This is a genomic window from Pseudosporangium ferrugineum (genome assembly GCF_003002065.1).
In the GTDB taxonomy this organism is placed as follows: domain Bacteria; phylum Actinomycetota; class Actinomycetes; order Mycobacteriales; family Micromonosporaceae; genus Actinoplanes; species Actinoplanes ferrugineus_A.
On sequence record NZ_PVZG01000016.1, the window covers coordinates 115,344 to 171,898 of the forward strand.

A 56,555-nucleotide genomic window follows, 5' to 3' on the forward strand; every position below is an offset into this window, starting at 1 on the left:
GCACCCGCTTGACCCCGACGCCCATCAGCGGACCACGGTCTCCGCGGCGACCAGTTCGGCCAGGTTGGCGCGGCAGCGGGTCAGCCGGTCGGTGATCTCGTCGAAGAGGGCCGGGTCGCGGCGAGTGCCCTCCCGCCACATCGCCCGCAACGCGGCCTGGCCCTGGGCGAGATGCGTGGCGGCGCCCTCGACGTGGGCGATGAGCTCGCCGCGGCGGGCCGGGGCGGCGGACTGCGCCGAGCCCCGGGCGGCCCGCAGCGGCTCGCCCGGCCGGCCGAACACGGCGGCGGCGTCCCCTCCGGCCCGTTCGGCGCCGATCCAGGCGAGCAGGTGCTCCAGGTCGGTGGCCGCCACGGTCATCCGGCCGATCGCCGTCAGGGTTTCCGGGGACAGCTTCTGCATGGGCCGACCCTACCGCCGGGCGGGCTGAGGGGATCACCGTGCCGTTCCGGGTCGTCTCGCCGGCCGGCACGGTGCTCGCCTCCGGCCAGGCCAACGCGAGCGCGACGGGCAACCAGATCGTGCCCCGCGTCGCCGTGGACCCCGACGGCCCGCTCGGCAGTGCGACGGGCGCCGCGTTCGCGGTGGTGTGGGAGGAGGTCCTGGGCAGCGCGGTCACCGTATACACCGGCACCGCGACGAAGGCGTACGAGAAAGTGGTGAGTCAGACCGCCGGCGCGGTCAACAGCGACCCGGGCGGCTGGGCTGAGCCTCACCGCTCGTGCCACGTCCGCAGGCCGGCGACCCGTACGTCGTCGACGGCGAGCAGCTGGCCGCCCGCCGCGAGCAGCCGGTCGCGCGCGTCCCGGGGCAGGTGGACGGTCGAGCCGGCGGCGAGCGGCAGCACGTGCAGCGTCACGGCGTCGCCGGGGCGGTGACCGGCGTCGCGCAGGCTGAGCGTCCAGCGGGAGCCGTCCCAGAAGCGGTCGGTGACCGTACGCCCGCCGACCCGCACCTCGGCCACGTCCCCCGCCCACCCGATGTCCAGGAGCACGTCGAGCCCCTCGTCCGCCGCCCAGCCGGGCAGCACCACCCGGTACACCGCCGCGAGCTCGTCGAACACCGACGGCGAGGGCGCGGACGGGCGCCCCTCGTGCTTGCCGTACGCGACGGGGACCGCCGGGCCGGCCGGCCGCAGCTCCTCCACCGCCGCATCGGCGACCCGTGCCGCGGCCGGGCCCTCCGGCGCGAACGACAGGTCCACGAAGGACCGTGCCGCCGGGTCGTAGGCCCGCACCGCCGGGGCCGGGTCGCTCGTGCGTACGCGGATCCGCCCGTCCGGTCCCCACGACAGCTCATCCGCGCAGAGCAGCAGCCGGCGTCCACCGTCCTCGCACACCCAGGCCGTGCGCGCCGACTCCGGGTCGAGCACCAGCACGTCGAGCGCGCCGCCGGCCGACGTCAGCCGCAGCGGCGACAGGGCGGCGGCCCGGTGCACGGCGCCGTCCGCGGTGACGAGCTCCGGTGCGATGCCCGGCTCGGCGGTGAGGACCAGCGTCGGCACGTCGCCGGGGAGCAGGGTGAGCGCGGACGCCGTCGCCCAGGACAGCGTCACGCCGCCCGCGGTGAGGTGCAGCGGCCACCGGGCCAGCGTGCCGGGCGGGATGTCGATCGGGCGCGACGGCAGGACGAGTTCCGTGCCGCCGAGGGCGACCCGGAAGCGGGCGTCCCGGTACGCCGCCAGCGGCACGTGCGGCTGGTGCCACGCGACGAAGAGGAACCCGCTGTCGCCGTCCGCGCGCAGGGCCCAGCGCAGCGTCGACGTGTCCTCGACCCCGGCGGGGCGTACGCCCGGAAGGCTGGACGGCATGCCGGCGAGCGTGGCGCCGAACGCGGCCAGGAACGCGTGCTGGCGGCGCAACTCGGCGTGGCTGGGCGCCAGCACGCCGGCCTCACCGATCGGGGCGTGGAAGTCGTATCCGAGGCGGGGCAGGTCGTTGGGGTAGCCGGTCGCGTGGGACTCCTGCATGCCGTGGTCGCCGGGCGGGTTGGTGCCGCCGGCGTACATGTAGTAGCCCTGCCAGGCGGAGCCGTTGCCGATCTTGCAGTGGGCCACCGTGGCCACGTCGAGCGCGGTGGGGCGGGGGCGACGGTGGTACGCCGTACCCATGCCGCCGCCGAGCTCGCAGGTCGCCGGCGGGAACAGGTCGGAGGGGGTGCGGGGATGCGCGGCGAGCGGCCCGGCGTGCTGCGCGCGGCGGACGTCGGCGCCGATGCCCGGGTCGTCCCACACGTGCGAGAAGAAGTAGTGGTCGCGGAACGTCGGGTCCCAGGGCGCGTCGGTGTCGACCCAGAAGCCGTCGCCGTAGCCGCCGTACAGCGGGAGGACCTCCTGGGCGGGCAGGTCGGCGCCGCCCCACGCGGTGGCGACCCACAGCGGCGCGGTCAGCCCGGCCTCCCGGGCGAGGCGCTTGAGGGTGACGAGGTGGCCGGGCTGGTCGTACAGCTCGTTCTCCAGCTGGACGGCGAGCACCGGGCCGTCGCCCGCGCAGCGTCCGGCGAGGGCGGCGGCGAGCTGGCCGAACCATTCCCGGACCAGTTCCAGGTACGCCGGATCGTCGGTCCGGTGCCGCACGGGCGCGTCCCGGACCCAGTCGGGGAACCCGCCGTTGCGGCTCTCGCCGTGGCACCACGGGCCGATCCGCAGGATGACGTCGAGCCCGGCCGCCGCGCACTCGTCGAGGAACGCGCCGACGTCGAGGTGGCCGTCGAAGCGTGGCGCGTCCCGATGCTCGACGTGGTGCAGCCAGAACACGTACGTGGCCACCGCCGTGACGCCGCCGGCCCGCATCTGCCGCAGCCGCTGCGCCCAGCGGTGCCGTGGCACCCGGCTGTAGTGCAGCTCGCCGGTGACCGGGATGACCGGTACGCCGTCGCGGACGAGGTGCCGGCTGGTCAGCGACAGCCCGGGGCGGACGTCTTCCTCGTTGCTCATCCGGGGCCGGCGGAGGTCCGTCGCCCACGGGTGGTGCGCGACGGTGAGTGGCGGGTGTTCGGTCGGCAACGCGTACCCCTTTTGAGCATGGTCCTGTAACCGGTCACAGGCGTAACAGATCGCACCCTATCTCGATGTAACGGGGATTTTGCAAGGCCTTGACAGGAGCGTAAACGAGCATCACTGTAACCGGTCACAGGCCTCGTGCCGACCGAGGAGGAACCCATGAAGAGAACCCTTGCCGGCGTCCTCGCCGCCTCCCTTGCCCTCCTGGCCGCCGGTTGCAGCGGCAGCGACGACCCCGACGCCGGCGGCAGCGCCCCCGGCGGCAAGGTGGCGCTGACGTACTGGAGCTGGGCGCCGAACATGGACAAGGTGGTCGCCGAGTGGAACGCCGCGCACCCCGACATCCAGGTGACCGTCAACAAGCAGGACGGCGGCGACCCCGCCGTGGCGAAGCTGCTGACCGCCATCAAGGCCGGCAGCGGCGCGCCCGACGTCATGCAGGCCGAGTACCAGAAGATCCCCACGCTGGTCTCCGCCGGCGCCATCGCCGACATCGCCGCCGAGACCGGCTCGCTCAAGGACAAGTTCCCCGAGTCCGCGTGGAATTCGGTCACCCTCGGCTCGGAGGCGGTCTACGGCGTGCCGCAGGACTCCGGGCCGATGATGTTCTTCTACCGCTCGGACGTCTTCGACGAGCTCGGCGTCCCGGTCCCCACCACCTGGGAGCAGTACGCCGACGCCGCCCGCAGGATCCACGGCGCGGACAAGAAGAAGTACCTGGGCACCTTCTCCGCCAACGACCCGGGCTGGTTCTCCGGCCTCGCCCAGCAGGCCGGCGCGTCCTGGTGGGGCGTGCAGGGCGACTCGTGGTCGGTGGCGATCAACGACGCCGCCACCCAGAAGGTCGCCTCGTACTGGGGTGGCCTCGTGCAGGAGGGTGCGATCGCCAACACCCCGATGTACACGCCCGACTGGAACGCTGCCCTCAACGACGGCACGCAGGTCGGCTGGCTCGGCGCGGTGTGGGGCCCCGGCGTGCTCGAGGGCAACGCCGCCTCGACCAAGGGCAAGTGGAAGGTCGCGCCGCTGCCGCAGTGGGACGCGGCGAAACCGGCGAACGGCAACTGGGGTGGCTCGGCGACCAGCGTCACGACGCAGAGCAGGAACAAGAAGGCAGCCGCCCAGTTCATCACCTGGCTCAACACCGATCCCGCCGCGCTCAAGGCGCTGGCCGGCACCGCCAACGTCTACCCCGCCGCCAACGAGGCGACCAGCGTGGCGCTGACGAAGCCGCCCGCCTTTTTCGCGAACCAGCCGGACTTCTACACCGTCGCCGCGGACGCCGCCAAGGTCACCAACCCGTTCACGTACGGGCCGAACGTCAACGTGGCGTACAGCGCGTACAACGACGCGTTCGGCAAAGCGGCGGAGTCGAAGCAGAGCGCGAACTTCACGTCGGCACTGGCCACCATGCAGAGCACCACCCTCGACGACCTGAAGAACAGCGGCTTCAAGGTCGCGGGGTGAGGAAGCGTACGGGTGCGCCGTACGCCTTCCTGGCCCCGGCCCTGCTGCTCTTCGCCGCGTTCCTCGGCGCACCCATCGTCTACGCCGGCTACCTCAGCCTGCGCCGCGTCAAGATCTCAGGGCTGGGGCTGGGCCCCGGTTCGCGGGTGGAGCAGTGGGCCGGGCTGAGCAACTACACCCGCTCGCTGTCCGACGCCGAGTTCCTGCCCAGCGTCGGGCGGGTCGCCGCGTACGGCCTCCTGGTCGTGCCGGTCATGCTCGGTCTGGCCCTGCTGATGGCGCTGCTGCTGGACGCCGGCCGGACCCGGGTCGGCGGTTTCGCCCGGACCGCGATCTTCCTTCCGTACGCCGTGCCGGCCGTGATCGCCTCCCTGCTCTGGGGCTTCCTCTACCTGCCCCGGGTCAGCCCGATCGCCGACGTGCTCGAGGGCGCGGGCCTGAGCAGCCCGGACTTCCTGTCCTCGGCGCACGTGCTCTACGCGGTCGCCAACATCGCCGTGTGGGGCGGCACCGGCTTCAACATGATCGTGCTCTACACCGCGCTGCGCACGATCCCGCGGGAGCTGATCGAGGCGGCCCGCATCGACGGCGCCTCGGACGTGCAGATCGCCCTGCGCGTCAAGGTGCCGGTCATCCTGCCGTCGCTGGTGATGACGTTCGTCTTCTCGCTCATCGCCACGCTGCAGGTCTTCGCCGAGCCGATGGTCCTGCGCCCGCTGACCAACACGATCTCGGCGACCTGGACGCCGCTGATGAAGGTCTACCGGGACGCCTTCGTCCGCAACGACCTCTACGCCGCCGCGGCCACCTCGGTGGTCATCGCCGCCGCCACGTTCGCGCTCTCCTTCGGCTTCCTCAAGCTCGTCGGGGCGCGCGCCTTCCGGCAGGAGGACTGACCCATGGCCGCCGCTTCCCGCCGCAGCCCCGCCGCCACCGTGCTGCTCCTGCTCGGCGCCGCCTACTGCCTGCTGCCGGTGCTGTGGGTGGTGATCGCCTCCACCAAGAGCGCCGGCGAGCTCTTCTCCACGTTCACCCTCGCGCCCAGCACCCACCTGTTCGACAACATCGCCACGCTGAGCGAATACCGGGGCGGCCTCTACTGGCGCTGGATGGCCAACACCGCCCTGTACGCCGGGGCGGGCGCGCTCGCCTCGGCGCTGGTGTCCGCGATGGCCGGGTTCGCGCTGGCCAAGTACGCGTTCCCGGGCAAGTCGGTGATCTTCAACGTGATCCTGGCCGGGGTGCTCGTGCCCGGCGTCATCCTGGCCATCCCGCAGTACCTGCTGCTGGCCAAGGTCGGGATGACCAACACGTACTGGTCGGTGCTGCTGCCCAGCGTGATCAGCCCGTACGGGATCTATCTGTGCCGGATCTTCGCCGCCGCGGCCGTGCCCGGCGAGGTGCTCGAGGCGGCCCGGATGGACGGCGCCGGCGACTGGCGGGCGTTCGCCGGGGTGGCGCTGCCGATGATGCGCTCCGGCCTGGTGACCGTCTTCCTGTTCCAGTTCGTGGCGATCTGGAACAACTTCATGCTGCCGTACATCATGCTCGGCGACGATCGGCTCTTCCCGGTGACCGTGGGGCTCAGCGGCCTGCTGAACCAGGGCGCCAGCCAGCCGGCCATGTACACGTCCGTGATCACCGGCGCGCTGCTGTCGGTGCTGCCGCTCGTCGCGCTCTTCCTGAGCCTCCAGCGCTACTGGCAGGTCGACCTGGCCGCGGGCGCGGTCAAGGCGTGAGCGGGAGACTATGATCCCTACCGTGCCGACCTCGCCCGGTACGGGGCGCAAGCGGCCCACCATCCGCGACGTGGCTCGCGAGGCCGGGGTCTCTTACGCCACCGTCTCCCGCGTCCTCAACGGCCGGGAGTGGGTCAGCCCCGAGGCCGTACGGTCGGTGCGGGAGGCGATCACCCGGACCGGCTACACCGCCAACCCGCACGCCCGCTCGCTGGCCACCGGCCGGTCCGGCTCGATCGCGTTCCTGCTCACCGAGCCGCAGCACCTGCTCTTCGAGGACCCGAACTTCGCGGTGCTGCTGCGCGGCGTCGCCCAGGCCCTCTCCGCCCGGGAGCTCACCCTCATCCTCATGATCGCGGCGACCCCCGAGGAGCGCGGCCGGGCGGTCACCTATCTCAGCGGCGGGCACGTCGACGGCGTCCTGCTGGTCTCGCCGCACTCCGGCGACCCCCTGCTGAGCCAGCTCGTCAAGGCCGAGGTGCCGATCGTGGCGTGCGGCAAGGTGCTCGGCCACGAGACGACCATCAGCTCGGTGGCCGCCGACGAATGGGCCGGCGCCCGCTCCGCGGTGGAACACCTGATCGCCGCCGGCTGCCGCCGCATCGCCCACATCGCCGGACCGCAGGACACCTCCGGCGGCGTCGACCGGCTCCGCGGGTACGCCGACGCCCTCGCCGCCCACGGCATCGCCCTCGACGAGGCGGCCGTCGCCCACGGCACCTGGAGCCACGAGAGCGGCGCCGAGGCCATGCGCGACCTGCTGCGCCGCGTCCCCGACCTGGACGGGGTCTTCGCCGCCTCGGACGCCATGGCCGCCGGCACCCTGCCCGTGCTCCGCGAGGCCGGCCGGGACGTGCCGGGCGACGTACGGGTCGTGGGCTTCGACGACTCGGGCCTGGCCGCCACCCTGCACCCGCCGCTCAGCACCGTCCGCAACCCGCTGGACCGGATCAGCGAGGAGATGGTCCGCCTGCTCGGCGAGCTGATCGCCGGGCGTACCCCGCTCTCCATCACGGTGCCCACCTCGCTGGTGCTCCGCGGCTCCTCCCCGCCACCCTGACAAGATCCTCACGCCCGGCCGGTTAGCTGGCCCCATGAGATCACTGAGGACAGGCCTCACCGCGGCCCTCGCGGTGACCCTGGTGCTGTCGGGCGTCGCCTCTCCCGCCCGCGCCGGCGGCAAGAAGACCCCCGACCCGACCGCCCGCGGCCCGCACGCGGTGTCCACCGCCGACTACGACCTGGGCGACTCGGCGTTCCACCTCCCGGACTTCCACTCGTCCGAGTCGGACGAGGTAGCGCCGCTGGAACTCGCCGGCCGGGTGCACTACCCGCGCGACCTCACCGCGGGCCGCTGGCCGATGGTGCTGATCGCGCACGGGCTGGCGAGCACCTGCGCGGACCGGGAAGCCTCCGACGCGTTCGACGACGCGACCGCCAAGCTGTACGGACCCGACGCGCCGGAGGATCCGGACGAGATCGCCCGGCTGGAGGAGATCGCCGAGCGCACCGGCCAACTGCTGAACCAGTGGCCGTGCGCCCCCGGCACGCCCCAGATCCCGAGCCTGCGCGGCTACGACTACCTCGGGAAGCAGCTGGCGAGCCACGGCTTCGTCGTCGTCTCGATCGGGGTCAACGGCGTCAACGTCGGGGAGATGGGCGAGGCGCAGGACGCCGCCCGGGCCGGGGTCGCCAACAAGCACCTCGCGATGTGGCGCGACCTCGTCACGTCGGGCCGGGGCCCGCTCGCCGGGAAGCTGAAGGCGGGCTTCCGCGGGCACGTCGACCTCCAGCGCGTCGGCCTGATCGGCCACTCCCGCGGCGGCCGGGGCGTGATGCGCCAGGCCGCGGACGCCAACCGCAAGGACATCCCGTCCGGCGTCCGCATCGGCGCGGTGCTCGGCCTCGAACCGATCGGCTACTACCAGCCGGACGACGACCTCGACGGCGAGTGGCACACGCCGTACCGGGTGACCCGCATCCCGTCCGCGACCATCCTCGGCACGTGCGGCTACGGCGACCCGGACTACTTCGACAACAACAAGGACCGCAACCAGGCCCCGGTCTTCCTCTGGAACATGCACGGCGCCAACCACAACTTCTTCAACGTGCAATGGTCCCCGGAGAGCGGCCAGGTGCAGGCCCAGGACGACGCGCTGCCCCTGCCCGAGCCCGGCAAGTGCGGCCCGGAACCCCGCGACCGCAAGCTGTCGGAATCGCAGCAGCGCACCGTGGGGCTCGCCTACATGTCGGCCTTCATGCGCCGCTTCCTGGCCGGCGACCACCGCTTCGACCCGATGCTGACCGGCCGCACCCACCCGATGTCCGCGGTGACCAAGGTGGACGTCCAGAGCAGCTGACAACCCGCACCACCTGAGGAGGCGGGGCCGCACGCCGGCCCCGCCTCCTCCCGGTCCGCGACTTCCCGGTTGAGGGTTATGCGGTCGTCGATCTCGGTGGGGAAGGCCGCGTAGTAGCGCAGGGCGATCGCCACCTGAGCGGACGTCAATCCGGTGACGCCGCCGAGGGCCGCGAGGAGCGCGTCCGGCTCGACCTCGGGATCCTCGTCGCGGATGGCGTTCAGCGCCGCCACCACCACCTCCCACACGTCGGGGCCGCCGGCGAGCGCCGCCCTGCGGCCGGTCGGCCCCGGCCGGAAGATGACGCCCGGATGCGTCATGACTGCATCATGATCGCCCGCAGCGAGCCACCGGCCCGGAGGCCGTCCATCGTGATGGTCAGGAGGCGGGCCGCCCGTGCGCGGTGGTCGTGCGGGTGGGCGACGGTGAAGATGCCGATCAGGCCCGCGGCGATGTCCTCGGCGGTGACGTCGGCGCGGAGGTCGCCCGTCGCCCGGCCGGCGGCGAGGATCGCGTCGATGGCTTCGAACAACTGGGCCTGGGTGTGGGCGTGGGCGATCTCGCCGGACTCGATCATGGCGAGCAGCGTGTCGAGCATGCCGTTCTTGGTGGCGATCCAGTCGCCGAACAGTTCCGCCCAGCGTCGCAACGCCTCGTGCGGTGGCAGTTCGGCGAGCAGTTCGCGGGCGCCGTCGGTGAGGCGTTGGACCTGGTCCTGATAGACCGCGTCGACCAGTGATTCGCGGGTCGGGAAGTGGCGGTAGAGGGTGGCGATGCCGACCCCCGCCTCGTGGGCGATCGCGCGCATCGACGGCTCGGTGCCGGACGCGGCGAAGGTGCGGGTCGCCACGGCGAGGAGCTGTTCGCGGTTGCGGCTCGCGTCGGATCGCGGGCGGCGGCTCTTCTCCACGGTCAAAACGGATCACGCTCCGGTTGTGCTACGTTGGCGGCAGTCAAACGGAGCATAGTCCGTTTCGTGCTGCCGGAGGAACCACGTGAAACAGCAAGAACAGAGCCGAGCGATCCAGTTCGAGGCGTTCGGCGGACCTGAGATGCTGAGACTCCGCGACGTTCCCGCCCCGAGGGCCGGCGCCGGCCAGATCCGCGTACGGGTCACCGCGGCCGGGCTGAACCCGATGGACTGGTTCATGACCTCCGACGCCGCGACCGCCGCGCGATTCGGGCTGAGCCTGCCGTGCGGGTTCGGCACCGATTACGCCGGAGTCGTGGACCGGGTCGGCGCCGGCGTGACCGGGTTCGCCGAGGGCGACCGGGTGTTCGGCGGTGCGCTGTCCCGCGCGGTCGCCGACCACGTCGTCATCGACGTGGGCGGCACGATCGCGGTGGGCGGCGACGCGCACCGCACCCCCGACGGTGTCGACGACCGCACCGCCGCCACCCTGGCCATCGCGGGCCGCACGGCCACCGCCGCCCTCGCCGCCGTCGGCCACGGCGGCGGACTCGGCCCCGGCGACACACTGCTCGTCGGCGGGGCGGGAGGCGGCGTCGGGGTGTTCGCCGTGCAGCTCGCCCGTCTCGCGGGCGCCCGGGTGATCGGGACGGGATCGGCGGCGTCGGCCGATGCCCTGCGCGCGCTCGGGGCCGAGCCGGTCACCTACGGCGAAGGCCTGGCCGACCGGGTCCGCGCCCTGGCACCCGGCGGCGTCACCGCGGCCGTCGACCTGCACGGGGCGGAAACGGCGCGGGTGGCCCGGGAACTCGGCGTGCCCGACGAGCGGATCAGCACGATCGCGGTGCGGATCGACGGAATCGCCGGAGCCAACGGCGCCGACGCCGCCCCGGGTGCCCTCGAGGAGATCGCCGGCCTGATCGCCGCGGGACGGCTCCGGGTGCCCCTGGCGGCGACGTTCCCCGTCGAGCGGATCCGCACCGCGGTCGAGCTCCAGGCCGCGCGGCACGTGCACGGCAAGATCGTCGTCGACCTCCGGTGACGCCCTCCGGATTTAAGCTCGTCCCGGCACGGAGAAAGCGGGGCCGGTGAGGGGCCCCGCTTCTCCGTGCGATCGGGTACGCGTCAGGCGAGCGTCACCGCGTACACCTGGAATCTCGGATCGTTCGGGAGGGTGACCGACCGGATCTGCTTGCCCGCCGCGATCGGTAGCGACGCCGCGAACAGGCTCACCGGCGGCCCGTCGACGCCCTGGCCCGCCTTGATGCGGTGGGGCATGCCGAGCACCGTCGTCGTGCCCGGGGCCGGGCTGCCGCACCAGTCGGCGATCGTCACGGTGGCCGGGGCCGACGTGCCGTCCGTGTAGCCGAGGGTCAGGGCCGCGGTGACCGGGCCGTTGTGGGTGGCGGCGACCAGCTTGACCGCGCCGTGGGTTCCCGCCGGGAGGAGCAGGGACTGGCCGCGGGCCTGGACGAAGTTCTTCGCCGTGCCGCTCGGGTCGGGCGCCTCGTAGGTGACGCCCTCCCAGGTGACCGGGCCCGCCGGGGGCAGCAGGGCGGCGTCGTAGCTCCAGCCGCCGCCGTCGAAGTTGCCCTCATCGGACGCCGCGACCGTGGCCGTACCGTCGTTGTTGCGTTCGGCGGTGAGGTCGATCCGGCAGGTGTCGCCGCCCGCGGCCGCGCAGGTGGTCGGGGCCGCCACCGCGATGGTCGCGGACCGTTCGACCGTGTTCGCCCCGGGGGCACCGGCCTTGACCGTCACCTTGTACGCCCCCACCGCCGTCCCGGGCGGCGCCTGCACGGTGACCGTGTACGTCGCGCCGATCGGCAGGTGGCGGGTCACCAGGACCTTCGGGAGCTTCGGGCTGATCGTCACCTTCCAGCCGGCGGGCGCCGTCGCCGTGACCCGCGGGGCGATGGCGAGCGGGGCCTGGCCGACCACGTCCATCTCGAAGGTCGCCTTCTGCGCGGTGGGCGCGCCGGCCGGGAGGGCCGCGCTCGCCGGTCGCAGGGTCGCGTCGACGTGGGTACGCCCGTCCGCCGGCGCCCTGTTGACCGACGGCGGCTGGTCCGCGACCGAGGTGCCCCACGACGACGGGCTGGTGCCCACGGTGTGCGCGAGGGTGCCGCCCCGGGCGATCTGCGACCAGTCGACCCAGCTCTTGGCCAGGTTCCTGCCGTTCAGCCGGACCCGCTGGATGTAGCGGTTGTCGTCCGAGACGCCCGGGGCGGTGATCGTGAGGGTGGAACCGCCCGTGCGCACCTTCGCCGACGGGAACTGCGGGCTGGAGACGGCGAGGAAGTTCGCGCCGCTCATGGTCGGATACAGGCCGAGCGAGGAGAAGACGTACCAGGCGCTCATCGTGCCGAGGTCGTCGTTGCCGGTCATGCCGTCGGGGCCGGTGGTGAAGAGCGTCATCGCGGCCCGCACGACGGTCGCGGTCTTCGCCGGGTCGCCCGCCCAGTGATACATGTACGGCGCCAGCAGGTCGGGCTCGTTGTTCGGGTTGTACGTGGCCTTGGCGTAGTAGTCGTACGGGCTGGCGATCCAGTCCGTGCGCGCGGTGCCGGCCGGGTCGGTGAGCAGCTTGTCGTAGACGAAGAACCGGTCGAGGCGCTTCTCCGTGGCCGCCCGTCCGCCCATGAGCTGGACGAGCCCGGCCGGGTCCTGCGGCACCAGCCACTGGTACTGGTTCGCGCCGCCCTCGTGGAACTGCTGCGACGCGGCGACCGGGTCGTACGGCGTGAGCCAGGTCCCGTCGGTGGTCCGCGGCCGGAACTGCTGGATCGACGAGTCCCACAGGTTGCGGTACCACTGGCCGCGCCCGGCGAAGAGCTTCGCGTCGGAGGTCTTGCCGAGCCCCTTCGCCATCAGGGCCAGGGAGGCGTCGGCGGCCGCGTACTCGAGGGTGGCCGAGGCGGGGTGGACGCAGTCGTTGTCGCCGCCCTTGTGGACGCAGTCCTTGCCGAGCTCGAGCCCGGACGGGATGTAGCCGCGCTCGGCGTAGTAGTCCTGCCCGGTCCGCCCGTTGTACGGCGAGTCCGCCGGCGGCTGGGCGGTGGCGTTCTTGCGCAGCAGCGCGTACGCCTCCTCCTCGTGCCCGGCGAGCAGGCCCTTCGACCATGCCTCGACCAGGAACGGGGTGACCGGGTCACCGGTCATGATGTTGGTCTCGCTGTTCGCCAGCGCCCAGCGGGGCAGCCATCCGCCGTCGCGGCCGATGGCGACGACCGACAGCGCGACGTCGCGGGCCACGTCCGGGGCGAGCAGTTCCAGCAGCTGGTTCTGCGGCCGGTACGTGTCCCACAGCGAGAAGTTCTGGTACGGCGTGTAGCCCTCGGCGGTGTGCACCTTGCGGTCGAAGCCGACGTAGCGCCCGTCGACGTCGCCGGCCACGTTCGGGTGCAGCAGCGAGTGGTAGAGCGCGGTGTAGAACGCGCTGCGCCGCTCGGCGGGGCCGCCGCCGATCCGGATCCGGTCGAGCTCGTCGACCCACGTCTGCCGCAGCCGGGCCCGCGTGGCGTCGAAGTCGTACGAGTCGCCGGTCTCGGCCGCGAGGTTCTTCCGCGCGCCGTCCGAGCCCGTGTACGACAGCGCCACCTTGACGACCACGTCGCGGTCGGTGCCGGCGTCGAAGGTGACGAAGGCGCCGTTGCTGCCGCCGCCGGCCGCGTCGCGCGAGTCCTTCGAGATGGCCGAGCCGCGCCAGGTGCCGAAGGAGGCGAACGGGCGGTCGAAGCTGGCGGTGAAGTAGACGGTGTGGTCGTCCTTGCCCGCGCAGAAGTTGCCGGCGCGCACGCGGCCCTCGACCGTACGGTCGCCGACGACGTGGATCTCCGAATCGAACACGTTCTGGTTGGCCTTGCCGGTGTTGAACAGCACGTTGGCCTCGCCGGTGGCCGGGAACGTGTAGCGCTGCCACCCGGTCCGCGGCGTCGCGGTCAGCTCGGCCTTCGTCTGGTACTTGCTCAGGCCGACCCGGTAGTAGCCGGGCGAGGCCTCCTCGTCGGCGTGCGAGTACGGCGACCGGTACGCGTCCGGGTCGACCGTGGTGACCGCCCCGGTCGTCGGCAGCATGGGCAGTTCGCCCGCCACGCCGCAGCCGACGCCGGACAGGTGGGTCTGGCTGAAGCCGTAGATGCTGTTCTGCTGGTAGTCGTAGCCGCCCTGGCCGCCCGTGTCGGGGCTGACCTGGACCATGCCGAAGGGCGCACTGGCGCCCGGGAAGGTGTTGCCGAAGTTCTGCGTGCCCACGAAGGGGTGCACCAGGTCGACCGGCGCCGGCTCGGCGGCGGCCGCGGGGTTCGCGTGCAGCACCGCGGCGGTCACGAGCAGGGCGGTCGAGGCCGCAAGGAACCGACGGGTCATCCAAACCTCCGGTTAACGACGTCATCGTCCGGTGACAACGTTGTCACGTGCCAGAGACACCTGTCAATGATCCACGGGCTATCGCTTGGGACACGCCTTTGGCCGGACCGAACCCCTCAAGTTCGGGTCCCGGCCATCCGATCACCGGGGAAGCAGCCGTCCGCCCGGGCCGGCTCCCCCGCCGACCGGAGATCAGCTGATGCCACCCACCTCGCCGGCGGCCGCGTACGTGCTGCGCGGGTGGGCGCGCCTGTGCGTGGCGGTGGCCGTGGTGGTGGCCGCCTTCGGCGTCGTGCTCAGCACCGGGGCGGGCGGCCCCGGGACGTCGGAGACCATCTCGAACCTGGGTCTGTGCGCCGCCGCCGTCGCCGCCGCGATCGTCTGCCTGGTGCGGGCCGGGACGCACCGGGGGCGGCTGCGCGCCGCGTGGGGGCTGCTGGGGCTCGGCGTGCTGTCGTGGGCCTCCGGCCAGATGTGCGCGGTCTGGCTGGACACCTTCACCGGCTCGGTGCCGCTGCCGTCGCAGGCCGACGTCGGCTACCTCGGCATGATCGTGCTGACCTCGGCCGGGCTGCTGGTGCTGCCGGTTGCCGCCCAGACGCCGGCCAACCGGGCCCGCAGCGTCCTCGACGGGCTCATGGTGGCCTTCTCGCTGATGCTGATGGCGTGGATCTTCGTGGTGGAGCCGATCCTCGACGCCGGCGGGGACAGCGCGCTCGCCCTCTACGTCAGCCTGGCGTACCCGCTCGGCGACGTCGTCATCGTCACCATCGTGGTCTACATGCTGGCCCTGCAACGCCGCCGCGGACGGACCTTCGCGCACCTCGCGCTCGTCGGCGCCGGCACCGTGGCCTTCGCCGTCTCCGACATCGGGTACGCGTACCTGAACCTGATCGGCGGGTACAGCTCGGGCGGGGTGACCGACATCGGCTGGTTCGCGGGCTTCTCGCTGATCCTGCTCGCCGCCGCGCGCCCGGTGACCGCCGGCCCGGACGAGCCCGCACCGGCCGGCGAGGGCAGCCAGCCCTTCGGCGTGCTGCTGCCGTACGTGGCCGTGGTCGCCGCCCTGATCACCAGCGTCGTGTGGTTCGCCCGCACGGGGCAGAACAGCGCGTTCGTGGCGTACACCCGCTCGACGCTCATCCTGCTGATGGTCGGCCGCCAGCTGCTGACCCTGCGGGAGAACCGCAGCCTGACCAGCGACCTCGAGGCCCGGGTCGCCGCCCGCACCGCCGAGTTGTCCGCCAGCGAGCAGCGGTTCCGCGCCCTGGTCCAGCACAGCTCCGACGTGGTGACCGTGGTCGGCCCCGACACCGAGGTGCTCTACCAGAGCGAGTCCGTGCGGCGCGTGTTCGGCTTCCCGGCGCAGGTGCTCACCGGCCGCCGCCTGACCAGCGTCCTCGACGCCGACTCCGCCGTCCGGCTCGCCGACGCCCTGCGCTCGGTGAGCAGCCGCCCGTACGCGACGACGGTTCTGGAACTGACCGTCCGGCACCGCGACCGCCGGCTGCGTCAGGCCGAGATCACCGTCACCAACCTGCTCACCGACCCCAACGTGGGCGGGCTCGTGCTCAACACCCGGGACATCAGCGAGCGCAAGGAGCTCCAGGAACAGCTGGTGCACGAGGCGTACCACGACGCGCTGACCCAGCTCGCCAACCGTGCCCTGTTCCGCGAACGCGTCGCCGAGGCGCTGGAGCAGCGCGGCGACGACGGCGACGTGACCGTGCTCTTCCTCGACCTCGACGGGTTCAAGGAGGTCAACGACAGCCTCGGCCACCTCGCCGGCGACAAGCTCCTGGTGCAGGTCGCCGACCGGCTGCGCGGCTCGGTGCGCGAGGGGGACACGGTGGCCCGCTTCGGCGGCGACGAGTTCGCCGTGCTGATCCGCTCCGAGCTCGGCGCGGACGAGGCGGAGGGCCTGGCCCAGCGGATCGTCGACGGCCTGCACGAGCCGTTCCGGATCGACGAGCGGGAGCTGCACGTCCGCGGCAGCGTCGGGCTGGCGGCGTACGCGGCCCTCGGACCCGGCGACGGCGCCGACGCGGCGGAACAGCTGATGCGCAACGCCGACCTGGCCATGTACCGGGCGAAGACCAGCGGCGGCAGCGGCTTCGCGGCGTACGACCCGCAGATGCTGGCCGGCCTGGTCGAACGCCTCGAGCTGGAGGCCGACCTGCGCCTCGCGCTGACCCGCGGCGAGCTCAAGGTGCACTACCAGCCCACCATCGACATGGCGGACAGCAGCGTCGTCGGGTTCGAGGCGCTCGTCCGCTGGCAGCACCCGGTCCGCGGGCTGATCTCGCCGATGGACTTCATCCCGCTCGCCGAGGCCACCGGCCTGATCGTGCCGCTCGGCCGCTACGTGCTCACCGAGGCCTGCCGCCAGGCCATGGAGTGGGCGCGGGAGAGCGGCCGGCCGCCGGTCAAGATGGCCGTCAACGTCTCGGTACGCCAGTTCGACCGCACCGACCTCGCCGCGGTCGTCCGCGAGGTGCTGACCGGGACGGGCATGCCCGCCGACCGGCTGTGCCTCGAGATGACCGAGAGCGTGCTGATGACCGACACCGAGGAGAACCTGGCCCAGCTCGTCCACCTCAAGGCGCTCGGCGTCACCCTGGCGATCGACGACTTCGGCACCGGCTACTCCTCGCTGGCCTACCTGCGCCGCTTCCCGGTGGACACCCTGAAGATCGACCGGTCGTTCGTGGAGCGGCTCGGCGGGCAGTCCGACGACGCCGCGCTGGCCGGCACGATCGTCCAGCTCGGACAGAGCCTCGGTATGACCACCGTGGCCGAGGGCATCGAGGAGTACGGCCAGCTCGCCGCCCTGCGCGCGATGGGCTGCGAGTTCGCCCAGGGCTTCTACTTCTCCCGCCCGGTGCCCGCCGGGGAGGCCGGCCGGCTGCTGCTGGAGGGCGCCGGCGTCCGCCCGGCAGCCTGACCACACCGACGCCCGGAGGACCCGCATGACCGCCGCCCTCACCGGCCTGGCCGCCGCGCTGCCCGCCTCCTGGCCCGCCTCGCTCGCCCCGGACCGCCTCGAGGTCATCGACGTGCCGACGCCGTACCTGGTCACCGACCTCGACGCGGTCGCGCGGCGGCTGGACCGGTTCACCGCGGCGCTTCCGGGCGTACGGGCCTTCTACGCGATGAAGTGCAACCCGGCGCCGGAGATCCTGCACACCCTGCGCGCGGGCGGGGCGAGCTTCGAGGTCGCCTCGCTGGGCGAGCTGCGCGTGCTCGAACGGCTCGGCGCCGACCCGGCCGAGGTGCTCTACAGCAACCCGGTGAAGCCGCCCGCGCACATCGCCGCCGCGTACGCCGCCGGCCTGTGGCGGTTCAGCTTCGACTCGCCCAACGAGCTGCACAAGATCGCCGGGCACGCCCCGGGCAGCGCGGTCTACCTGCGACTGCACGTCGACGACAGCGCCAGCTCCTTCCCGTTGTCGCGCAAGTTCGGCGCCGAGCCGCACGAGGCGCGGGAGCTGTTCACGCTCGCCCGGCGGCTGGGGCTGCGGCCGTACGGGCTGACCTTCCACGTCGGCTCGCAGTGCGCCACGACCGCCGCGTGGCGCCGGGCGATCGGGCTCGCCGGGCGGGTCCTGGCGGGCCTGCTCGACGACGGCGTCCGGCTGGAGATGCTGGACCTGGGCGGCGGCTTCCCGGCCCGCTACACCGCCGGCGTGCCGCCCATCGAGGACATCGGCACGACGGTACGGGCGGCGATCGCCGAGCTGCTCCCGTACCGTCCGGGGCTGATCGCCGCCGAACCCGGCCGGCACCTCGTCGCGGAGGCCGCGGTCCTGGCGGCCGGAGTCATCGGCCGGGAGGTGCGCGCCGGGCAGAACTGGCTGTTCCTCGACGTCGGCGCCTACCAGGGCCTGATGGAGACGATCCAGCTCCCGTCCGGCTGGGACTTCCCGGTGCGGTCCTCGGTGCCAGGCCACGGCCTCGTCCCGGAGCTGACGTTCACGGTCACCGGGCCCAGCTGCGACAGCTCCGACACGATGTTCCACGGGCTGGCGCTGCCCGCGACGATCGACGTGGGCGACGTGCTCTACCTCGGCTCGGCGGGCGCGTACACGCTCAGCTACGCCTCCGCCTTCAACGGCTTCCCGCCTCCCGCGCCGCTGTTCGTCGGCAGGTCCGGTGGCACCTGATTCTCCGGTACGCCCGAAGCCGCGGGCCGGCGAGCACCGGGCCGGACCGGTGGGGGTCCGCCGCGCCGGCCGCCTCCGCGAGCTGCTGGTGGCGGGCGTCCTCGACTCGTTCGGCATGGCCCTCGGCTGGACCGTCCTCGTCCTGCTCGCGGTCTCCCGCGGCGGCCTCGCCGAAGCCGCCCTCTACAACGCGGCCATGCTGCTCGGCGTCGTCCTCTCCGCACCGGTCACCTCCTGGCTCGCGCGCCGGGTGCCGGGCCGCGGCCTGCTGCGCGGTGCGGCGGGCGTCGAGATCCTGCTGCGCCTGGGCGCGCTCGCCGGGCTGATCACCGGCGTACGGCCGGCGCTGATCGCGCTCGCCGTCACGGCCATGCACGTCGCGGCCTGGGTGGGCTTCGCGGCCATGCGCGCCGAGGTCGCGGCCGTCGACGCCCGGCCACGGTCGATGACCCGGTACGCCCTGGCGATCGCGGCCGTGGAGGCGGCGGGCACCGGGGTGGGCGCCCTGCTCCCGATCGGCGCGCAGGGCCACCCGACCGGTGCGGCGCTGGCGCTCGTCTTCGTGGCGTACGCCGGTTCGCTGCTGCCCACCGTCCTCAGCGCCCGGCGGGCCCGGATGACCCCCCGGGGCGCTACCCGCCGGGCCGGGGCCGCCCGCTCCCCCGGCCCCTCGCGTCCGGGCCGCCGGGTGTCCCCCCGCCTGCTCGCCGCCGGTGGGGGCGTCATGCTGCTGGCTTCCGGGCCGACGCTGCTGGCCGTACCGCTGACCACCGAGTTGCACGGGCGGCACTGGGTCGCGGGCGCCGCGATCGCCTTCAGCGTGGGCTGCCTGCTCGCCACCGCGGCGGTCGAGACCGTGGGGCGCCTGCGGCTGCCGGCGGTGCTGCGCTGGTCGCTGTGGGGGCTGGGCATGCTGGTCGGCTGGATCGGCGCCCCGGTGCACGTGATCAGCCTGCTGCTGGCCCAGTTCCTGGCGGGCCTGAGCCAGACCGCGCTCGAGGGTGACATGGACGCGCTGGTCGCCGGCGAGGCGCCGCCCGGGGGCGTGACGACGGCCCTGGCGTACAGCGCGTCGGTCCGGGCGCTGGGCGGCTCGGCGGCGGTGAAGCTCCTGCCCGTCCTGGTCACCGCCCCGGCCCTCGGTACGGCGGTCAGCGCCGCCGTCCTCGTCCTGGGCCTCGGGGCGCTCCTGCTCTGGGCGACCACCACCGCGCTCACGAAACGGGGCGGGCACGTCGTGCGCCCGCCCCGCCCGTTCCCCCTCGCTACTGCCAGCCCGGATCCCAGCAGCAGTTGGGCGCCGTCTGCCACTTGTAGTGGATCAGGCCGTCCACCCCGGTGACCTTCACCCGGATCTTGCCGCTGAACAGGTCCGCGTAGACCCCCGTGCCGGGCTGCAGGAGCCCGCCGAGCGAGGCCCAGCCGCTCCAGCTGCCGCCCGGGGTCAGCTGCCACTTGTGGGCCAGGTCGCCGCCGTCGGCGCGGCCGAAGATCTCCAACCGGCCGTCCTGGTTGTTGATGGCGCCGACGCCCGTCGTGACGTGACCGCCCAGGCTGTAGTCCCCGCTGTTGAGGGAACCGCCCGGTACGGTCGCCCACCGGTGCCACACCGCACCGTCACCGCCGACCCAGAACTGCTCGGCCCGGCCGTCCTTGTTGGTCTCCGTGACCCGGGCGCCGTAGTCGCCGGCGTGGGCGGCGTTGGCGGCGCCGAAGACGGTCAGCAGCGTTGCCGCGACGACCGCCAGGAACAGTTTCGTCTTCCTCATGTGCTTCCTTCCCCCGTTGGTGATGTGTATCGATGGTGCGGGGCAAGGCAGGCCCGAGTCGTTGCGGATGCGCGCACGCCGGTTGCGGATGCGCGCCGGTCATCCGAGCCGGTGGTGCCGCCAGTCGCGGGGCCCCACGCCGTACGTGGCCCGGAACAGGTTGCTGAAGTGCGCGTAGTTGGCGAAGCCCCACCGCGCGGCGATCTGCCCGGCCGGGCACGCGGCGTGCAGGGGGTCGGCGAGGTCGGCGCGGCACCGTTCCAGCCGGGCGGCCCGGATCGACCCGGCGACGGTGGTGCCCTGCTCCTGGAAGAGCTTGTGCAGCAGCCGCGGCGAGATGTGATGGGCGGCGGCGATCGTCGCCGGCGTCAGCTCCGGGTCGCCCAGCCGCTGCTGGACGTAGGACTGGATCCCGGCCCGCAGCACGCGCCGCCGGGACTCCGACGACGCCGCCCGGACGGCGTCCCGGCCCAGTTCGTGGCCGAGCACCGCGGTCATCAGGTCGGCCACCACGGTGGACACCCGGACCGTGTCGGCGGCGGTGAAGCCGGCCGCGTCGGTGAGCACCCGCTTGACGACGTCGACCATCAGGGCGGCCACCCCGCGGTCGCCGAGGATCGGCACGCCGACCAGGCGCCGTACCAGGTTCGGCGGCACGGGCAGCAGGCCGCGCGGAAAGGTGAGCATCACCAGGTGCGACCGGCCGTCGATCGGCCGCCGCCAGCCGTGGAACGGCCGCGACGTGTCGTAGAAGGCGAGGCGGTCCGGCTCCAGCGCGGGGCTGCGGCCGCCCTGGGTCATCTCGGTGTGGCCGCGCAGCGACACCAGGAGCCGGAAGGCGTCCGGATCGCTGCGCCGGACCAGCCGGGCGGGCCGGTCGACCTCCAGCCGGGCGTCGTCGTCGGAGACTATCGAGGCGACGTCGATCCTCCCGAGCGCCATCGCACTCATCCGTACGCGGATCGCCGCGTCCCGTTCGACGCGCACATCGACCGGGACGTCGACCCCGGCGAGCACCTCCCGGAAGCCGGCGAACCGCTCCGCGACGGGCAGGTCATCACTGCAGAACACCACGCGCATCATGCATCCCCCGATACAGACCCGCGCCCACTGTCCGGCCCGCCCGCCCGGCGGTCAATCAGATCTAGGACGCCCCGGCGGCGCCGGCCGTCCTGCCGGACATCGCCGCGACGGCCTGCAGGGCGATGTCGACGGAGGCGTGCAGCTCCTCGCGGGTGGCACCGGCCGCGGCGTGCACGGCATGCCCCTCGCCGACGGCCATCACGAAGCGGGCCAGCGCCCGGGGGTCCACGTGGGGCGGCAGGTCACCCTCCTGCACCGCCCGGGCGAGCCGCCTCTCGAGAGCCTCCTCGCCGGCGGCCCGGCCGGCGGCCAGGAACTCGGAGACGCGGGCGTTCTCCGGCGAGCAGGCCAGGCCGCCCTGGATGGACAGGCAGCCGGGCGGATGGTCGCCCGCGGTCAGGGCGTCGACGGCCGAGCGCAGATGCTCCTCGATGACCGCGTACGCCGTGGGCAGCTCGAGCGCGACGGCCGCGTACGCCACCCGGGTCTCGCGGTAGCGGGCGAAGGCGCGGCGGAACAACTCCTCCTTGCTGCCGAAGGTGGCGTACAGGCTCGGCCGGTTGATGCCCATCGCGCCGGTGAGGGCGCTCAGCGACGTGCCCTCGTAGCCGTGCCGCCAGAAGACCTCGACGGCGCGGTCCAGGACCGTCTCCTCGTCGAAGGCCCGCGGTCGCCCGACGCTCGCCGTCCCCTCGTCCATCACCCCACCTTACCGCTCGGTACAAAAAATGCCGAGCCGCCCGGCCGGCGGGTGACCCGGACCGCTTTCGGGTCACACTCAGGCTCGCCGTGGGATTTACCCAGCCGAGGCGGGTACAAGTGACTCCGTGAACGCACCTGGCCTGACCATCTCCGGACCGGCCGCGGACGCCCGTGCGGTCGTCGTGTTCCTGCACGGCGGCAGCGAGACCAGCGTGGCCCCGGCCCGGCGGGGCGCGGCGTACCTGCGGATGGCGCCGTTCGCCCGCGCCGTCTCCTGGGCGGTGCGCGGCCGCGACGTGGCGGTGTGGCAGCTGCGATACCGGCTGCGCGGCTGGAACGGCGCCGCCGAGGACCCGGTGGTGGATGCGCGGTGGGCCCTCGGCGAGGCGCGGCGCCGGCATCCGGGGGCGCCGATCGTGCTGGTCGGCCACTCGATGGGCGGCCGGGTCGCGCTGCGGCTGGCCGGGGAGCCGGACGTGGTGGGCGTCTGCGCCCTGGCGCCGTGGATCACCGACGGCGAGCCCGCACCGGAGCCGGGCGCCTCGGTGCTGATCGCGCACGGGGACGACGACCGGGTGACGAGCCCGGCCGCGTCGGCGGCGTACGCGGCCCGGATCGGCGCCTCGTTCGTGCCGGTCCCGGGCGAGAAGCACGCGCTGCTGCGCCGGCCGGTGTTCTGGACGCGGCTGGTCACGGCCTTCGTCACGGAGACGCTCGCCGCCGCGGCCGGAGCCCGCTGAAAATCCTTCCATCTTTAAGGCTCTCTTATGAAAGTCCCCGATACGGTCCTGCCATAAATCAGGGTGCCGAGCCGATCGAGGGAAACATGGTGGCAGTCATGGACGCCGACATGGGCGCCGCGCAGCGTCCGCGGCAATCACGGTCGATCGACCTGCTGACCGGGGAGAAGTTGCAGTACGTGCGCCTCGGACACGCCATCGTGCTGAACTTCTCCGGCGGCCGGCAGGTGCTCATCGAGACCGTCGCGCAGCTCGACGGGCCGGGCGGCCGGATCGAGGTCGAGCCGGGCGAGGAGCCGTCCGACGTCCTGGCCACGCTGCTCGGCGACGCGGTCCGCAGTGCGTGCACGCGGGCCGGCGGGGAGCTGCACCTCCGCTTCGCCGGCGGGTCGGAGTTGTCGGTCCGCGCCGACCCCGAGGTCGAGTCGTGGGCGGTGGCCGGCCCGGACGGGTCCCTCATCGTCTGCCTGGCCCGCGGCGAGATCGCGGTCTGGGGTGGCCGCCTCGGCTGAGGCGTACCCGGCCGCCGAGCCGCTACGTAGCGGGTGGACCGCCGCCTCGGCTGAGACCGCTCAGCCGAACTCGGCCCGCAGCGCGGCGAGCATCTCGCCGACGATGTCGTCCAGCTTGCGATCGTCGTCGCTGTCCAGCCACTCGGCGACCGACACGTAGACGAGCGTCACGCTCGTCTCGGCCAGCAGCGCCGCCCGGGCCGCGCCGAGGCCCCGGGCCAGGAAGCCGTCCCGGATCGCCTCCGCCAGCGCCGCCCGTTTGCGCAGGTCACGCTCCTGTAGGCCGGCGTCGGAGCGGACCAGCTCGCGCCGGTGCCGCAGCGCGGCCTTGCGCCCCTCGAAACGGTTCTCGGCGAGCGCGCGCAGCCCCTCCCGGATGATCGTCAGCGGCTCGGCCGCGGCCGGCGCCCCGGCCATCAACTGAGCGACGAGGACGGACGCCTCGGCGTCGTCGGCGAACAGCACCTCGCGCTTGTCGGCGAAGTGCCGGAAGAACGTGCGCGTGGTGAGCCCGGCGCGCGCGGCGATGGCCGGCACGGTGGTCTCGGCGAACCCCTGCTCGGCGAAGAGGTCCAGGGCCGCCTGCTGCAGGCGCTGCCGCGCGTCCGGTCGCCATCTGCTCACCGGACCAGTCTAGGTGATGACATCACGTGCCATCACGCGTACGATGATGACACGGAATGTCGTCACCGGGGCGGCACCGGGATCGGGGCGGAGCTGTGCCATGACCGAGGTGTGGATTCTGGGCGGGACGGGCCGGAGCGGGCGCGCGATCGCGGCCGGGCTGCGGGCCCGGGGCATCCGCCCGGTGCTGGCCGGGCGGGACGCCGGACGCCTGGCCGCGGCGGCCGGCGGCGACCGCACGGTGGTGGCGGCCTCGGTCGCCGAGCTGGCCGCCGAGATCCAGCGGCAGCGGCCCGCCGTGGTCGTCAACACCGTCGGCCCGTTCTCCGGCACCGCCGTGCCGCTGATCCGGGCGTGCCTGCCCGCCACCGATTACCTCGACCTCGCGAACGACCTGCCCGCGGTCTCCGCGGTGCTCGGGCTCGACGAGACGGTGCGGCGCTGCGGGCGTACGGTCGTCACCGGGGCCGGCTTCGGTGTCACCGCGACCGAGAGCGTGGTCGTCAAGCTGTGCGAGGGGCGCCCCGCACCCGAGCGGGTACGGGTCGACATGATCCCGTCGCTGGAGGTCGAGGCGGGCGTCGTCGGCGAGGCGCTGGCGGCCACCGTCCTGGGCGGCCCGGCGGACGGCCGCGTCACCGGGCGGCAGTACCGCGACGGCCGCCTGGTGCGCGCCCGGCTCGGCGGCGACCCGGCCCGGCTCACCCTCCCCGACGGCTCGACGGTCACCACGGCGAGCATGCCCCTCGGCGAGTTGCTGGCCGCCCAGCGCGCCAGCGGCGCCCCCGACGTGATCGCCGCGTCGAGCGAGGCTCCGTCCTCCCCGGCGGCCCGCGCGATCCTGCCCCTGGCCACGGCCCTGCTCGCCATCCGTCCACTGCGGGCGTTCGCCACCCGTCGGCTCGCCGCCGTGACGGTCAAGGCCCGGCCGCGCCCCCGCGAGCACTCGTGGGGCCACGCGGTGATCCGGTGGGCGGACGGCACGACCCGCGAGTGCTGGCTCCGGGTGAGCGAGGCGCAGGCCTGGACCGGCGCGGTGCCGGCCGAGGTGGTCCGGCGCCTCCTGGCCGGGGAGGGCCGGCCGGGCGCGTACACGCCGGCGGCGCTGTTCGGCACGTCGCTGGCGGAGTCCTGCGGCGGCGAGTACCGCGTCGCGGACGCCGCGTCCCGGGGCCGGGCGGCCTGAAGATCCGGGAGCCATCGCGTCTACCTGCGGAGACGCGAGAAAGCGCTTCCCGAGCCTCTACCAGGCATTGACACCCGTGAAGGGGACGGGTCAGAGTGACGTACCAAAGAGCGCTTTCTCAGCTCTGGAACCGGTCGGTAACCGGTACGACACATCCCCGTCCCCCACTTTCTGATCCCCGCAGGAAGGACTTCCGCATGAGTTCCGCTCTCTTCCGAGGCGGCGGGCCCCGGCGCGGCCGGCTCCGCACGGCCGCGCTCGGCGCCTCGCTCCTCGGCCTGCTCGGCGCCTACCTGGCCGTCACGGTCGGCAACGCGGCCGCGGCCGAGGTGGTCGTCTCGCAGGGCAAGCCCACCACCGCGTCGTCCGTCGAGTGGGAGGGCACGCCCGCCTCCGCCGCCACCGACGGCAACACCGGCACGCGCTGGTCCAGCCAGTTCTCCGCGAACCAGTGGATCCAGGTGGACCTCGGCGCCGCCACGGCGGTCAGCCGGGTCGACCTGAACTGGGAGGCCGCGTACGCGACCGCCTTCACCGTGCAGTTCTCCACGAACGGCAGCACGTTCACGAACGCCACCGGCACCCTGCGGGGCAACGCGGGCGCGCAGAGCATCCCGGTCAGCGGCACCACCCGCTACGTACGGCTGAACCTCACCGAACGGGCCCTGTCGATCTACGGCTACTCGCTCTGGGAATTCCAGGTGTACGCGGGCGGCGTCACCGACCCGACCACGCCCCCGCCGACCGGCAACACGGTGCTGCTGTCGTACAACAAGCCCGGCGCCGCCTCCTCCGAGCAGAACGACGTCAACTGCAACCCGTGCACCGTCGCGAAGGCGTTCGACCTCGACCCGGCGACCCGCTGGGCCACCAGCTCCACCACCGGCTGGGTGGACCCGGGCTGGATCTACGTCGACCTCGGCGCCACCGCGCAGATCAGCCGGGTGGAGTTGCAGTGGGATCCCGCGTACGCGACCGCGTACAGGATCCAGGTGTCGCCCAACGCGAGCACGTGGACCGACATCTACTCCACGACCACGGGCAAGGGCTTCAAGGAGGTCCTGAACGTCTCCGGCTCCGGCCGCTACGTGCGCATGTACGGCACGGCGCGCTCCGGCCCGTACGGCTACTCGCTGTACGACTTCAACGTGTACGGCACGGGTGGCGCCCCCACCACCCCGCCCGCGCGGCCCGCCGACCCCACGTTCCCGGCCACCCGGCTGGTCTTCCAGGACGAGTTCAACGACCCGGCCGGCACCCGCCCCAGCACCTCGAAGTGGACGTACGACCCGGGCGTGCCGCAGAACGGCGAGATCCAGTACTACACCGAGAACAGCAACAACGCGCAGATGAACGGCCAGGGCCAACTGGTGATCGAGGCCCGCAAGGAGAACGTCAACGGCCGCGAGTACACGTCGGCGCGGATGAACACCGGCAACAAATTCCACGTCCAGTACGGCCGGGTCGAGGCGCGGATCAAGGTGCCGAAGGGCAACGGGCTGTGGCCGGCGTTCTGGATGATGGGCGCCGACTTCCTCACCGGGCGCCCGTGGCCGTACAACGGCGAGGTCGACATCATGGAGGTCCTCGGCCGCAACACCGGCGAGGCCTACTCCACGCTGCACGCCCCGCAGTACAACGGCGCCGGCGGATACGGCCAGAAGTACGCCACCGTGGACCTGTCGCAGGACTTCCACGTATGGGCGACGGAGTGGGACAGCAAGGGCATCAAGTTCCTGCTCGACGGCAACCAGGTGTTCTACGCCGGCAAGGCGGCCGTCGAGGCGACCCGCGGCCCGTGGATCTTCGACCACCCGTTCTACCTCATTCTCAACCTCGCGGTCGGCGGCGACTTCCCCGGCCCGATCGACGCTTCCACCCCGTTCCCCGCCCGGATGCTCGTCGACTACGTCCGCGTCTACCAGTGACCTGACGACGGCATCCACCTCGCCGGGGCGGAGCCCCCATCTCCGCCCCGGCATCCCCCTTTCCCCCAGAAAGAGGTCACCCCATGCGCCTCGCCCTGGCGGCATCCGCCGCCGCTCTGCTGATCCTGTATCCGGTCACCGCCCGAGCAGCCGCCGACGGCCTGCTCTCCCAGGGACGTACGGCCACCGCGTCGTCCACCGAGTCCGCCGCCTTCCCCGCCTCGAACGCCGTCGACGGCAACCCGGGCACCCGCTGGTCCAGCGCGTTCAGCGACCCGCAGTGGCTGCAGGTCGACCTGGGCGGGACGGCCACCGTCTCGTCGGTCGTGCTGGAGTGGGAGGCCGCGTACGCGAAGACCTTCAATCTCAAGATCTCCACCAACGGCAGCTCCTGGTCGGACCTGCGCACCAGCGTCGCCGGCACCGGCGGACGGCAGACCGTCGCCGTCTCCGGCTCCGGCCGCTACGTCCGGCTCGAGTCGCTGACCCGCGCCACCCAGTGGGGGGTCTCGCTCACCGAGTTCCAGGTGTACGGGACGGGCGGCGGCACCGCCCCCACGCCGACGATCCCGCCGGGCGCCGTCCGCGTCGCGGAATTCCTCGCCGACTGCCCGTTCAGCCACCGCCTGCCGGACGACCCGATCGTGTTCCCGAACATGCCGGGCGCCTCGCACATGCACAGCTTCTTCGGCAGCGAGGTGACCAACGCGAACTCGACGGTCACCGACCTGTTCAACGCGAACAGCAACTGCAACCCGTCCATCGACAAGTCGTCGTACTGGATCCCGACGTTCTACCAGAACAACGTGCCGGTCGAGCCGACCACGGGCATCTTCTACTACCTCGGCGAGGGGGTCAGCGACGCGCTGATCGCGCAGACCCAGCCGCTGCCGTTCGGCCTGCGCATCGTGGCCGGCAACGCGCGGGCCACCGGGCCGGGCGACAACACCATCTCCCGCTGGTCCTGCCTGCACGCGGGCGAGGTGGGCTCGTCGCACGACTTCGTGACCTGTCCGGCCGGCACGATGCTGGAGTCGTACCTGGACTTCCCGCACTGCTGGGACGGGGTGAACCTGGATTCGCCGGACCACAAGAGCCACATGGCGTACCCGGTGAACAACGCCTGCCCGGCCACCCACCCGGTGGTGGTGCCGAAGCTGCGCCAGGTCATGCGCTATCCGGTCAGCGGCAACCCGGCCGGATTCCGCCTCGCGTCCGGGGCGGGCTACACGATGCACGGCGACTTCTTCAACGCGTGGCCGGTGGACGAGATGGCCCGCCGGGTCAACGACTGCATCCGCGTCATCGTCAAGTGCGGCACGAACGGTCGTCCCTGACATGGCCGCCCCGGCCGCCGAGGCCCCCGGCCCCGGCGGCCGGGGCCCGGAGAGCGCCGCCGCCGGTCGCAGCGCCGGCGGCCGAGGCCCGGAGAGCGCTCTCAGGGAGATCAGGGCCGGTGCTATAACAGAGCCCATGAACACCCGGGCAGGTCGCGGGGGCCAGAACCCGACGATGGACCAGGTCGCCGAGGCGGCCGGGGTCTCCCGGGCGACGGTGTCCCGGGTCATCAACGGCGCCCCGAGCGTGGACGCGAAGATCCGCGAGATGGTCGAGCGGGCCATCGCCGAGACCGGTTACGTGCCGAACGTCGCGGCCCGCTCGCTGGTCACCCGCAAGTCCAACTCGGTCGCGCTGGTCATCTCCGAGCCCGACCGGCCGTACGACGCCTCGTTCCTCAACCGGATCTTCACCGACCCGTACTTCGGCCGGATCACCGCCGGGGCGACCGGCGCGCTGCGGCCGCACGACATCCACCTGGTGATCATCCCGACCGATTCCACCGACCACCACCACGTGCTGCGCTACCTGCGCCAGGGGCACGTCGACGGGGTCCTGCTGATCAGCAGCCACGACGAGGACCCGCTCCCCCGGCAGGTGCACGACCTCGGCATCCCGGCGGTGGTCTCGGCCCGGCCCGCGTCCCCGCTCGCGGCCAGCTTCGTCGACGTGGACCAGCGGCTCGGCGCCCGGCTCGCCGCGGAACACCTGCTGGCCCGGGGCTGCCGGCGGCTCGCCACGATCAGCGGGCCGCTGGACATGCCGGCCGGGCTGGACCGGCTCGACGGCTTCCGGTCCTACCTGGCCAACCGCGGCTACACCGAGGTCCCGTCCGTGGAGGGCGACTTCACCCGGGGCGGCGGCGAGGACTGCGCCCGCCGCCTGCTCACCGACCATCCGGACATCGACGGGCTCTTCGTCGCCAGCGACCTGATGGCCGAGGGCGCGCTGCGGGCGGTGCAGGACCTGGGCCGCCGGGTGCCCGACGACGTGGCCGTGGTCGGCTTCGACGACAGCAGCGCGGCGCTCGACTGCCGGCCGCTGCTGACCACGATCCGCCAGCCGGTCGAGGAAATGGCGGCCGAGATGGCCGAGGTGCTCATGGCCCACATCGCCGCGCCGGGCCGGCTGCCGCGCTCGGTCACCTTCCAGCCCACGCTGGTGATCCGCGAGTCCGCCTGACGTGGGCGACCTGCTGATCAACCTGCTCGCCAGCGTCATCGCCGGCGCCGCGGTCTGGATCGCCCAGTTCGCCGTCCGGCGCCGGCGGCTCGACCGGGAGCGCGCGTTCTTCGGCCTGACCGCCGGCGCCACCTGCCTGCTCGTCGCCTCCCGGCACGCCACCTCCAACCGCGAGCACAGCGTCCACCGCCGGGACGTAACCGCGCTCGTGGAGCTCGCGACGATCGTCCGCGAGTGCGGCGCCCGCCCCGACCTCATCGGCGGCAACGACCCGGTGCACGAGCTGGGCCGGGTCGCCGAGTTCTGCGTCGGCGGCCCCGGCCCGAACCCCCGCTCGGCCGCCCACCTGCACACGGTCCTTCTGGGCGTCGAGTACGCCGAGTACGACTGGCAGCACGCCGGCGGCGCCAAGCTCGCCTTCACCGTCGGCGGCCACGAGTACGTGCACACCCCCGAGACCGGGTACGCCCTGCTCGCCCGCTTCTGGGGCCCGGCCGGCGGACGCCCGGTGGTGTACCTCGGCGGGCTGACGGCCGGCGGCAACCTGGCGACCGCCCGCCTCCTCGCGACCCGCCACCGCGAACTCGTCCGGAAGTACGGCACCGACCGGCCGTTCTGCCTGGTGCTGCGGGTACGGGAGCCGGCCGCGTACGGCACCGACTTCACCGAGATCGTCGCCGACGTGAGCGACGTCGCGTTCACCGCGCCGCCGGCGGGAGAAGACTGAACCCACGGACATACTCGTCGCCGGCCGCCGGCCGCCCCGAGGCCTCACGGTCGAGCTGTTCGGCGGCGAAACCCCCATTGCCGAGGCGGTCGCGGCGCTCTGACCCTAGCCTGGCGCATATGGGGGCATCGGGGGAAACACTGACGAGCGGCAACGAGGCGCTCTACGAGGCGGCGTTCCGCACGGGTGACTACCGCGACGCGGAGGCGACCTTCACCGGCCTGCTGGAACGCGCGCGGGAGACCGGCGACCGCGCGCTCGAGGCCGCGGCGCTCGACCGGCTCGGCATGCTCGGGCACTTCCGCGCGCTGGAACGCGACCTCGCCGACGCGGACACCGAGGCCGAGGAGCGGCTGTTCCGGCAGGCGCTGGACATCCGCCGCGAGCTCGGCGACCCGGCCGGCACGGCGGAGTCGCTGTTCGGTCTCGGCCTCGTGCACCAGGTGCTGCGCGGCGACTGGGAGACCGCGATGCCGTACTTCCGGGAAGCCCTGGAGCTGGCCGAGAAGCACGGCGACCTGCTGCTGCGCTCCGAGGTGCACCGCCACATCGGTTTCTACTACACGGTCGGCGACCTCCAATCCGACCTGGCGCTGCACCACCTACGGATCTCCCACGAGCTGCGCGCCGAGCTCGGCGACCCGCGCTGGATCCCGGGCGGCACGGTGGCGCTGGGCCTGGCCGAGATCGCCGACGGGCTGCGCGAGCAGGGCCTCGCCCACGTCCGCCGGGCGCTGGAGGAGGCCCGCGACGCGGGGCTGAGCCCGCAGCGCGTCGAGTGGATCGAGAAGCTGGCCGGCGATCTTCGATGATTCAGAACCGGCGTTCCGGGGAAAGCGGCGCTCGTGCTGAAACTGACAGTCCCGGCCGTGCTGCTGCTCGGGCTGGCGGGCTGCGGATCGGTCGGGGGTGAAGCCGCCTCCGCCGTCGCGGTGCGGCTGCTGACGGCCGTGGCGAGCGACGACGGCGCGACCGCGTGCGCCACGCTCGCCCCGCAGACCCGCGCCGAGCTCGAGGAGTCCGCAGGGCAGCCGTGCGACCGGGCGATCCTGGACGAGGACCTGCCGGCACCCGGCACGGTCACCGGCACCGACGTCTACGGTCAGTGGGCCCAGGTACGCCTCACCGGCGACACCCTGTTCCTGGCCACCTTCCCGGACGGCTGGCGGGTCGTCGCCGCCGGCTGCACGCCTCGCGGCAGCCGGCCGTACGACTGCGCCGTGCAGGGAGGCTGAGCCATGCGTGCGCTGTTCATCCTGCTGCTGGTCGTGGTCGGCACCGGGCTCGCGTACTTCATCGCGCTGGGGGTGCTGCACCGGTGAAACGCTTCGTCAAGGAGAACGCCCTCGGGCTGACCTTCGGCCTGCTGTTCGTGGTGGTGCTGGCCGGGCAGGCGTACGCCGGCCTCGCCGACTACAACCAGCAGCAGCTCACCGAGGGCCTGCCGCGGATCTCGTTCGCCCGCTACGTGACGTCGGCGAGCTTCGGCGCCGACGTCGCCGAGAACTGGCAGTCGGAATACCTACAGTTCTTCCTTTTCATCTTCCTGACCGTCTGGCTCGTGCAGAAGGGTTCGCCCGAGTCGAAGAACCTGGACAAGGTCGGGCGCGAGTCCGACCAGGACCAGAAGATCGGACCGTACGCCGACGAGAACTCGCCGAAGTGGGCCCGGGCGAGCGGCGTCCGGCTGTTCCTCTTCGCCAACTCGCTCGGCCTCGTCATGGGCGCGATCTTCCTGCTCTCCTGGATCGCGCAGTTCATCGCCGGGCGGGCCGCGTTCAACGAGGAGCAGCTGGGCAACCTCGAGGACCCGATGAGCCCCGGGCAGTACCTGATGGCGCCGGACTTCTGGAACCGTACGCTGCAGAACTGGCAGTCCGAACTGCTCGCCGTCGCATCCATGGCGATCCTGGCGATCTATCTGCGCCAGCGCGGCTCGTCGCAGTCCAAGCCGGTGGGCACGGCGCACACCGCGACCGGCGTGGAGGGCTGAGACCGGGCGCTAGGCTGGCCGATCGTGATCCCCCGCCGACGCACCCGGGTAGCCGTCCAGCTCGCGCCGCAGCACGCCACCTATCCGGCGATCCGGGAGGCCGCCACGGCCGCCGACGAGCTGGGCGCGGACGCGATCTTCAACTGGGACCACTTCTTCCCGCTCGGCAAGGTCCGCGAGGGCCCGCACTTCGAGTGCTGGACGACGCTCGGGGCCTGGGCCGAATCGACGCGGCGGGCGGAGATCGGCGCGCTGGTCAGCTGCGTCGCGTACCGCAACCCCGACCTGCTGGCGGACATGGCGCGCACGGTGGACCACGTCAGCGGCGGCCGGCTGATCCTGGGGCTGGGCGCCGGCTTCCGCGAATGGGAGTACACCCGGTACGGCTACGAGTTCGGCACGCCGGCGGAGCGCGTACGGGATCTCGGCGACGCCCTGCACCGGATCGAGCGGCGCTTCGCCGTCCTGAATCCCCCGCCGGTCCGCAAGATCCCGATGCTGGTCGCCGGGGGCGGGCCGAGGACGCTGCGCCTCGCCGCCCGGTACGCCGACATCTGGCACACCTTCGCGGCCGGCGACGAACTGGGCGCGAAGGCGGAGCTGCTCGACCGGCACTGCGCCGAGCTGGGCCGCGACCCGGGCGAGATCGAACGGTCCGCGTTCGTCAGCGGCGATCCGCACGAGGTGGCCCCGGACCATCTGGCGCGCGGCGTCACGTTCTTCGTCGTCATCGCCTCCGGCCCGGACTACGACCTGGACGAGCTCGCCCGCTGGATCGCCTGGCGCGACGCCTCGCCCCCGCGTTGATCGGGGCGGCTCGGGCGGGTGGCGGCCCGTCCCGAGCGGCCCCGGCGGTCAGCCGGCCAGCAGGCGGCCGACCGTTGCCGCGTGGTCGTCGCCCAGGGCGGCCCGCAGCGCCGCCGCGGTCTCCTCCGGAGTCAGCTCGCCCGCGCCGAGCGAGTCGAGCGCCGACTGCGGGTCGATCTGCCGGCCCACCGCCTGCCCGCTGCCCTTGAGCAGCGCGTCCACCCCGGCCTGCACGTTGTCGACCCGGTCGCGGATCTGGTAGCCGACGATCGACGCCACGATCGCCCGGTTCAGCGCCCACGCGGGCCCCACCGTCGGGTTGCTCGCCGCGTCGCCGCCGGGGTTCACGATGCCGCCCGGGCGGGTCTTGCCGTTGGCGTCCTTGCCCGGGTCGTATGTCAGCACGGCGCGGGCCAGGGCCTCCCGGCCGGCGGTGCTGCGCGCCCACTCGGTCATCCAGGCGGTGAACTCGCTCTTGGTCACGTCGTCTGCCTCCAGCAGTCCCCAGGCGCGGGTGTCACGCTCCTGGGCGGTCGTGTAGCGCGCGGAGAAGTGCGCGTGCTCGGTGTGGGCGCTCGCGCCCGTGTACTCGCGGGCCGTCCAGCCCCAGGAGCGGGACCAGATGCGGCGGTTGTAGATGACGTTCTGCAGCCGGTTGTCGCGGCCCTCCCGGTGCCGGGTGACGATGATCTCGACGCACTTCGTCATGGTCCAGCCGGACTTGCGCAGGCCGGCGTCCACGTCGATGGCGTGGACCTCGTTGGTGTTGTCGCTGTCCTCGTACGGCGTGTTGCCGGTCTCGTCGGGGTTGTGGTCCGACGAGCTCGCCGAGTGGGAGGTGTCGCCGATGGAGCCGTCCGAGGACTTGTCCCGGCCCGGCGCCAGCCGGTTGAACTCGTCACGCAGGGAGACCAGGCACGGCACCAGAATCCAGCTGGCCATCCGGTTGCTCCTCCCAGGGGTCGGGGACGGGGTCGCCCGCGTACTGCTCGGCGGGGCCGGGATCGTGGTCCGGGGCGTACTTCTCGCCCGCCGCGAGGTCCTGCTCGCGGAGCGGTTCCTGGCGCTGCGGGCCCGGAGGGTCGGTCATGCGGTAAAGCTCCTCATCGGTCGGTCGGACCGGTTGGCCCGATGATGGCGCGATTTCGGGGGGCCTGAGTACCCCTACGGAGGGACCGCGATTCCGGTTCACCCGGAATCATCGCCTTCTGCGAAACTCCGGGCCGTCGTATCCGAGGGTCATCGGGAGATCACCGCGAGGTGGTCGGCACCGAGGTCGCCGGCATCGGTACGCGGCAGTACGGTGACTGCATGTTGATCAGTTGCGGCTGCCCGGTGTCCGGGGTGTGGGCCGATCCGCTGTCGGTGACCGGCTTCGCCATGCGCGCCGAGGAGCTCGGCTATCACGGACTGTGGGCGTTCCAGCGGCTGCTCGTGGGCGAGAACCAGGACCTCGCGCCGGTCTACCACAGCGTCCTCGACCCCATGCTGGCCCTCACGTACGCGGCCGCCCGCACCACCCGCATCCGGCTCGGCGTCGCCGTGATCAACCTCCCGTACGTGGCGCCCGCGTACCTCGCGAAGCAGGCCGGCACCCTGGACGTGCTCTGCGGCGGCCGGTTCGACCTGGGCCTCGGCACCGGCTGGTCCGACGTGGAGTACGCCGCCACCAACTCCGACCCGAACCCGCGCGGGCGCCGCACCGAGGAATACCTCACCGTGCTCCGGGGCCTGTTCACCGGCCGGCCGACCGCCTTCGACGGCGAGTTCTACCGGGTGCCGCCGAGCACCATGGCACCGGCGCCCGTCCAGCCCGGCGGCCCGCCGATCCTGCTGGGCGGCACCGCCGACATCGCGCTGCGCCGGGCCGGCCGGATCGCCGCGGGCTGGGTGAGTAGCAGCCGGGCCAGCCTCCAGGACATCGCCCGGGGCACCCAGATCGTGCGCCGCGCCGCCGAGGAGGCCGGCCGGGACCCGGACTCGGTGCGGATCGTCGTCCGCGGCGTCGTCCGCGCCGGGCTGCGCGACGACGCGGTGCCCCTCTCCGGCACCTGGGACCAGATCCGGGCCGGGGCCCAGCTGTACGCGGAAGCCGGCGTCACCGAGCTCTTCTACGACCTCAACTGGGACCCGTTCATCGGCTCCCCGGACGCCGACCCGCGCGCCGCCGGGGAACGCGCCGAGCAGATCCTCACCGCCCTCGCCCCGAACGGCTGAAGTTCTCCCGCATACGTGTCAACCCAGGTCACCGGTCCTATCGCCGTCGCGCCGGACCGGGAAACCTGGCGTCCATGAAGCGCCGCCTCGCCGCCCTAGCCGCCGCCGTCACCGCCACCGCAGCCCTCACCGGCTGCGGGGCCCTGACCGGCTCCGACCCCGACACCGCCTCGGCCGCCACCCCCGCCCCCGCCTCTCCCACCCCCTCCTCGGGCAGTGGGCTGGGTGATTCCGTGAAGGACTCCGGCGACCTGCCCGACCCGTGCACGCTGCTCAGCGACGCCGAGGTCAAGAGCCTCACCGGGCGCGGCATCACCCAGACCGACGAGGACGGCGCCCGGCCCGGGGACGCCTCCCGCTTCTGCCAGTGGCAGCAGCCCGGCGGCCAGCTCGCGGTCTTCCTCACCCGCACCACCGAGTCGGACTTCCAGGTCAAGATCGCCGAGGCCGAGCCGGTGGCCGGCGTGGGCGAAGATGCCTTCGCCCTCGCCGGCCACCTGTACGTGCTCTACGGCACCGCCTCCATCGACGTCTACGTCCGCGGCGACAGCGACGAACAGAACCTCGCCAAGGCCAAGAAGGTCGTCAAGGTGCTGATGGACCGGATCTGACCCCCGCATCCTCCTCGATCGGCGTCAGCCGGATGCCGATCGAGGCGGGGTCGCCGCTGTGCACCAGCGACTCCTGGTTGGCAACGCGAACGCCTTGCCGTCGGCCATCAGCTCGTGGATCACCTTGGCGTCCAGGTTGGCCGGCTCCACCGCCTCCTGCACCCCCGGCACGTCGACCAGCGACACCATCCCCCGGCGCTTTTCCCCCGTTAGCACACGGCTGAATCTTTCGCGCTTTACGACGTCTTCCCAGCTCAGCGCCCCGGCTCCGGAAAAGTCACGGTGGGCTGTTTCTTCGGGCCGTCGTGCGTCGCCCGCAGCGCGCTCGGCTATCCTCTCGATCTCATGAGCACGCCCGCCTCCCCCGCGCCGGGGGTCTACCACTCCCGCTCGAGGGTCACCCGCAACCGGGCCGTACTCGCCGCGGCCGGGGTGGCGCTCGTCCTGCTCGGCTACCTGATCGGCCGCCTCCAGGGCGGCCCCGGCGACGCGGCAGCCGCCGTCCCGCCCGGCGCCCAGGGTTCCTCCGCAGCCGCGCCGGGCGCCCCCGGCGCCACCGTCCCGGGCGACGCCCCGGCGCCCTCCGCCGACGACCCGCAGGCCACCGAGCCGTCGTCGGAACCCCCGGCCCCGGAGGGCGGCACGGACGCCTACGGCACCATCCAGGCGGAGAGCGCCACCAACCAGCAGGGCCTCCAGTACGAGGACACCCAGGACGAAGGCGGCGGCCAGAACGTCGGCTACGTCAACAACGGCGACTGGCTGCGCTACGACGACCTCAACTTCGGCACCACCCCGGCAACCCGGTTCGCGGCCCGCGTAGCCTCGGACGTGGGCGACGGCGTCACGGGCCAGCTCGACATCCGCCTCGACTCCCCCACCGCCCCGCCGGTGGGAGGCCTGACGGTGGGCAACATGGGCGGCTGGCAGAACTGGCAGACCCAGTCGACCGTCATCATGCCGGTGACCGGAAAACACACGGTGTTCCTGACATTCGCCAGCCAGAGCGGCACGGAATTCCTCAACCTGAACTACTTCGCCTTCAGCCACTGACCCGACGCCCACCGGCCGACCCGCCCGCTCAGCGGCCCATCGGCCCCGCAACGCAGCCGGCCCCAGCGACCCGCCCGGCCCAGCAACGTCCCCGGCCCAGCAAACCCGCCCGGCCCAGCAACGTCCCCAGCCCAGCGAACCCGCCCAGCCCAGCAACGTCCCCAGCCCAGCGAACCCGCCCAGCCCAGCAACGTCCCCGGCCCAGCGACCCCCGGCACCGCCGACGCGGGTGCCGCACGCATCACCGGCCACGGCGGATCGGCCCGGCGCATCGGGCGGGGTCAGGGGCGGGGCGAGGCCATGCGGAAGTCGTCGAAGTCGAAGCCGGGCGAGACCACGCAGCTGACCAGCACCGGCTCCTCGCCCGCCGGGGCCGCGCTCTGCCACACCCCGCCAGGCACCAGCGCTTGCGGGTTGCCGGCGTGCAGGCGCACCACCTCTCCCGGCTCGGACGGGTCGGGGCCCGAGCCGCCGAGGCGCAGCTCCAGCTCGCCGGAGTGCAGGAACCACAGCTCGTCCGACGTGACCACGTGCCACGCCGAGGATTCGTCCGGCTGGAGCAGGAAGTAGATGGCGGTGGCGGTCGCTCTGCTTCCGGCGTACCCGGAAGGTTGGAAGACCGTCGCGGACCGGAAGGTCTCGCGGAACCAGCCGCCCTCGGGGTGGGGTTGGAGGTCGAGGGTCTCGGCGAGCGGGGGTCGTTTCGTCATGCATGACTGTCTACTCCTCGCGGAGCCGCGGATCGATGTGATCCTCATTGCTTGTGGACAACCGCCCGGAGTGGCCAATCCTTCGAACACGTGTACTAAGATGGCTGCGTGACCGACCGGGCGACCATCCTCCATGCCGACCTCGACTCGTTCTACGCGTCGGTCGAGCAGCGGGACGATCGTGCCCTGCGAGGGCGGCCGGTGCTCGTCGGCGGCGGCGTGGTGCTCGCCGCGAGCTACGAGGCGAAGGCGTTCGGCGTGCGCACGCCCATGGGCATCGCGCAGGCGCGGGCGTTGTGCCCCCAGGCGGTCGTCGTGCCGCCCCGGATGAAGGCCTATTCCGCGGCGAGCAAGGCGGTGTTCGAGGTGTTCCGCGACACCACCCCGATCGTCGAGGGCATCTCCATCGACGAGGCGTTCCTGGAGGTGGGCGGGCTCGAGCGGATCCGGGGCGCCCCGGCCGGCATCGCCGCGGATCTCCGGGTGCGGGTGCGCGAGCGCGTCGGCCTTCCGATCACCGTCGGGGTGGCCCGCACCAAGTTCCTGGCGAAGGTGGCGAGCGGCGTCGGCAAACCCGACGGCCTGCTCGTCGTCCCACCCGGCGGCGAGCTGGCGTTCCTGCACCCGCTGCCGGTCGAGCGGCTGTGGGGCGTCGGGCCGGTCACCGCGGGTAAGCTGCGCGACCGCCAGATCCGCACGGTGGGGCACGTGGCCCGCATCGGCGAGGCGGCCCTCGTGGCAATCCTCGGCGCGCACGCCGGACGGCACCTGCACGCCCTGGCCCACAACCGAGACCCCCGTCGCGTACGGGTAGGGCACCGCCGCGGCTCGATCGGCTCCCAGTGCGCGCTCGGCCGCCGGCCCCGGCCGTTCGACGAGATCGACGCGACCCTGGCGGCACTGGTCGACCGCGTCACCCGCCGCATGCGCGCCGCTGACCGCGCCGGCCGCACCGTGACCCTGCGCCTGCGGTTCGGCGACTTCACCCGCGCCACCCGCTCCCGCAGCCTGCTCAAGGCGACCATGCAGACCCGCACGATCCTGGAAACGGCCCGCGCCCTGCTGACCGCCGCCCGCCCTCTGATCGAAGAACGCGGCCTCACCTTGGTCGGCGTCGCGGTCGGCAACCTGGACCGGGACGGGGCGGTGCAGCTCGAGCTGCCGTTCGACGACCCGCACGACGACAGCCTGGACGCGGCACTGGACCTGGTCCGGGACCGGTTCGGCTCCAGCTCGGTCACCCGGGCGGCCTCCCTGGGCCGCGACCTCAACCCGTCCGTGCCGATCCTGCCCGACTGAGCAGGCGCGGTCAGAGCGGGCGGAGCAGGTCCGGGCAGGCAGGCCGGGGGCGGGCGGCACGGCGGGCCGTGAGCGCGCAGCCGGGCGACGGCCGCGCCGCCGCACGGGTGCGCCGAGCGGCACGGCACGCCGGGTGGGCGGCCGGCACGGCAGGCGGGCGGCACGGCGCGCCGGGCGGTGCGCGGGCGGCACGCCGGGCGGTGCGCGGGCGGCACGCCGGGCGGTGCGCGGGCGGCACGCCGGGCGGGCGGTGCGATGGGCAGCGCGGTGCGGTCTGGTGGGCCGGGCAGCGCGGTGCGGTGGGATGGGCGGGCGACCGACGGACCGGGATGACGGCTACGCCTACGCTGCGCGGGTGGATGCGAAGCTGACCCGGAGGCGGCCGTCGCGGCGGCTTGTTCTTCTGGGTGTCGTGCTGGTGTTGGTGGTCAGTGCGCCGTGGATGTGGACCACCGCGGCGGCTGTCGGGCATGTTCATGAGGTGGCCGACGCGCCGGAGGCTGAGGTGGTCATCGTGCTGGGGACGACGGTCGGTGCGGGCGGGCAGCCGGAGGCTCGGCTGGCCGGGCGGCTGCGGACCGCCGCCGAGTTGGTTGCCGCAGGGCGGGCTCGGGTGGTGCTGGTTTCCGGGGACGGGGGTGGGGATTCCGGGGACGAGCCGGCCGCCATGACGGCGTACCTGACCGGGCAGTTGGGGGTTGCGGCGGAGCGGGTGGTGGCCGACCCGGACGGGCTGGACACGTACGACTCCTGCATCCGGGCGCGTGACGTGTACGGCGTGCGGCGCGCCCTCATCGTCACCCAGTCGTACCACCTGTCCCGTGCGGTGACGCTCTGCCGGAGCCTGGGCCTCGACGTGGACGGTGTTGCGGCGAAGTGTGACGGATGTGGAAAGGCGCTGCTGGCCGAGAAGACGGTGCGCGACTACTTCGCCAGCGGGAAGGCCGCCTGGGATGCCGTGCGGCAGCGGCCGCCCGCGGTCAGCTCGCCGCCAGATCCCGCGGTGCGCAACGCGCTGGCCGGGGCCTGAGCCGCTACCGTCGCGGAGGAGGTCGTGGGTCGGGGGCCGGGCCGGGAGACGAGAAGGGTGACCGTCGCGGAGGAGGTCGTGGGTCAGGGGCCGGGCCGGGAGACGAGAAGGGTGACCGTCGCGGAGGAGGTCGTGGGTCAGGAGCTGGGCCGGGAGACGAGAAGGGTGACCGTCGCGGAGGAGGTCGTGGGTCAGGAGCTGGGCCGGGAGACGAGAAGGGTGACCGTCGCGGAGGAGGTCGTGGGTCAGGAGCTGGGCCGGGAGACGAGAAGGGTGACCGTCGCGGAGGAGGTCGTGGGTCAGGAGCTGGGCCGGGAGACGAGAAGGGTGACCGTCGCGGAGGAGGTCGTGGGTCAGGGGCCGGGAGACGAGAAGGGTGAGCGTCACGACGAGCGCGATGGTCACGTACGCCCGGCCCGCCCGCGAATGGCTGCCGGACATCGGCGGGAGATCGCGCCCATGCCGAAGACGCACGAGTCCGCCCGGTCGTGCGGCGCGGGCCGGCGCAGGGATTCCATCACCCGCTCGAGGTCGTCCCGCGCCGTCCCCATCGGACAACCGGCGGTGCGGTTACGCCACGGGCCGAATGCTTGAACGGGAGAGGCCGAGCTGGGCGCGGCCCGTCTCGCCGAGGTCGTCGAGCGTCGGGCGGCCGGTCCAGTTCGTCTCGTAGTTCTCGGGGGCGAAGTCGCTCGGGCTCTCGCCCTTGAGGAACGCCTCGCCGCAGCGGGCTGCGTAGGCCGCGTTCTTCTCGCACCAGGGGCTCGCGGGGATGTACATGACGTTGCCCCAGCCCTTCTGGTCCTGGACCGCGCCCACCGAGTGGATCATGTCGCCGTGCCACCAGACGGTGTCGCCGGGTTCCACCGCGGGGATGGGGGTCAGGGCCGGGACGAGGGCGGGATGCCAGCGTTCGCTGATCGGGAGGGCCTGGCCGTTGGCGGCGCCGCACAGGTCGTCGTCGGCCACGTCGTCCTGGAGGGCGCGGAGCAGCAGGTACGGCATGGCCGCCGGGATCGGGACCACGTGCAGGACGCCCTCGGTCGGGGCCATGTCGGACAGGGCGGTCCAGCCCTGGAAGGTGCGGAACGCCGAGCACATCACCGTCGACTCGTACTCGTGGACCTCGGTGCGGTACGCGCCGTCCCACGGGTCGTACGCCTCGACGTCGCCGTTGAAGACGTGCCGGAACACGTTCTGGTACGCCGGCAGCAGCCACCGCTCGACGGAGCCGGAGTCGGTGTGCGCGGACAGGCCGGCCGAGTTGCTGCCCGGTTCGCGCCGCCGGACCCGGTCGGGGTACGCGGTGTCGCGGGTCGGGTCGAACCACACCCGGCCCTGCGACTCGTGTTTCCAGAAGGAGTTGAGGAAGCTGCGGACGGCGACCATGTTGCCGTCCTCGCGGGCCTCCATCTGCGGCCGCGACCAGTAGATCGGGAAGATCGACGGCTTGCCCGCGGCGAGCCCGCCGAAGATGCCGTCGTCGAGGTAGCGGTAGGTGCCGGCGAAGTCGTTGCGGTCCAGGTACGACACCAGCTCGGCATCCCAGGCCTCGGCGCGGGCCCGCGGGAAGGTGCCCTTGACGACGGCGCAGCCGCGGCGGCGGACGGCCTCGACGAGGTCGGCGGGGACGGTGCCGGCGGCGATGTCGGAGAAGCGCACGACCGGCCAGATCTCCTCGCCGGCGTCGCGGCGGGCGACCAGGTCGCCGACCTCGGCGCGCACGGCGGCCTCGGCGCGGGCGAACGCCCCGGCGTAGTCGCCGATCCGGGCGCGCAGGGTGGCCTTGGCCGCACGGATCGCGGCGGGCATGTCGGTCGGTGCGGTGGCCATGGCGTACCTCCGGAAGAATTTGATTAGGTCACCTAACTAGAAACTGCTCTAATCTAGAAGGCCGAGCAGGAAGATCACAAGGGGTGCGCGTGACACAGGCCCGGGCGCTGCCGCAGACCGTGCTGCGCGAGGCCACCGATCGCCGGCTGCTGGACGAGACGATCCGGCAGGGCCGGACGACCCGCGCGGAGCTCGCCGACGTGACCGGGTATTCGCGGCCGACCGTGTCGGAGGCGGTGCGGCGGCTGGTCGGCAGCGGGCTGCTCGACGCGACCGGGCTCAAGGAGACGGGCCGGCGCGGCCGGGTGGGCACCTTCTACTCGCTGGGCGCGCGGGCCGGGTGGGTGCTCGGGCTCGAGCTCGACCAGTCCGGGGTGCACGCGCGGTCGGCCGACCTCGCCGGGCGGACCCTCGGCGACCTGCGCCGCCCGCCGACCCCGCCGGGCGACCGGGACGCCCTGGTGGCCGGCGTACGGGCCGCGGTGGGCGCCGTGACCGGCGGCGAGGGGCCGTTGCGGGCGGTCGCGGTCTCCATCGCCAACCCGGTCGACCCGCTCACCCACCAGACGGTGCCGCTGGCGGGCACGCCGTTCCCCGAGGGCCTGCTGAGCCCGGGCGAGATGATCGGCGACCTGCTCCCGGCCCCGATCCTGGTCGACAACGACGTCAACCTCGCCGCGCTGGCCGAGCACCGCACCGGGCGGGCGGCCGGGGCGCCGAGCTTCGCGTACGTCTACGTGGGCGCCGGCCTCGGCGTCGGCCTCTACCTCGGCGACCAGCTGATCCGGGGTGCGCACGGGCTGGCGGGCGAGATCGGCTACCTCCCGGGCGTGAACGCACCCACCCTCGCCGGGGATCTGGCATCACGGGGGCTGGCGCGCTCGGACGCGCCGTCCAACGACGTGGCGGCGCTGCTGCGCGCGCTGGACGACGGCGACGAGCGGATCCTGACGGTGCTGGCCGACGCGGTGGGACGCGCGATCATCTCGGTGGCGGCGGTGGTGGATCCGGCGCTGGTGCTGCTCGGCGGGCCGGTCGGCACGCACCCCGCGCTGCTGCCCCGGGTCCGGGCGGGGCTGGCGTTCCCCGGCCCGCTGGAGGTGGAGCACGGCACCCTCGGCACCGAAGCGGCCCTGACCGGCGCCCTCCACCTGGCCGTCGAGCACGCCCGGGCGGCAGCCGTCGCTAGCGGGCCAGGGACGCGAGGATGATCTCCCGGGCGGCGTGCAGGGTCGTCGCGAACGCCGCCGGGTCCCGGCCGAGGCGTTCGGCGCCCGAGCGCATGACTCCCGACAGCAGCTCCACCGCGAGCTGCACGTCCCCCACGTCGCGGAACTCCCCGCGGGCGACGCCGTCCCGGACCACGCTCTGCACCTCGACCACGATCTCGTGGAACGGGGTGTCGGGGCCCTTCGGCAGGCGCGTGCCGGGGCGGAACATGAGCTGGAGCGACTGGTCGGTGAACGCCGCCAGCACCACCTCGATGATCTCCCCCAGCCGCACCGCGGCCGGCTCCGGCGAGCGGGCGGCGATCGCGGACACCCGCTCGACGGTGGGCCGGCCCGCCCGCCGGGTCAACGCCTGCACCAGCGCGGTCTTGTCCGTGGCGTAGTTGTACAGGGTGTTGCGCGCGAGCCCGGCCCGGGCGGCGATGTGGCCCATGGTGATGGCGTCGTAGTCGCGTTCGAGCAGCAGCTCCCGCATCGCTTCGGCGAGGTCGGCCCACACCATCTCGTGGTGCTCCCCGATGCTGGCTCCCCGGATCCGCGGCATCCGATCATCCTCCCCCAGCCCGTCACCCCCGGGCGAGGGCGGCCACCAGATCCGCGTTCTCCTGGTGCGACGCGGTGAGCTTGACGCTGCTGAGCCGCCACCCGGCCGGCGTGCGTACCGCCCGGTTGTCGTAGAAGCCGATCACCAGCCAGCGGCGGGATCCCTCGCCGGGGAGCCAGTGCTCGGCACGGACGTGCGCGTGGATCGTCGCGCTGTCGCCGTCGAGCTCGATGACGTGGCCGCTGATGACGTGGTGGGTCGCCACGAACGGCGCGAAGGCTCCGCGGAGCACGTCGACGTACTCGCCGAGCGGCATGGTCATGGGCGGGATCCCGGCCACGGACTCGAAGTCGAGCGCGACCGGATCGGTGAAGACCCGGCCCGGGAGCTCGGTGAATTCCTTCAGATCGGCGATGTCGGCATACCGGCTCATCAGCTCGGTCAGCTCGGCGCGGTCACTGTACGCATCCATCGGACGCCTCCTCTATACGACAACTTGTCGTAAAGATTACGACGCGGTGTATCGAAAAATCAAGGGTGGCAGACTGCACGGCGTGCGGAAGATCTACGTCATCGGGATCGGGGCCGGCGACCCCGACCATCTGACCCTCCAGGCAGCCAAGGCGATCGGGCGGACCGACGTGTTCTTCCTGCTGGACAAGGGTGAGGTCAAGGACAGCATGATCGAGCTCCGGCGGCGGGTGCTCAAGGCGTACGGGAAACCCAGCCGCCGGATCGCCCAGGGCCGTGACCCGGACCGCGACCGCGCGCCGGCCGACTACGAGGGCACGATCGCCGACTGGCGGCGCCGCCGGTCCGAGGTGACCGAGGCGCTCATCCGGGAACACCTGCTCGACGACGAGACCGGCGGTTTCCTCGTCTGGGGCGACCCCTCGCTGTACGACTCGACGATCGCGATCCTCGACGAGATCCTGGCGCGCGGCGACACGCGCTTCGACTACGAGGTGGTCCCGGGCATCAGCAGCGTCTCCGCCCTGGCCGCCAAGCACCGGATCGGCGTGAACCGGGTCGGGCAGCCGTTCCAGGTCACGACCGGGCGGCGGCTCGCCGAGGAGTGGCCGGCGAACGTCGACGACGTCATCGTGATGCTCGACGCGCACCAGACCTTCGGTGCGGTGGACGCCAAGGACGTGGACATCTACTGGGGCGCGTACCTCGGCACCCCGGACGAGCTGCTGATCTCCGGGCCGCTCGCGGAGGTCGCCGACGAGATCCGCCGGGTCCGTGCCGAGGCCCGCGCCCGGCACGGCTGGATCATGGACACCTACCTGCTGCGCCGGCGCTAGTCGCCGCCCTCCAAATCGCCCTCGGTCTCGAGGTAGACCTGCTGCAGGGCGGCGAGGGTGGCCGGGTCCGGCGTCTCCCAGAGCTTGCGGTCGGCCGCCTCCAGCAGGCGTTCCGTGATGCCGTGCAGCGCCCACGGGTTGGACTGGGTCATGAACTTCTGGTTCTCCGGGTCCAGCACGTAGGCCGCCGCGAGCTGCTCGTACATCCAGTCCGCGACCACGCCCGCGGTGGCGTCGTAGCCGAACAGGTAGTCGACCGTCGCGGCCAGCTCGAAGGCGCCCTTGTAGCCGTGCCGGCGCATCGCCGCGATCCAGCGGGGGTTCACCACGCGGGCCCGGAAGATCCGGGCGGTCTCCTCGGTCAGGCTGCGGGTCCGCGTCGCGTCCGGGTTCGTGGAATCACCGATGTACGCGGCCGGCGCCCGCCCCGTCAGCGCCCGTACGGTCGCGATCATGCCGCCGTGATACTGGAAGTAGTCGTCGGAGTCGGCGATGTCGTGCTCGCGGGTGTCGATGTTCTTCGCCGCCACCTCGATGCGCCGGTACGCCGTCTCCATGTCCCCGCGCGCCTCGACGCCGTCCAGGTCGCGGCCGTACGCGAAGCCGCCCCAGACCGCGTACACCTCGGCGAGGTCCGCGTCGCCCCGCCAGTTGCGGCTGTCGATCAGCGGGAGGATGCCGGCACCGTACGCACCCGGCCGCGAGCCGAAGATCCGGGTGGTGGCCTGCCGCCAGGTCCGGCCCGCCTCGGCGTCGGCCGTGGCGTGGGCTCGCACGAAGTTCTGCTCCGGCGCCTCGTCCAGGCCCGCCACCAGCCCGAACGCGTCGTCGAGCAGGGCCACCACGTGCGGGAACGCGTCCCGGAAAAAGCCGGAGATGCGGACGGTCACGTCGATCCGCGGCCGGCCCAGCTCCGCCAGGTCGATCGGCTCGATGCCGGTGACCCGCCGGGACGCGGGATCCCACACCGGACGGACGCCGAGCAGGGCGAGGATCTCGGCGATGTCGTCGCCCGCCGTACGCATGGCGCTGGTCCCCCAGGCGGACAGCCCGACCGACCGCGGCCAGTCGCCGTAGTCGTCGCGGTAGCGCTTCAGCAGCGACTCCGCCATGGCCTGCCCGGTCTCCCAGGCGAGCGCGCTGGGGATGGCCTTCGGGTCGACGGAGTAGAAATTCCGCCCGGTCGGCAGCACGTTGATCAGCCCGCGCAGCGGCGACCCGCTCGGCCCGGCCGGCACGTAGCCGCCGTCGAGCGCGTGCAGCACGTTCGTCAGCTCGTCGGTGGTCCGCTCGAGCCGCGGCACGATCTCGGTGGCCGCGAACGCGAGCACGTCACGCACCCGGGGGTCGTCGGTGAGGTCCGGCACCTCGTGCGGCCAGCCCGCCTCCTCCATCGCCGTGACCAGGGCCCGCGCCTGCTCCTCGACCGCGTCGGTCTCGGCGGTCGACGCGTCCTCGCGCAGCCCGAGCGCCTCCCGCAGCCCCGGCAGCGCGGCGACCTGACCGCCCCACATCTGGCGCGCGCGCAGCATGGCGAGCACCAGGTTGATCCGGGCCTCGCCGGCCGGGGCGGCGCCGAGCACGTGCAGGCCGTCGCGGATCTGCACGTCCTTGATCTCGCAGAGCCAGCCGTCCACGTGCAGGATGAACTCGTCGAACTCCTCGTCGCCGGGCCGGTTCGCCAGGCCCAGGTCGTGGTCCATCTTCGCGGCCTGGATCAGCGTCCAGATCTGCGCGCGGATGGCCGGGAGCTTCGCCGGGTCGAGGGTGGCGATGCTCGCGTGCTCGTCGAGGAGCTGCTCCAGGCGGGCGATGTCGCCGTACGACTCGGCCCGCGCCATCGGCGGGATCAGGTGATCGACCAGGGTCGCGTGCGCCCGGCGCTTCGCCTGGGTCCCCTCCCCCGGGTCGTTGACCAGGAACGGATAGATCAGCGGCAGGTCGCCCAGCGCCGCGTCGGTGCCGTCCGCCGCGGACATGCCCACGTTCTTGCCGGGCAGCCACTCCAGGTTGCCGTGCTTGCCGACGTGGACGATCGCGTGCGCCCCGAAATCGTCGGCCAGCCATCGGTACGCGGCCAGATAGTGGTGGCTCGGCGGCAGGTCGGGATCGTGGTAGATGGCCACCGGGTTGGCACCGAAGCCGCGCGGCGGCTGCACCATGACGACCGTGTTCTCGTCCCGCAGCGCGGCGAGCACGATGTCGCCGCCGTCCACGTAGAGCTCGCCGGGCGGCGGGCCCCAGTGCCGCTCCACGGACTCGCGCAGCTCCGGGTCGAGCGTCGCGAACCAGGCCGCATACCGGTCGCCGCTGATCCGTACGGTGTTGCCCTCGAGCTGCTCCTCCGTCAGCCAGTCGGGGTCCTGCCCGCCGGCCGCGATCAGCGCGTGGATGAGCGCGTCGCCGTCCTGCTCCGCGACGCCCGGGAACCGCCCGGTCCGGTAGCCGCGCTCGCCCAGCGCGGTGAGCAGGCGCACCGTCGACGCCGGGGTGTCCAGCCCCACCGCGTTACCGATCCGGGAATGCTTCGTCGGGTACGCCGACAGCATGATCACGATCCGCCGCTCGGCCGCCGGCACGTGCCGGAGCCGCGCGTGGGCCACGGCGATGCCGGCCACCCGGGACGCGCGCTCGGCGTCGGCGACGTACACGGAAAGGCCGTCGGGGTCGATCTCCTTGAAGCTGAACGGGACGGTGATGATCCGGCCGTCGAACTCCGGGATGGCGACCTGCGTGGCGGCGTCCAGCGGGGACAGCCCGTCGTCGCTCGACTCCCACGCCGCGCGGCTACTGGTCAGGCACAGTCCTTGCAGGATCGGCACGTCGAGGCCGGCGAGCACCCCGACGTCCCACGCCTCGTCGTCACCGCCGGCGCCGGCCGTCGCGGGCCTCGTGCCGCCGGCGGCGAGCACGGTCACGACCAGGGCGTCCGCCTTGCGCAACTCGGCCAGCAGCTCCGCCGACGCCGTACGCAGCGACGCGGTGAAGATCGGCAGCGGCCGCCCACCCTTCGCCTCGATGGCCCGGCAGAGGGCCTCGACGAACGCCGTGTTGCCGGCCATGTGGTGGGCGCGGTAGTAGAGCACGGCCACGGTCGGCCCGTCGCCCGCGGTGTCGCGCTCGAGCAGCCCCCAGTCGGGTGCGGGCACGGGCGCCGCGAAGCCGTTGCCGGTCAGCAGGATCGTGTCCGACAGGAAGTCGTGGACGGCCGCGAGGTTGTCCGCCCCGCCGTACGCGAGGTAGCCGTGCGCCTCGGCCGCGACGCCGGCGGGCACGGTGGAGAGCTTCATCAGGTCGGCGTCGGGTGCCTGCTCGCCGCCCAGCACGACGACCGGCACGGGCCCGGCGAGCAGCGCGTCGAGCCCCTCCTCCCAGGCCCGGCGCCCGCCGAGGATCCGGACGACGACGAGGTCGACCCCCTCGGTCAGGGCGGGCAGGTCGGCGACGGCGGTCCGGGCGGGGTTGCCCAGCCGCCACCGGCGGCCACTGGCCCGGGCGCTGAGCAGATCGGTGTCGGACGTCGACAGCAGCAGGAACACGGCTCTCCCCTCGGGGGCTGAAATGACCCGCGGCGGAAAACCGAGGGCAACCCGAGGGACCCGGGTCGAAGGAATCACGGCGACCGGAGTTCCTGGCTCCCGGGCCTGAGACAAAGACCCGGTGACAGTGGCGGGACCGCGCCGGATTCGCACCGGCTTCCTCCGCGGCGTCGCCGCACGTGGACTCCTACTCTGCCGACCGCGCGAGCCCGCGTCAACGTGAGACCCGAGGTGTGACGATGCCGACCGGGCCCGGGAAAGTGCCGGGGCCGATCCGTAGTATCCGGGCCGTGTCCTCCCCCCTCGCCCGTCCCGCCGCCGGGCCGGCCGGCCCCCCGGTGGCCGCCCGGGCCGAGGCCGACGCGTGTCCCGGCGCGCTGCGGCTGCACGACGCCGCCGACGGCCCGCTGGCCCGGATCCGCATCCCCGGCGGGCGCCTCACCGGCGCCCGGATCGCGGCCCTGCGCGGCCTGGCGCGCGAGTGGGGCGACGGCCACGCCGAGCTGACCAGCCGGGCGAATCTCCAGCTCCGGGCGCTGCGCGGGGCCCCGCCGGCCGAGCTCGCCGAGCGGCTGGCGGCGGCCGGCCTGCTGCCGTCGGCGACCCACGAGCTGGTCCGCAACATCGCCGGCTCCCCGCTGCTCGGCGACCCCGCCCCGGTCACCGCGCTGGACGCGGCGCTGTGCGCGGATCCCGCCCTGGCCGCCCTGCCCGGCCGCTTCCTCTTCGCGATCGACGACGGCAGCGGCGACGTGGCGTTCTCCGCCGACGTGGCGTCGCTGCCGTCCGGCGCGATCCTGTTCGCCGGCCGTGACCTGGGCCTGCGGGTGCCCGCCGGCGCGGCGGCCGGCGCGCTGCTGACGGCGGCCCACGCCTTCCTCCGGCTGGCCGGGCAGGACGTGGCCGCGGGCCGGCGCCGGCCGTGGCGGGTGCGGGAGCTGGCCGACGGTCCCGCCCGCATGGCGGCGGAGACGGCCGCGGCGCTCGGCATCGCCCCGGGCGAGCCCGATCCGTCGCTCCGCCGGCCACCCCTGCGCGAGCCGATCGGCATCGTCGGGTCCGGCGCCCGCGTGGCCGTGGGTGCCCTGGTGCCGCTCGGCCGGCTCGGCGACGCCGCGCTGCGGGCGCTGGAGTCCGCCCCCGAGCTGGTGATCACGCCGTGGCGGGGCGTGGTCGTGCCGGAGCTGACCCCGCCGGAGGCGCGGGCCTGGGTGCGTACCCTCGCCGGGGCCGGTCTGGACGTGAGCCCCGGCTCCCGGTGGGCCGGGGTGACCGCCTGCGCCGGACGGCCGGGGTGCGCGAAGTCGCTGGCGGACGTACGGTCGGATGCCGACGCGGCGACCCGGGCCGGTTCGGGGCTGCCGGTGCACTGGGTCGGCTGTGCCCGCGGGTGCGGGAGCCCGGCCGGGCCGCACGTGCGCGTCGAGGCCACCGGCTCCGGCTACGCCGTGGGAACAGTGGATCGACCGCCGGGCCGTCCCGTGCCGGTCGGCGAGGTGGCGGCGGCGGTCGCCGTCCTGAGGAAGGGCTGAGATGGAATACGTGCGCGACGGCGCGGAGATCTACCGGCGGTCGTTCGCGACCATCCGGGCCGAGGCCGACCTGTCCGGGCTGCCCGCGGACGTCGCCCGGGTCGCCGTACGCATGATCCACGCCTGTGGAATGGTCGATCTGGCCGGCGACGTCGGGCACAGTCCGAACGTCGTGACCGCCGCGCGCAAGGCCCTGCTGGGCGGCGCGCCGGTCCTGTGCGACGCCGAGATGGTGGCGTCCGGGGTGACCCGCAAGCGCCTGCCCGCGGGCAACGAGGTGGTGTGCACGCTGCGCGACCCGCGGGTGCCGGGCCTGGCCGCCGCGATCGGCAACACCCGCAGCGCCGCCGCCCTGGACCTGTGGGGCGACCGGCTCGGCGGCGCCGTCGTGGCCATCGGCAACGCGCCGACCGCCCTGTTCCGGCTGCTCGAGATGGTGGCGGCCGGCGCGCCCCGGCCCGCGGCGGTGATCGGCATCCCGGTCGGCTTCATCGGCGCGGCCGAGTCGAAGGACGCGCTGGCGGCGTCCGATCTGGAGTATCTGATCGTCCGCGGGCGCCGGGGCGGCAGCGCGATCACGGCGGCGGCGGTCAACGCGCTCGCCTCGGAGGAGGAGTGATGGCGGGACGGCTGTACGGGGTCGGCCTCGGCCCCGGCGACCCCGAGCTGGTCACCGTCAAGGCCGCCCGGCTCATCGCCGGGGCGGACGTGGTGGCGTACCACGCGGCCCGGCACGGCCGGTCGAACGCGCGGGCGATCGCGGCGGGATACCTGCGTGAGGGGCAGCTCGAGGAGCCGCTGATCTACCCCGTGACCACCGGGACGACCGACCACCCCGGCGGCTACCAGGGCGCGATCGACGAGTTCTACACGGCGAGCGCCGAGCGGCTGGCCGCCCACCTGGACGCCGGGCGCGACGTCGTGGTGCTGGCCGAGGGCGACCCGTTCTTCTACGGCTCCTACATGCACATGCACAAGCGGCTGGCGCACCGCTACGAGACCACGGTGGTGCCCGGCGTGACCTCGGTGAGCGCCGCGTCGGCCGTGCTCGGGCGCCCCCTCATGGAACGCGACGAGACCCTGACGGTCCTGCCGGGCACCCTGCCACCGGCCGAGCTGGCGGCGAGGCTGGCGAGCACCGACTCCGCCGCGATCATGAAGCTGGGCCGTACGTTCGAGGGCGTCCGCGAGGCGCTGACCCTGGCCGGCCGCCTCGACGACGCCTGGTACGTCGAACGCGCCACCACCGACCGGGAACGCCGGGGCCGGATGGCGGACATCGACCCGGCCACCGTGCCGTACTTCTCCCTGGCGCTGCTGCCCAGCCCCGCCGCCACCGCGTTCGGCGCGCCCGCGGAGGAGCCGCCCCAGCCGGCTCCCGGCCAGGTCACGGTCGTCGGCCTGGGGCCGGGCGCGCAAGAATGGCTGACCCCCGAGGCCCGGGCCGCGCTGGCCGGGGCCGACGACGTGGTGGGCTACGGCCCGTACGTCGACCGCGTTCCGGCCAGGCCGGGGCAGCGGCGGCACGCGTCGGACAACCGGGTCGAGGCCGAACGGGCGGCCTTCGCGCTGGACCTGGCCAAGCGCGGGCGGCGGGTCGCGGTCGTGTCCTCCGGCGACCCGGGCGTCTTCGCGATGGCCGCCGCGGTGCTGGAGGTCAGCGAGGATCCGCAGTGGAAGGACGTGCCGGTCCGGGTCGTGCCGGGGCTGACCGCGGCCCAGGCCGTGGCGAGCCGGGCGGGCGCGCCGCTGGGCCACGACTTCTGCGTCCTGTCCCTCTCCGACCGGCTCAAGCCGTGGGAGATCATCGCGTCCCGCCTGGCCGCGGCGGCGAGCGCCGACCTGGTGATCGCGATCTACAACCCGGCCTCGCAGAGCCGCAAGGAGCAGCTGGTGCGCGCCCGTGCCCTGCTGCTGGAGCACCGCGACCCGCACACGCCGGTGGTGGTCGGCCGGGACGTCGGCGGCCCGCAGGAGGCGGTACGCGTGACCACGCTCGGCGACCTCGACCCGGCCACGATCGACATGCGCTGCCTGCTCATCGTGGGTTCCAGCCGCACGAGGGTGGTGACCCGGGGCGACGGCACGGCCCAGGTGTTCACCCCGCGCAGCTACTGAGCCATTCCACCGCCCCGGCGACGGTCGCGGTGCCCGGCAGCCCCGGGGGCAGCGCCGGCCGGTCGATCATCACCACCGGGAGGCCCAGGTCGCGGGCCGCGTCCAGCTTGGCCGCCGCGCCGCCGCTGTCCTTGGTGACCAGCACGTCGACGCGGTGGGCCAGCATCAGGTCGCGCTCGGCCCCGACGGTGAACGGTCCCCTGTCGAGCAGCACGGCGAGCCGGCGCGGCATCGGCGGCTCGGGGGGCTCGACCGACCTGGCGAGGAACCAGCACCCGTCGAGCGCGGCGAAGGCGGCGATCGTCTGGCGGCCGGTGGTGAGGAAGACGCGCCGGCCCAGGGTGGGCACCAGTGCGGCGGCCCCGGCCGGGTTCGGCACCCGGTGCCACCGGTCGCCCGGCCGTTCAGCCCAGCCCGGGCGGCGCAGCACGAGCAGGGGCACGCCGGCGACCGGGCAGGCCAGCGCCGCGTGGCCGGTCATCGTGGCGGCGAACGGGTGCGTGGCGTCGACGACCGCGCCGACGCTCTCGTCGCGGAGGTAGCGGACCAGGCCGTCGACGCCGCCGAAGCCGCCGATCCGCACCTCGCCCGGGGGCAGCAGCGGCGCCGTCGTCCGCCCGGCCAGCGACGTGATCACCCGCGCACCGCCCGGCGCCAGCTCGGTCGCGAGCCGCCGCGCCTCGGTGGTGCCCCCCAGGATCAGGACCGGGCGGCCGGTCAGCTCCGGCATCGCTCGGCGGAGTACAGGTGGCTGTCCGGGAACTGCGACGCGGTCAGAGCCGCGCCGACCACGATCACCGCCGTACGCCGGATGCCGGCCCCGATCACCTTCCCGGCGATGTCGGCCAGGGTGCCACGCAGGATCACTTCGTCCTCGCGGCTCGCCCGGGCCACGACCGCCACCGGGCACTGCGGGCCGTAGTTCGGGAGCAGCTCCGCCACCACCGCCTCGATCCGCTGGACGGCGAGGTGCAGCACCATCGTGGCCCGGCTCGCGCCCAGCGTCGCCAGGTCCTCCCCCGGTGGCATCGCCGTGGCGCGTTCCGCCGTACGGGTCAGGATCACGGTCTGTGCCACCTCGGGGACGGTCAGCTCCCGGGCCAGCGACGCGGCGGCCGCGGCGAAGGCCGGCACCCCGGGGACCACCTCGTACGGGACGCCCACGGCGTCGAGGCGGCGCATCTGCTCGGCCACCGCGCTGAAGACGGACGGGTCGCCGGAGTGCAGCCGGGCCACGTCGTGCCCGGCGCGGGTGGCGTCGACCATCTCGGCGACGATCCGGTCCAGGTCCAGGTTCGCGGTGTCGACCAGGCGCGCGCCGGGCGGGCACGCGTCGAGGAGTTCCCGCGGGACGAGGCTGCCCGCGTACAGGCAGACCGGTGCGGTCCCGAGGATGCGCTGCCCGCGTACCGTGATCAGGTCCGCGGCCCCGGGCCCCGCGCCGATGAAGTGGACCGTCACGGCTTGACCGTCGCCCAGATCGTGACCGGCATCATCGCTCTCCATCCCGTGAACCCGCCGACCGGCGACGCCCGCTGCACCGCGACCCGGGTCAGTTCCCCGCCGAGCTTGCCGTACCAGCCGGCCAGCACCGCCTCCGACTCGAGCGTCACCGCGTTCGCCACCAGCCTGCCGCCTGCCGGCAGCGCCTCCCACGCGGCCTCGACGACCCCGTCGCGCGTCACGCCGCCGCCGATGAACACCACGTCGGGCGCGGGCAGTCCGGCCAGGGCGCCGGGTGCGCGACCGACGACAACCCTGAGCCTGGGTACGCCCAGAGCACCCGCGTTCGCCTCCACCCGGGCGGCCCGCTCGGGCGACGACTCGACGGCGATCGCCCGGCAGGCCCGATGGCTGCGCATCCACTCGATCGCGATGCTGCCGGACCCGGCGCCGACGTCCCACAGCAGCTCACCCGGCTGCGGGCCGAGCACCGCGAGGGTCACCGCCCGCACCTCCCGCTTGGTGAGCTGTCCGTCGCTGTCGTACGCGTCGTCGGGCAGCCCCGGCGTCAACGGCCGCCGCGCCCCGCCCCGGCCGCACTCGATCGCGATCACGTGGAGCGGATCGACGCCGGCCAGGTCGACGGTGGCGGCCGGCCCGCCGCGGATCGTCTCGTCCTCGCCGCCGAGCCGGGAGAGGACGGTGACGGTGCTGCCGGCGTACCCGCGGGCGGTGAGCAGCTCCGCGACCAGCGCGGGCGTCCCGGCGTCGCGGCCGAGCACCAGGATGCGGCGGCCCGGGTGGATCAGCGGGTGCAGCTCCTCGACCGGCGCGGTGACCAGGCTGAGAACGTCGACCTCCGCGAGGGGCCAGCCCAGCCGGGCGGCGGCCAGCGACACCGACGACGGGTGCGGGATGACGTCGAAGCGGTCCACGTACCGCCGCAGGGTGGCGCCGATGCCGTGGAACATCGGGTCGCCGCTGGCCAGGACGGCGATCCTGCGGCCGCGGTGGCGTTCGAGCAGGCCGGGCAGGGCGGGCAGCAGCGGGGTGGGCCACGGCACGCGTTCGGCGGCCACCTCGGTCGGGAGCAGGGCGAGCTGGCGGTCGCTGCCGAGGATCACGTCGGCGGCGGTCAGCGCGGCGGTGGCCGTACCCGCGAGTCCCGGCCACCCGTCGGCGCCGATGCCGACCACGGTGAGCCCGGCGGGGTTGTCAGTCACGCCGGTGACGGTAACTCCGGTGCGGCCGGACGCTTCCCCCGCACCCCGGAGATCGATATGTTTCCCTGCATGAAGCGCGTCCTCGCCGCCGCCGCCCTGTCCCTCGCCCTGATCGCGGTGCCCGGCGCCGCACTCGCCGCGGATGCCTCCTACCGGACGCTGAGCGCGGCGAACGACCCCGACTGGATGCGCTCGGTGCCCGACGGCGCCAGCCTCGCGGCGCTGTCCGTGCCCGGCACGCACGGGACGATGTCGATCCACGGCGGGTCGCTCACCCAGACGCAGGAGGACTTCGGCAACAGCGGGGGCACGCTCGCGCGGCAGCTCACCGCGGGCATCCGCATGATCGACATCCGGGCCCGGGTGAACGACGGCAACACGTTCACGATCCACCACGGCGCGGTCTACCAGAACGCCAACTTCACCGACGTCGTGCGGGTGCTGACCGACTTCCTGGCCGCCCACCCGGCCGAGACCGTGATCATGCGGCTCAAGCAGGAGTGCACCGGCGAACTCGGATCGTGTACGGACGTTCCGGGCCAGAAGAGCTTCCCGGACATCTTCGACTCCTACCGTACGCCGGTGTTCTGGCAGCCGTCGGTGACGCGGTCCGCGGCGGCTGCCACCCCCACGCTCGGTGAGGTGCGGGGCAAGGTCGTGCTGGCCGTCCTGCACGGCGCCCACGGCAGCCCGATCGAGCATTACGGGCTGGCCCAGTTCGCCACCTGGACGGACGGCTCGTCCACGTACATCCAGGACAACTACACCGTGCCGAACGTGGGGGCCATCGCCACCAAGCGTGACCAGGTACGCCGCTTCCTCGACGCGACCAACGCCGGCGACCCCACGAAGATCTACGTGAACTTCGGCTCCGGTTCCAGCCTCTTCGCCCAGCCGCAGCAGGTGGCGGGCGGTGCGTTCGGGGTCCAGGGGGTCGACCCGTTCCTGCTCACGTACCTGAACGAGGGCCACGGCCTGACCCGCACCGGCGTCCTCATGCTGGACTTCCCCGGCAGCGGCCTGCTCCAGAAGATCATCTCGTACAACTAGTTTTTCGGCTCCTCATTGAGCCTTCGCCCGCTGAACCGCGTAGTACCCGTCGACGGCCACCGCGAGACCGGGTCGTCACGTCCGCCGCCAGGGGGTGGGTGGGCAACGACGGGCAGACGACAGCCGGGCGGGTGAGACCGATGGCGCGACCAGGGCCGACGATGTACGAGACCTACGAGGACCAGCGGCCGGTCCGCGATTTCTGGGAGCAGCCCGACCTCAACGAGGGCGTGCCGCGCGGCGACATCGTCGTCGAGGCCCCCGGGTCGCCCGGGGGCTGGCAGGGCTCCGGGCCGCCGGTCGCCACCGACGACCGCCCGCCGGCCGAGGCGACCTCCGGGAACCGCCTGCTCACGGTCCTGCTGTTCTTCGCCGGGCTGGCCACCAGCCTGGCGCTGTGGCTCTTCGAGACCGAGGCCGGCGCGATCGGCGACACGCCGTCGCTGCTGATGGCCGTCGGCCGGCTGACCGGCCTGGCCGGCGGCTACGTCCTGTTCATCCAGCTGCTGATGATGAGCCGGGTCTCGTTCCTCGAGGAATGGGTCGGCGCCCGCGACCTGCTGCGCTGGCACCGGTGGCTGGGCACCTCGCTGGTCGTCCTGGTCGCGGCCCACATCGTCTTCATCGTCTACGGGTACGCCCTGACGGCCGAGACCGGCGTCGTCGACCAGGGCTGGACGATGATCACCACGTTCCCGGACATGCTCAGCGCCACGGTCGCCACGGGCCTGCTGGTGTTCATCAGCCTCATCTCGATCCGGGCGGCCCGCTCGAAGCTCCCGTACGAGCTGTGGCACCTGCTGCACCTGACCGCGTACCTGGTGCTGCTGCTCGGCTACGGCCACCAGGTCGCGATGGGCGCCAACCTCTCGGGCAAGTTCGCCGACCTCTTCTGGCCGGGCCTGGGCGCCCTGGTGATCGCCGCGGTCGTCTGGGGCCGCCTGATCGAGCCGGTCTGGCTGAACGTCCGCCACCGCTTCGAGGTCGCCGAGGTGGTCGCCGAGGGCACGAACACATTCTCGATCTACATCGACGGCAGGAACCTGGACAAGCTCCCCGCCCAGGCCGGCCAGTTCATGCGCTGGCGCTTCCTCACCCGCAACGGCTGGTGGCAGTCCCACCCGTTCTCCCTCTCCGCGGCCCCCAACTCCCAGTGGGTACGCCTCACCGTCACCGCGGTCGGCGGCCACACCGCCCAGCTCGCCGAGATGGAACGCG

General features: G+C 73.4%; 54 protein-coding genes and 1 riboswitch (2 of these 55 cut by a window edge). Of the genes, 33 read left to right on the forward strand and 21 right to left on the reverse strand.

Features of this window, described 5'->3' with window-relative positions; all coding sequences use genetic code 11:
• From CLV70_RS29010 to CLV70_RS29020, 3 genes are all read right to left on the reverse strand, one after another.
• Positions 1-25, reverse strand: partial view of a DUF488 domain-containing protein gene (locus tag CLV70_RS29010; protein ID WP_106129792.1) — the 5' portion only. The gene continues 323 nt to the left of window position 1, outside the view; only the first 25 of its 348 coding nucleotides appear in the window; the start codon lies at positions 23-25; the stop codon falls past the left edge of the window.
• Positions 25-402 (reverse strand): hypothetical protein, encoded by a 378-nt coding sequence (locus tag CLV70_RS29015; RefSeq protein WP_106129793.1) that lies wholly within the window; start codon positions 400-402, stop codon positions 25-27. The genes CLV70_RS29010 and CLV70_RS29015 overlap by 1 nt, the downstream gene beginning before the upstream one ends.
• A 310-nt stretch (positions 403-712) precedes the next feature.
• Positions 713-3,004 carry a beta-galactosidase gene (locus tag CLV70_RS29020; RefSeq protein WP_245908518.1) on the reverse strand — a complete coding sequence of 764 codons (2,292 nt, stop codon included), beginning with the start codon at positions 3,002-3,004 and terminating at the stop codon, positions 713-715.
• Between the two features lie 156 nt (positions 3,005-3,160).
• On the opposite strand from CLV70_RS29020, the gene CLV70_RS29025 reads away from it, so the two are divergent.
• The 5 genes from CLV70_RS29025 to CLV70_RS29045 are packed head-to-tail and all read left to right on the forward strand — an operon-like array spanning position 3,161 to position 8,567.
• Positions 3,161-4,468: an ABC transporter substrate-binding protein gene (locus CLV70_RS29025; protein WP_106129867.1), complete on the forward strand. Its 1,308-nt coding sequence runs from the start codon at positions 3,161-3,163 to the stop codon at positions 4,466-4,468.
• Positions 4,465-5,364, forward strand: a complete 900-nt coding sequence (locus CLV70_RS29030; protein WP_106129794.1) for a carbohydrate ABC transporter permease — start codon at positions 4,465-4,467, stop codon at positions 5,362-5,364. The genes CLV70_RS29025 and CLV70_RS29030 overlap by 4 nt, the downstream gene beginning before the upstream one ends.
• Before the next feature lie 3 nt (positions 5,365-5,367).
• Positions 5,368-6,207: a carbohydrate ABC transporter permease gene (locus tag CLV70_RS29035; RefSeq protein ID WP_106129795.1), complete on the forward strand. Its 840-nt coding sequence runs from the start codon at positions 5,368-5,370 to the stop codon at positions 6,205-6,207.
• Between the two features lie 22 nt (positions 6,208-6,229).
• Entirely contained in the window at positions 6,230-7,267 is a 1,038-nt protein-coding gene (locus CLV70_RS29040) for a LacI family DNA-binding transcriptional regulator (protein ID WP_245908519.1), read from the forward strand.
• Between the two features lie 34 nt (positions 7,268-7,301).
• A complete protein-coding gene (locus CLV70_RS29045) occupies positions 7,302-8,567 on the forward strand; it encodes a poly(ethylene terephthalate) hydrolase family protein (protein WP_146164194.1) in 1,266 nt (421 codons plus the stop codon).
• On the opposite strand, the gene CLV70_RS39265 is transcribed toward CLV70_RS29045, so the two are convergent.
• Entirely contained in the window at positions 8,450-8,887 is a 438-nt protein-coding gene (locus CLV70_RS39265; protein WP_146164195.1) for a hypothetical protein, read from the reverse strand. The two genes, CLV70_RS29045 and CLV70_RS39265, sit on opposite strands and share 118 nt — an antisense overlap.
• Positions 8,884-9,477, reverse strand: a complete 594-nt coding sequence (locus CLV70_RS29050) for a TetR/AcrR family transcriptional regulator (protein ID WP_211303927.1) — start codon at positions 9,475-9,477, stop codon at positions 8,884-8,886. The genes CLV70_RS39265 and CLV70_RS29050 overlap by 4 nt, the downstream gene beginning before the upstream one ends.
• An 85-nt stretch (positions 9,478-9,562) precedes the next feature.
• Here CLV70_RS29050 and CLV70_RS29055 point away from each other — a divergent pair, with 85 nt between their 5' ends.
• Positions 9,563-10,519, forward strand: coding sequence for an NADP-dependent oxidoreductase (locus CLV70_RS29055; RefSeq protein ID WP_245908520.1), 957 nt, complete (start codon positions 9,563-9,565; stop codon positions 10,517-10,519).
• An 83-nt stretch (positions 10,520-10,602) separates the two neighbouring features.
• Here the strand turns inward: CLV70_RS29055 and CLV70_RS29060 are convergent, their stop codons facing one another.
• On the reverse strand, positions 10,603-13,845 hold the full coding sequence (locus CLV70_RS29060) for a GH92 family glycosyl hydrolase (RefSeq protein ID WP_106129800.1): 3,243 nt from the start codon (positions 13,843-13,845) through the stop codon (positions 10,603-10,605).
• A gap of 199 nt (positions 13,846-14,044) precedes the next feature.
• On the opposite strand from CLV70_RS29060, the gene CLV70_RS29065 reads away from it, so the two are divergent.
• The 3 genes from CLV70_RS29065 to CLV70_RS29075 are packed head-to-tail and all read left to right on the forward strand — an operon-like array spanning position 14,045 to position 19,350.
• Positions 14,045-16,789 carry a putative bifunctional diguanylate cyclase/phosphodiesterase gene (locus tag CLV70_RS29065; RefSeq protein WP_106129801.1) on the forward strand — a complete coding sequence of 915 codons (2,745 nt, stop codon included), beginning with the start codon at positions 14,045-14,047 and terminating at the stop codon, positions 16,787-16,789.
• A 25-nt stretch (positions 16,790-16,814) separates the two neighbouring features.
• Positions 16,815-18,008 carry a type III PLP-dependent enzyme gene (locus CLV70_RS29070; protein WP_106129802.1) on the forward strand — a complete coding sequence of 398 codons (1,194 nt, stop codon included), beginning with the start codon at positions 16,815-16,817 and terminating at the stop codon, positions 18,006-18,008.
• Positions 17,998-19,350: an MFS transporter gene (locus CLV70_RS29075; RefSeq protein ID WP_211303928.1), complete on the forward strand. Its 1,353-nt coding sequence runs from the start codon at positions 17,998-18,000 to the stop codon at positions 19,348-19,350. The genes CLV70_RS29070 and CLV70_RS29075 overlap by 11 nt, the downstream gene beginning before the upstream one ends.
• On the opposite strand, the gene CLV70_RS29080 is transcribed toward CLV70_RS29075, so the two are convergent.
• The 3 genes from CLV70_RS29080 to CLV70_RS29090 all read right to left on the reverse strand — a co-directional run bounded on the left by CLV70_RS29080 (position 19,274) and on the right by CLV70_RS29090 (position 21,560).
• Complete coding sequence (locus CLV70_RS29080; protein WP_106129803.1) at positions 19,274-19,777, reverse strand: DUF8189 domain-containing protein; 504 nt, start codon at positions 19,775-19,777, stop codon at positions 19,274-19,276. The two genes, CLV70_RS29075 and CLV70_RS29080, sit on opposite strands and share 77 nt — an antisense overlap.
• 99 nt (positions 19,778-19,876) lie before the next feature.
• The gene (locus CLV70_RS29085; RefSeq protein WP_106129804.1) at positions 19,877-20,860 is read right to left on the reverse strand and encodes an AraC-like ligand-binding domain-containing protein; all 984 of its coding nucleotides are present in this window, start codon (positions 20,858-20,860) and stop codon (positions 19,877-19,879) included.
• 61 nt (positions 20,861-20,921) lie between these two features.
• On the reverse strand, positions 20,922-21,560 hold the full coding sequence (locus tag CLV70_RS29090; protein WP_106129805.1) for a TetR/AcrR family transcriptional regulator: 639 nt from the start codon (positions 21,558-21,560) through the stop codon (positions 20,922-20,924).
• 127 nt (positions 21,561-21,687) lie between these two features.
• Between CLV70_RS29090 and CLV70_RS29095 the strand changes: the two genes are divergently transcribed.
• Positions 21,688-22,302 (forward strand): alpha/beta hydrolase, encoded by a 615-nt coding sequence (locus CLV70_RS29095; RefSeq protein ID WP_106129806.1) that lies wholly within the window; start codon positions 21,688-21,690, stop codon positions 22,300-22,302.
• Between the two features lie 98 nt (positions 22,303-22,400).
• Positions 22,401-22,814, forward strand: a complete 414-nt coding sequence (locus CLV70_RS29100) for a DUF6188 family protein (RefSeq protein WP_106129807.1) — start codon at positions 22,401-22,403, stop codon at positions 22,812-22,814.
• A 60-nt stretch (positions 22,815-22,874) separates the two neighbouring features.
• Here CLV70_RS29100 and CLV70_RS29105 read toward each other — a convergent pair whose 3' ends face one another.
• A complete protein-coding gene (locus tag CLV70_RS29105; protein ID WP_106129808.1) occupies positions 22,875-23,438 on the reverse strand; it encodes a TetR/AcrR family transcriptional regulator in 564 nt (187 codons plus the stop codon).
• A 100-nt stretch (positions 23,439-23,538) separates the two neighbouring features.
• Here CLV70_RS29105 and CLV70_RS29110 point away from each other — a divergent pair, with 100 nt between their 5' ends.
• From CLV70_RS29110 to CLV70_RS29150, 9 genes are all read left to right on the forward strand, one after another.
• Positions 23,539-24,624: a saccharopine dehydrogenase family protein gene (locus tag CLV70_RS29110; protein WP_106129809.1), complete on the forward strand. Its 1,086-nt coding sequence runs from the start codon at positions 23,539-23,541 to the stop codon at positions 24,622-24,624.
• Positions 24,625-24,821: 197 nt separating this feature from the next.
• Positions 24,822-26,552 carry a discoidin domain-containing protein gene (locus CLV70_RS29115; protein ID WP_106129810.1) on the forward strand — a complete coding sequence of 577 codons (1,731 nt, stop codon included), beginning with the start codon at positions 24,822-24,824 and terminating at the stop codon, positions 26,550-26,552.
• Between the two features lie 83 nt (positions 26,553-26,635).
• Complete coding sequence (locus CLV70_RS41305) at positions 26,636-27,889, forward strand: DUF1996 domain-containing protein (protein ID WP_106129811.1); 1,254 nt, start codon at positions 26,636-26,638, stop codon at positions 27,887-27,889.
• A 136-nt stretch (positions 27,890-28,025) separates the two neighbouring features.
• Positions 28,026-29,072, forward strand: a complete 1,047-nt coding sequence (locus CLV70_RS29125) for a LacI family DNA-binding transcriptional regulator (protein ID WP_170148672.1) — start codon at positions 28,026-28,028, stop codon at positions 29,070-29,072.
• A 1-nt stretch (position 29,073) separates the two neighbouring features.
• Positions 29,074-29,799, forward strand: coding sequence for a hypothetical protein (locus CLV70_RS29130; RefSeq protein WP_106129813.1), 726 nt, complete (start codon positions 29,074-29,076; stop codon positions 29,797-29,799).
• A gap of 119 nt (positions 29,800-29,918) precedes the next feature.
• Positions 29,919-30,611: a tetratricopeptide repeat protein gene (locus tag CLV70_RS29135; protein ID WP_106129814.1), complete on the forward strand. Its 693-nt coding sequence runs from the start codon at positions 29,919-29,921 to the stop codon at positions 30,609-30,611.
• Positions 30,612-30,644: 33 nt separating this feature from the next.
• Positions 30,645-31,034 carry a hypothetical protein gene (locus CLV70_RS29140; protein ID WP_106129815.1) on the forward strand — a complete coding sequence of 130 codons (390 nt, stop codon included), beginning with the start codon at positions 30,645-30,647 and terminating at the stop codon, positions 31,032-31,034.
• Between the two features lie 83 nt (positions 31,035-31,117).
• Complete coding sequence (locus tag CLV70_RS29145) at positions 31,118-31,792, forward strand: DUF6766 family protein (RefSeq protein ID WP_106129816.1); 675 nt, start codon at positions 31,118-31,120, stop codon at positions 31,790-31,792.
• Between the two features lie 24 nt (positions 31,793-31,816).
• On the forward strand, positions 31,817-32,599 hold the full coding sequence (locus tag CLV70_RS29150; RefSeq protein ID WP_245908521.1) for an LLM class F420-dependent oxidoreductase: 783 nt from the start codon (positions 31,817-31,819) through the stop codon (positions 32,597-32,599).
• 48 nt (positions 32,600-32,647) lie between these two features.
• On the opposite strand, the gene CLV70_RS29155 is transcribed toward CLV70_RS29150, so the two are convergent.
• Positions 32,648-33,541 carry a hypothetical protein gene (locus CLV70_RS29155; protein WP_146164196.1) on the reverse strand — a complete coding sequence of 298 codons (894 nt, stop codon included), beginning with the start codon at positions 33,539-33,541 and terminating at the stop codon, positions 32,648-32,650.
• Positions 33,498-33,689, reverse strand: coding sequence for a hypothetical protein (locus tag CLV70_RS29160; RefSeq protein WP_106129818.1), 192 nt, complete (start codon positions 33,687-33,689; stop codon positions 33,498-33,500). Before CLV70_RS29160 ends, CLV70_RS29155 begins: the two co-directional genes overlap by 44 nt.
• A 170-nt stretch (positions 33,690-33,859) precedes the next feature.
• Here CLV70_RS29160 and CLV70_RS29165 point away from each other — a divergent pair, with 170 nt between their 5' ends.
• Positions 33,860-34,816, forward strand: a complete 957-nt coding sequence (locus CLV70_RS29165) for a TIGR03619 family F420-dependent LLM class oxidoreductase (protein WP_245908522.1) — start codon at positions 33,860-33,862, stop codon at positions 34,814-34,816.
• A gap of 74 nt (positions 34,817-34,890) precedes the next feature.
• Positions 34,891-35,427, forward strand: a complete 537-nt coding sequence (locus CLV70_RS29170) for a DUF3558 family protein (protein WP_106129819.1) — start codon at positions 34,891-34,893, stop codon at positions 35,425-35,427.
• A 24-nt stretch (positions 35,428-35,451) separates the two neighbouring features.
• On the opposite strand, the gene CLV70_RS39850 is transcribed toward CLV70_RS29170, so the two are convergent.
• Positions 35,452-35,643, reverse strand: a complete 192-nt coding sequence (locus tag CLV70_RS39850; protein ID WP_158277845.1) for a hypothetical protein — start codon at positions 35,641-35,643, stop codon at positions 35,452-35,454.
• A gap of 129 nt (positions 35,644-35,772) precedes the next feature.
• Between CLV70_RS39850 and CLV70_RS29175 the strand changes: the two genes are divergently transcribed.
• On the forward strand, positions 35,773-36,480 hold the full coding sequence (locus CLV70_RS29175) for a carbohydrate-binding protein (protein ID WP_106129820.1): 708 nt from the start codon (positions 35,773-35,775) through the stop codon (positions 36,478-36,480).
• 281 nt (positions 36,481-36,761) lie between these two features.
• Here CLV70_RS29175 and CLV70_RS29180 read toward each other — a convergent pair whose 3' ends face one another.
• Positions 36,762-37,190 (reverse strand): cupin domain-containing protein, encoded by a 429-nt coding sequence (locus CLV70_RS29180; RefSeq protein WP_106129821.1) that lies wholly within the window; start codon positions 37,188-37,190, stop codon positions 36,762-36,764.
• 108 nt (positions 37,191-37,298) lie between these two features.
• On the opposite strand from CLV70_RS29180, the gene dinB reads away from it, so the two are divergent.
• From dinB to CLV70_RS29195, 3 genes are all read left to right on the forward strand, one after another.
• Positions 37,299-38,489: a DNA polymerase IV gene (gene dinB / locus CLV70_RS29185; protein WP_106129822.1), complete on the forward strand. Its 1,191-nt coding sequence runs from the start codon at positions 37,299-37,301 to the stop codon at positions 38,487-38,489.
• A 355-nt stretch (positions 38,490-38,844) separates the two neighbouring features.
• On the forward strand, positions 38,845-39,519 hold the full coding sequence (locus CLV70_RS29190; protein ID WP_245908523.1) for a SanA/YdcF family protein: 675 nt from the start codon (positions 38,845-38,847) through the stop codon (positions 39,517-39,519).
• A 57-nt stretch (positions 39,520-39,576) separates the two neighbouring features.
• Entirely contained in the window at positions 39,577-40,113 is a 537-nt protein-coding gene (locus tag CLV70_RS29195; RefSeq protein ID WP_106129824.1) for a hypothetical protein, read from the forward strand.
• On the opposite strand, the gene CLV70_RS29200 is transcribed toward CLV70_RS29195, so the two are convergent.
• Complete coding sequence (locus CLV70_RS29200; protein WP_106129825.1) at positions 40,090-41,352, reverse strand: YbiU family protein; 1,263 nt, start codon at positions 41,350-41,352, stop codon at positions 40,090-40,092. The two genes, CLV70_RS29195 and CLV70_RS29200, sit on opposite strands and share 24 nt — an antisense overlap.
• A gap of 89 nt (positions 41,353-41,441) precedes the next feature.
• Between CLV70_RS29200 and CLV70_RS29205 the strand changes: the two genes are divergently transcribed.
• A complete protein-coding gene (locus CLV70_RS29205; RefSeq protein ID WP_106129870.1) occupies positions 41,442-42,563 on the forward strand; it encodes an ROK family transcriptional regulator in 1,122 nt (373 codons plus the stop codon).
• Here the strand turns inward: CLV70_RS29205 and CLV70_RS29210 are convergent.
• The gene (locus CLV70_RS29210; protein ID WP_106129826.1) at positions 42,538-43,125 is read right to left on the reverse strand and encodes a TetR/AcrR family transcriptional regulator; all 588 of its coding nucleotides are present in this window, start codon (positions 43,123-43,125) and stop codon (positions 42,538-42,540) included. The genes CLV70_RS29205 and CLV70_RS29210 overlap by 26 nt on opposite strands.
• 22 nt (positions 43,126-43,147) lie before the next feature.
• A complete protein-coding gene (locus CLV70_RS29215; RefSeq protein WP_106129827.1) occupies positions 43,148-43,597 on the reverse strand; it encodes a nuclear transport factor 2 family protein in 450 nt (149 codons plus the stop codon).
• An 82-nt stretch (positions 43,598-43,679) separates the two neighbouring features.
• Between CLV70_RS29215 and cobF the strand changes: the two genes are divergently transcribed.
• On the forward strand, positions 43,680-44,432 hold the full coding sequence (gene cobF, locus CLV70_RS29220) for a precorrin-6A synthase (deacetylating) (RefSeq protein WP_106129828.1): 753 nt from the start codon (positions 43,680-43,682) through the stop codon (positions 44,430-44,432).
• Here the strand turns inward: cobF and cobN are convergent.
• Complete coding sequence (cobN, locus tag CLV70_RS29225) at positions 44,429-47,971, reverse strand: cobaltochelatase subunit CobN (protein WP_106129829.1); 3,543 nt, start codon at positions 47,969-47,971, stop codon at positions 44,429-44,431. The two genes, cobF and cobN, sit on opposite strands and share 4 nt — an antisense overlap.
• 86 nt (positions 47,972-48,057) lie before the next feature.
• Positions 48,058-48,134: riboswitch (cobalamin riboswitch) on the reverse strand.
• 127 nt (positions 48,135-48,261) lie between these two features.
• Here cobN and CLV70_RS29230 point away from each other — a divergent pair.
• From CLV70_RS29230 to CLV70_RS29240, 3 genes are read left to right on the forward strand one after another with little or no spacing between them, the layout of a single operon-like run.
• Positions 48,262-49,503 carry a precorrin-3B synthase gene (locus tag CLV70_RS29230; RefSeq protein WP_245908524.1) on the forward strand — a complete coding sequence of 414 codons (1,242 nt, stop codon included), beginning with the start codon at positions 48,262-48,264 and terminating at the stop codon, positions 49,501-49,503.
• 1 nt (position 49,504) lies between these two features.
• Entirely contained in the window at positions 49,505-50,122 is a 618-nt protein-coding gene (locus CLV70_RS29235) for a precorrin-8X methylmutase (RefSeq protein ID WP_106129831.1), read from the forward strand.
• Positions 50,122-51,621: a precorrin-2 C(20)-methyltransferase gene (locus CLV70_RS29240; protein ID WP_106129832.1), complete on the forward strand. Its 1,500-nt coding sequence runs from the start codon at positions 50,122-50,124 to the stop codon at positions 51,619-51,621. The genes CLV70_RS29235 and CLV70_RS29240 overlap by 1 nt, the downstream gene beginning before the upstream one ends.
• Here CLV70_RS29240 and CLV70_RS29245 read toward each other — a convergent pair.
• From CLV70_RS29245 to cbiE, 3 genes are read right to left on the reverse strand one after another with little or no spacing between them, the layout of a single operon-like run.
• A complete protein-coding gene (locus tag CLV70_RS29245) occupies positions 51,602-52,351 on the reverse strand; it encodes a cobalt-precorrin-6A reductase (RefSeq protein ID WP_106129833.1) in 750 nt (249 codons plus the stop codon). The two genes, CLV70_RS29240 and CLV70_RS29245, sit on opposite strands and share 20 nt — an antisense overlap.
• Positions 52,339-53,082 carry a precorrin-4 C(11)-methyltransferase gene (cobM, locus tag CLV70_RS29250; protein WP_106129834.1) on the reverse strand — a complete coding sequence of 248 codons (744 nt, stop codon included), beginning with the start codon at positions 53,080-53,082 and terminating at the stop codon, positions 52,339-52,341. Before cobM ends, CLV70_RS29245 begins: the two co-directional genes overlap by 13 nt.
• Positions 53,079-54,287, reverse strand: a complete 1,209-nt coding sequence (cbiE, locus tag CLV70_RS29255; RefSeq protein WP_106129835.1) for a precorrin-6y C5,15-methyltransferase (decarboxylating) subunit CbiE — start codon at positions 54,285-54,287, stop codon at positions 53,079-53,081. Before cbiE ends, cobM begins: the two co-directional genes overlap by 4 nt.
• Before the next feature lie 69 nt (positions 54,288-54,356).
• Here cbiE and CLV70_RS29260 point away from each other — a divergent pair, with 69 nt between their 5' ends.
• Entirely contained in the window at positions 54,357-55,337 is a 981-nt protein-coding gene (locus CLV70_RS29260) for a phosphatidylinositol-specific phospholipase C (protein ID WP_106129836.1), read from the forward strand.
• A gap of 140 nt (positions 55,338-55,477) precedes the next feature.
• Positions 55,478-56,555: the 5' portion of a ferredoxin reductase family protein gene (locus tag CLV70_RS29265; RefSeq protein ID WP_245908525.1), read on the forward strand. It continues 425 nt past the right edge of the window; the window shows 1,078 of its 1,503 coding nt (coding positions 1-1,078); it begins with the start codon at positions 55,478-55,480; its stop codon lies off the right edge, out of view.

Bases quoted from the DNA above. Each gene is read 5' to 3' on its own strand.
- CLV70_RS29025 (WP_106129867.1), top strand. From the start codon at position 3,161: ATGAAGAGAACCCTTGCCGGCGTCCTCGCCGCCTCCCTTGCCCTCCTG.
- CLV70_RS29155 (WP_146164196.1), bottom strand. From the start codon at position 33,541: ATGGCCAGCTGGATTCTGGTGCCGTGCCTGGTCTCCCTGCGTGACGAG.
- CLV70_RS29065 (WP_106129801.1), top strand. From the start codon at position 14,045: ATGCCACCCACCTCGCCGGCGGCCGCGTACGTGCTGCGCGGGTGGGCG.
- CLV70_RS29080 (WP_106129803.1), bottom strand. From the start codon at position 19,777: ATGAGGAAGACGAAACTGTTCCTGGCGGTCGTCGCGGCAACGCTGCTG.
- CLV70_RS29200 (WP_106129825.1), bottom strand. From the start codon at position 41,352: ATGGCCACCGCACCGACCGACATGCCCGCCGCGATCCGTGCGGCCAAG.
- CLV70_RS29240 (WP_106129832.1), top strand. From the start codon at position 50,122: ATGGCGGGACGGCTGTACGGGGTCGGCCTCGGCCCCGGCGACCCCGAG.
- CLV70_RS29175 (WP_106129820.1), top strand. From the start codon at position 35,773: ATGAGCACGCCCGCCTCCCCCGCGCCGGGGGTCTACCACTCCCGCTCG.
- CLV70_RS29180 (WP_106129821.1), bottom strand. From the start codon at position 37,190: ATGACGAAACGACCCCCGCTCGCCGAGACCCTCGACCTCCAACCCCAC.
- CLV70_RS29045 (WP_146164194.1), top strand. From the start codon at position 7,302: ATGAGATCACTGAGGACAGGCCTCACCGCGGCCCTCGCGGTGACCCTG.
- CLV70_RS29035 (WP_106129795.1), top strand. From the start codon at position 5,368: ATGGCCGCCGCTTCCCGCCGCAGCCCCGCCGCCACCGTGCTGCTCCTG.
- CLV70_RS29245 (WP_106129833.1), bottom strand. From the start codon at position 52,351: ATGCCGGAGCTGACCGGCCGCCCGGTCCTGATCCTGGGGGGCACCACC.
- CLV70_RS29090 (WP_106129805.1), bottom strand. From the start codon at position 21,560: ATGGACGAGGGGACGGCGAGCGTCGGGCGACCGCGGGCCTTCGACGAG.
- CLV70_RS41305 (WP_106129811.1), top strand. From the start codon at position 26,636: ATGCGCCTCGCCCTGGCGGCATCCGCCGCCGCTCTGCTGATCCTGTAT.
- CLV70_RS29235 (WP_106129831.1), top strand. From the start codon at position 49,505: ATGGAATACGTGCGCGACGGCGCGGAGATCTACCGGCGGTCGTTCGCG.
- CLV70_RS29125 (WP_170148672.1), top strand. From the start codon at position 28,026: ATGAACACCCGGGCAGGTCGCGGGGGCCAGAACCCGACGATGGACCAG.
- CLV70_RS29210 (WP_106129826.1), bottom strand. From the start codon at position 43,125: ATGCCGCGGATCCGGGGAGCCAGCATCGGGGAGCACCACGAGATGGTG.
- CLV70_RS29085 (WP_106129804.1), bottom strand. From the start codon at position 20,860: ATGATGCGCGTGGTGTTCTGCAGTGATGACCTGCCCGTCGCGGAGCGG.
- CLV70_RS29100 (WP_106129807.1), top strand. From the start codon at position 22,401: ATGGACGCCGACATGGGCGCCGCGCAGCGTCCGCGGCAATCACGGTCG.
- CLV70_RS29160 (WP_106129818.1), bottom strand. From the start codon at position 33,689: ATGACCGACCCTCCGGGCCCGCAGCGCCAGGAACCGCTCCGCGAGCAG.
- CLV70_RS29015 (WP_106129793.1), bottom strand. From the start codon at position 402: ATGCAGAAGCTGTCCCCGGAAACCCTGACGGCGATCGGCCGGATGACC.
- CLV70_RS29135 (WP_106129814.1), top strand. From the start codon at position 29,919: ATGGGGGCATCGGGGGAAACACTGACGAGCGGCAACGAGGCGCTCTAC.
- CLV70_RS29070 (WP_106129802.1), top strand. From the start codon at position 16,815: ATGACCGCCGCCCTCACCGGCCTGGCCGCCGCGCTGCCCGCCTCCTGG.
- CLV70_RS29170 (WP_106129819.1), top strand. From the start codon at position 34,891: ATGAAGCGCCGCCTCGCCGCCCTAGCCGCCGCCGTCACCGCCACCGCA.
- CLV70_RS29060 (WP_106129800.1), bottom strand. From the start codon at position 13,845: ATGACCCGTCGGTTCCTTGCGGCCTCGACCGCCCTGCTCGTGACCGCC.
- CLV70_RS39265 (WP_146164195.1), bottom strand. From the start codon at position 8,887: ATGACGCATCCGGGCGTCATCTTCCGGCCGGGGCCGACCGGCCGCAGG.
- CLV70_RS29110 (WP_106129809.1), top strand. From the start codon at position 23,539: ATGACCGAGGTGTGGATTCTGGGCGGGACGGGCCGGAGCGGGCGCGCG.
- CLV70_RS29115 (WP_106129810.1), top strand. From the start codon at position 24,822: ATGAGTTCCGCTCTCTTCCGAGGCGGCGGGCCCCGGCGCGGCCGGCTC.
- CLV70_RS29260 (WP_106129836.1), top strand. From the start codon at position 54,357: ATGAAGCGCGTCCTCGCCGCCGCCGCCCTGTCCCTCGCCCTGATCGCG.
- CLV70_RS29215 (WP_106129827.1), bottom strand. From the start codon at position 43,597: ATGGATGCGTACAGTGACCGCGCCGAGCTGACCGAGCTGATGAGCCGG.